Raw genomic sequence first — 55,107 nt, 5'->3', positions numbered from 1 at the left:
CGCAACTTCCCTCTTGCAGAACTTCCGATAATCGCACATAGGTCTTCCATCACCTGACCTGCCGCGCATCCAGCCGGCAAGAGAGAAGGTGGGGAGATCATCATGTCCCTCAACCGCAATTCCGATGGGTCGGCCTTCGCCGCTGCGCTGTCGCAGTCGAGCGCGCTGATCCACCACGCCGACTATGAGCTCTATCGCACGGTCGACTTCGTCAACATCGGTCGTCACGCCGCCGACATGGCGCACGCGCTGCTGCAGAATGATCCTGCCCAGGCGCGCGAGCATCTGATCTACGGCGCCAGCCGCATGCTGGCGGCAGCCGAGCGGATAGGGCAGGGCGATCACCAGCCCGTCATTGTTCCGCTGCCCGTGCGCCGCGGACGCCCGAACCTGCGGGTGGTATCGTGAGCATCTTGCCGCACGCCGCAGCTGCCCTGTGCAGCGCCGGTATGATCCTTGGCGCGGGCTGGTTCATCTACGTCCACCTTCGTGCCTATGGCGACCAGATCATGGCAGCGCTCATGTACGAGGGCCCACGCTGATGCCGAATGGCCCTGATGAGATCCGGAGCGCCGTGCGCCCCATCCTGCTCGGCATAGCCTATCTTTCGGCAGCCTCCCTGCTGCTCAGCATCTTCAAGCTGACTGCAACGGCTCTGGCCGCGATGAGCGGAGGCGCGCAGTGATAGACCACGCTGCCATCCGCACCCAGGCTCAGCGCTCCTTCGAGGCATCCCACCGCGTGGTGGAACGCGCCATCGCCATCCTCAAGCAACCCAGACTGTCCGAACTGCGCACTTGCCCCCTGAGCGCGCACCGGACGGGAGCCTCGGGCGACAAATCCCCCCTCTCCAAGTCGCCATTCGATCCTAGCGGGTCGGCCGTCGAGGCCGGTCGGCCCGCCACCCCATCCACGCCGGGCGCGGGCTGCACATGCCCCGTCTGCACCAGCGATCTCGCCGACATTGCGCCGTGCGAGCGGGAGAATGACCTGTGAACATCGGTTACGCCTCTCTGAACGATATGCAGGCGTGGGCGGAGCGTGTTGTCACGCGCGATCCCGACTTCGTGATCGGCGAGCGTGCCGCTCCCTATCTGCTCCGCTGGTGGATCGTACCCCGGAATGAGCACCAGAACGTCTATCTGCATTGGATATTGCGGGACGATGACGACCGCGCGCTGCACGATCACCCCTGGGCAAACACCAGCTATCTGATCGCCGGCCGCTATCGGGAGATCACGCCGGAAGGCACCTTCATCCGTGAGCCCGGCAGCCTCATCACGCGCCAGGCGACGGATCTGCATCGCCTCGAACTGGTGGACGGCGAGGCCGCCGTGTCGCTGTTCTTTACGGGGCCGAAGGTTCGCGACTGGGGCTTCCAGTGCCCCAAGGGCTGGGTGCCCTGGCAGGAGTTCACCGCTGGCGAAAACGGCGAGCTGGTCGGGCGCGGCTGCGGGGAAATGGGCTGATGAAGTTCGGCGCTGGCCTCAACGAATTCGAGATCATCCGCACCCCGCGCTGGGGCGCTCGTCACGCCACCAAGGGACCGACGGGCATCTACACGTACTGCGCGGGCAATCCGGCGCTGTGCAAGTTTTGCGCGGAGCATGGCGTTCCGCTCGACCCGCCAGATCCAATTGACGCGATGATGGATGCCCTGCGCGCCAACTGGGGCAAGCGCTGGGCGGAAAGCAACCGTCACGAGCCAGCAGGGGAGGGTGAGGTTTGGCCAGCCGAAGGGCTGCACATCGTCGCCCTGGCTGACGACAACCCAGCCGACCGCACTGTGCTCGTCAGCTTCGGCAACGACCACACCATCACCGCCGCCGTCGGCGCGCTGGTGCATGTCCACAATCAGATGATCGGAAAGCCTGACTGATGGCGTACGCCGTTGATTTCGCAGGATCGAACTTCACGTTCAAAGCGCCGGAAGGCCGCGACGACGTGTCCGACCTGCACACCTTCCGCCAGCGCGGCGGTCCCTGCAATGTCTCCTGCTGGCAGTTGACGCCGGACGAGATCGCCGAGGTGAACCGCACCGGCCGCATCTTCCTGTCGGTGATGTCCGGCTTGACCTTCTTTCCGGTCTTTGTCGGCAGCGAGGCCCGGGTGCGCTCGGTGGTGGTCGATTACGGCCCTGTGTGGGAGCGCGGCTGATGAGGGCCGAGCAATTTCCATTATTCTCTGTTCCCCAGCCGAGTGAGGCTTCGCGGGTGGTATCGTGGTTCAGCTGTGGCGCGGCGTCGGCGGCCGCAACCAAGCTGAGCATCGCCAAGTATGGTGACCGCGTGGTCGTGGTCTACACCGACCCCAAGGGGGAGCATCCAGACAACAAGCGATTCCTCGCCGACTGCGAGCGCTGGTTTGACCGCGAGATCGTCCAGCTGTCCAGCCGCTACTATGCCGATCCTTGGGACGTGATGCTGCGCGAGCGCTATATCGTCGGGCCCGACGGAGCGAAGTGCACCGGGGAAATGAAACGTGCCCTGCGCTTCACCTTTCAGCGTCCCGATGACATCCAGGTCTTTGGCTACACCGCCGAGGAGCAAGCGCGGGCTGACCGGTTCCGGCAGGAAAATTTCGAGGTCTATCTTGAGACGCCGCTGATCGACCAGGGGCTGACCAAAGAGGATTGCAAGACCATGATCCGGGAGGCGGGCATCGAGATCCCGATGATGTACCGGCTCGGATTCCAGAACAATAATTGCATCGGCTGTCCAAAGGGCGGCATGGGCTACTGGAATATGATCCGGAGGCATTTCCCGGAGCAGTTCGATCGAATGGCCCGAATTGAGCGGGAGATCGGTGCCACCTGCATAAAGACGAAGCATGAGGGGCGGGTATTTCTCGATACCCTCGACCCAAACCGCGGGAATATCCTGAACGAGCCGGATATCGAATGCTCGTTGATGTGCCAGAGCGGCGAGGAGCTGGCATGAAGCGCCCGCTCCCCGACTATCAGATCGGCGACGTAATGCCTGTCCCAGCCGAGGCAGACCTGGCGCTGGCCGAGATCCAGATGAAGAAGCGCGGGCTGCTCGCGGGCAACGCCAAGTCGAAGCGCCACAGCTTCGCGGGGCTGGCGGCCAAGCGCATCATGGCTGGTCTTGCCGAGGCTGAGCGCCTTCGCACGGATCCGTTCGAGCGCGCGCAGACCTTTCTGCGCCGCAAGGGCTTTGTGCCTGTCTGCGCCATCGAGCGCCGGTTCAAGGTCGGCCGCCATGTCTTCGCCAGCAAGGCGGAGGTGATTGAATTCGCCAAGTCGAAAGGATTTGAAGGATGAGCATCCTTGATAGGGCCTCGCACATCGAGGTCGAGGCGGAGGTTCGCTATTGGGAGGACGCCAGCGTCAACGGGCTGATCGATGAAGACGGTTCGCGCATCTTCGGACGCCAAGGCGACCTGTGGAAGGTGCGGATCGAACTGACCGACGGCATCGTGCAGGACTGGCCAGCCGGCGACACGGCCCAAATCCATTACAAGGTCTGCGATCAGGGCCTGTATTGGCTGACAGACGAGCGCGGCAATCGCTTGGCCAAGTGGCGGGGCCATTATGTGCCTGATGATTTCCTCTGCCACGGCTCCGAAGGCTTCGGCGACTACATCATCATGAACGTCGAGATCGGCGGAGGAATCGCAGGCTATCGAATGCCGCGCATCAATCCCGAACAATGGGAGGTGCTGGAGCCAGCCGTGGCGCCGGTGCTGACGGTTCATGTCATGAACGACATCGAGACGCTCGGCACCGGTGACGATGCGCTGATCACCTCGATTGGCGCCGTGAAGTTCAACGCGAACGGCATCATCGACGGCTTCCACATAGGCATCGACCCAGCCGACGCGCAGTCAATCGGCCTGAAGCTGGACGCGCGGACCGTGTTCTGGTGGTTCGACGAGGAGCGTGCGGCCGCTCGCCGGGCCCTTCTCGCGCTGGAGCGGCACCCGCTGGCCGTCGCGCTGCAGCGCTATCGTGAATGGTACGGTGACGAGAGCCTGCCGACATGGGGCAACGGTGCGAGCTTCGACAATGTGCTGATGCGCAGCGCCTTCCGCGCCGCCGGGCACCTCATGCCCTGGGACTTCCGCTTTGACCGCTGCTACTGCACGATGAAGTCGCTGCCGGGCGCGCCCCAGATGGTCCGCGATGGCGTCCACCATGACGCGCTCGATGACGCGCGCAGCCAGGCGCTGCACCTGATCGAGATCGCCAAGCATCTCGGGGTGGCGCTGTAATGGCTGAGAATACGAAAATCGAATGGGCGCACCACACGTTCAATCCGTGGATCGGCTGCACCAAGGTCGGTCCCGGCTGCGATAACTGCTATGCCGCCGACCTGTCCAAAGCGCGTCTGGGCGTGCCTTGGGGACCGGGCGAGCCGCGCCGCCATACCGCAGCGTCGACATGGAAGCAGCCGCGCGCATGGAACAACCGCGCCGCCAGGCTCGGCATCCGCTATCGCGTCTTCTGCGCCTCGCTGGCTGATGTGTTCGACAATGAGGTGCCAGCCGAATGGCGCGCGGAGCTGTTCCAGCTGATCCGTGAGACGCCGCACCTTGACTGGCTGCTGGTGACGAAGCGCATTGGAAACGTCGCGAAGATGGCGGAGTCGGCGGGCGGCCTGCCGGAGAATGTCTGGCTGGGCGCTACGATCGTGAGCCAGCTGGAGGCAGACCGGGATATTCCCAAGCTGCTTGCCGTTAAGGGACCGCACTTTCGGTTCCTGTCTATGGAGCCGCTGCTGGGTCCGGTGGATCTGCGGACGCTTTCGACGCTGCAGTTCAGAAATGCGGAGGTGCTTGATGCCCTTTCCGGTCAGCTTTCCGGCATGTTCGGCGATTACTGCCCTACACGCCTACCCGCCCTGGACTGGATCATCGTTGGCGGCGAGAGCGGTCCAAACGCTCGCCCGATGCACCCGGATTGGGCGCGCGACATTCGCGATCAGTGCGCCGCCGCAGGCGTCCCGTTCTTGTTCAAGCAGTGGGGCGAGTGGTTCCCGTATGGCGGTATTGATGCCGACGGTCACCAGAATAGCCGGGACCTCGGCGAGCGGCCTGGGAAATGGCACGTCTGGGGCGATGGTGAGGGCTCCGCCTCGCGTATCGGCAAGAAGCAGGCTGGCCGGTTGCTCGATGGCGTCCATCATGACGGGGTGCCGGCGTGACGGACAGGATCAAGATCGCGATCAGGAGAAAGCCGCCGCCGCCTGCGCTCGAACCTTTCGAGTGCGCCATCTGTCAGGAGCAGATCGACCGCGACCCATACTCTCCCGATTTTCAGGCACCGCCGGTCTGCTGGGGGTGCTCTTGGACCGGGCAGAACAGGCTCCAGACGCACCAATTGCCGGTCTCGATGTGGAACGGATTCCGCGCGGCTTACGCATTGCTGCGCGCCATGGATAAGGAGATCGAGCGTGCAAGACGCCCCCACTGAACTTGGCGACCGCTACAGCCTGGACATGATCGTCAAAGGCATCGCCGACGACCTTGTTGCGCTCCGTGCTGGGCAGATCAGCATCAAGGACGCTCAGGCGCGAGCGCTGCTGGCGAAGCAGTATATGAACGGCGTCCGGCTCGTCATTAACGCCCGCAGGAGCTTGGAGAACGATGCGCGGCCCGCTGCGATCGGCACTGGGGGGCAGCCGTCATGACGCTACGCATCGACGAAGCCGAAAAGAAGGCTGCCGAATTGCGGCACCGATTATGGAACGGCGAATCCGCGATCAAGGCGATGGAATGGCTGTCCCAGCCGGAGCTCATGAATTTCGCCCGACTGCGCATAGTTTCTGAGTGGGGCAGCAGCAACAACGGCAACAAGGATGCGCTCGGTTACATCAACGCCGAACTGGCGAAGGTGATCGAAAAGATCGTCGAGAATGCCACGCGCCAAGCGCAGCGGGACATGGACAATTATCTGGGAAGGCAGGCTGAACATGGCTGACATCGAACCTCAAGAGGCGCGGCCGGAAAGGCTGCTCCGCATCCGCCAGGTGCAGGACCGCGTCCCGCTTGGCCGGGCGACCATCTACAAGCGGATGAAGGCAAATACATTCCCCAAGCCGGTCGAACTCGGCGGTGGTATCGTCGCGTGGCGCGAATCGGAAATCGAATCGTGGATCGCCAACTGCCAGCCGCAGGCAAGCAAAGCAGCTTAGGGGGTATCCTTGGGGGTATCGCAAAATCAAGGGCTTCTGAGAGGCGCAGAAAACCGTTGATTTTTGGCTCCAGTTCAATAGAAGCCCTGTCCACCACCCTTTGGCTTTGGCCTTCGGGTATCTGCCCCCTTCCGGCGCGCCGCCTCTTTCGGGTTTCCGGCCTGCGCGCTTCCCATTCGAGCCCGTCTGAAAAGAAGGACCGCTCGTCATGGCGTGGCTTGTGCTTGGCATTGCTGTATTCACCGAAATCTGCTGGGCGCTCAGCCTCAAATGGGCGGCAACCATCGGCAGCTGGCAGGCGTCGTCCGTGCCGATCGCCTTGAGCTTCCTGAACATGGGCCTGCTTGCCCTTGCGATGAAGGGACTGCCCGCCGGGACCGCCTATGCGATCTGGACCGGCCTTGGCGCTGTCGGCGTCATCATTGGCGGCATGATCCTGTTCGGCGACCGCATCGCGCCAGTGCAGGCCGGTTTCATGGCGCTGATCGTCATTGGCGTCATGGGGACGAAGCTGTTCGCCCCCGGCTGATCGCGCGGCGGCACCATATGGCGGAGCCGGGCGTTGGCCCCGCACCAATCATCCGTTACGCTGCCGTGCAATGACCATCGATCGTCGCGCCTTCCTGGCTGCCGCTCTCTCCGGCTCCTTCGCTTTCCCTTTCGCTGGCCGGGCGCTCGCCGCGACGGAGGTCGAGCGCGTCGACGCGCTGATCGCCCGGATGACCGTCGAGGAAAAGGCGGGGCAGATGACCTGCCTTACCGACAGCTTCCGGCCCTATAATCCGCCCAATCCGCAGGTCGGCATCCAGGATGAGAAGCGGCTTGCCGAAGAGGTGCGCAAGGGCCGGGTAGGCTGTCTGTTCAACGGCATCGGCGTGGCAGGCGCGCGCCGTGCGCAAGAGATCGCCGTCAAGGAAAGCCGCCTTGGCATTCCCTTGCTGCTGGCGGGTGATGTCATCCACGGGCTCAAGACCATTTTTCCCGTGCCCTTGGCCGAGGCCGCGAGCTTCGACCCGGCGCTGGCCGAACGCACCGCGCGCGCCATGGCGCAGGAGGCAAGCGCGGCCGGGCTGCACCTCACCTTCGCGCCCATGGTCGATGTGGCGCGGGACCAGCGCTGGGGCCGTGTTGTCGAAGGTTCCGGGGAGGATGTCTATCTCGGTAGCCTGTTCGCCGCTGCCCGCGTGCGCGGATTTCAGGGGCGCGACCTGCGCCGGGACGATTCGCTTCTGGCGTGTCCCAAGCATTTCGCCGCCTATGGCGCGGTCGCGGCTGGCCTTGAATATGGCAGCGTCGATATTTCCGAAGAGACGCTGCGCGAAACCCATCTGCCGCCCTTCGGCTCTGCCTTTGCGGCTGGCGCGCTTACCACCATGGCGGCCTTCAGCGAGATCAATGGCGTCCCCGCCACCGCCGACCGGGAATTGCTGACCGACTTGCTGCGTGGCGAGATGAAGTTTCGCGGCTTTGTCTTTTCCGACTATACCGCCGACGAAGAACTGATCGCGCATGGCTTTGCCGAGGATGAGCGCGATGCCGCGCGCCTGGCGGTGCTGGCTGGCGTCGACATGTCGATGCAAAGCGGCCTGTATATCCGCCATTTGCCCGATCTGGTGAAGAGCGGCGCTGTGCCAATGGGTACGATCGACGTTGCCGTGCGCCGCATCCTCTATGTGAAGATGGCGATAGGTTTGTTCGACAATCCTTACCGCTCCATCAGCGAAGAGGCGGAGCGGACCCGCATCGCCACGCCCGCACGTCATGCCCTGGCGCGGGAAGCCGCCGGGCGGTCAATCGTTCTTCTCCAGAATAGCGGCGTCCTCCCGCTCGATCCCGCCAAGCGCCAGAAGATCGCGCTGATCGGCCCCTTTGGCGAAGACCGGGACAATCTCTACGGCCCCTGGGCATTTTACGGGGAGAAGGGCAAGGGCGTCGACATCGCCGCCGGGCTGCGCGCCGCCATGCCCGATCCTGCCCTGCTCAGCATCGCAAAGGGATGCGACATCATGACGCCGATCGACGGCGGGATCGCGCAGGCGGTGGAGGCGGCCAAGGCAGCGGACATCGTGCTGCTCGCGCTCGGCGAATCGCAGGACATGTCCGGCGAGGCGCAGTCGCGCACCGTCATCGAATTGCCTCCGCCGCAACAGATGCTGGCCGACGCGGTGGCTGCCACCGGCAAGCCTGTCGTCATTCTGCTGCGCCACGGCCGCGCTTTGGCGCTGCACGGGTCGGTGGCGAGTGCGCAGGCTGTCCTCGCCACCTGGTTCCTGGGATCGGAAGCGGGCCATGCCATCGCCGACATCCTGTTCGGCCGGGTCGATCCGTCCGCCAAGCTGCCGGTCAGCTTCCCGTGGGAATCGGGACAGGAGCCCTTCTTCTACGACCGCAAGTCCACCGGCCGCCCCGTGGTTGACAACCGCACCGAATATCGGGCGCGCTACATGACCACGGACAACAGCGCCCGCTATCCCTTTGGCCATGGCCTCAGCTACACCAGATTCGCGCTGGAGAATCTCAAGCTGTCCGACACAGCCCTGCGCTGGGATCGGGCGATAGAGGTGACGGCCCGGCTGACGAACAAGGGGGACCGGCGGGGCAGCGAAGTCGTGCAACTCTACATCCGCGATCGCGTGGCAAGCCGCACCCGCCCGGTGCGCGAACTCAAGCGCATCGAACGCGTCACGCTTGATCCCGGAGAGAGCAGGACGGTGCGCTTCTCCCTGTCCCGCGCCGATCTGCAATTTGTGGGTTCAGGCAACCGCATCATAGCAGAGCCCGGCCTGTTCGACCTGTGGCTCGGGCAATCGTCGGAGGGTGGGCTCCACGCCCAGTTCACCCTCTATGCGGAGGCAGCCGCGCCCGCCACCGCCCGATAAGACCGTTTCTGCCCAAAGGCCGAACAGGCGCGCCGCTCCAACTCGCTTTCCTACAAGGGCTGGTTCATGGCATGGTGCGACTGGCTCTTTCCCACCGTGAACCTTCCCCGCCCCATGGGTCCGGGGCGTCATTTCGCAAAAATTTTCCTATTGCGAAATCGACGCCACCCGTCCGTACTCACGCAAATGCGTCGGCCACAACAGTGTGAGCTTCGCAACGTCTTGCGTGACTGCAAAACTCCCCGCCTGCACCTTCACCACTCCGCGCGGCTCTGCTAGAGGGCGTCCCATGCTGAATCTCAGGGATATCACCGTGCGGCTGGGTGGCCGTACCATCATCGACCGCGCCAGTGCCGCGCTGCCGCCGCGCAGCCGCGTCGGCCTGATCGGCCGCAACGGCGCGGGCAAGTCCACGCTGATGAAGGTGATGATCGGGCAACTCGATCCCGACGATGGCGGTTGCGACATGCCGCGCGACACGCGCCTTGGCTATATCGCGCAGGAAGCGCCCGCCGGGACGGCGACCCCCTTCGAAACCGTGCTCGAAGCCGACAAGGAACGCGCTGCCCTGATGGCGGAAAGCGAAACCACGCAGGACCCGGACCGGCTCGGCCATATCTATGAGCGGCTGACGACGATCGACGCCTATACCGCGCCTGCCCGCGCCGCGCGCATTCTGGTGGGCCTTGGCTTCGACGAAGAAATGCAGGGGCGCCCGCTCGACAGCTATTCGGGCGGCTGGAAAATGCGTGTCGCGCTGGCCGCGCTGCTCTTTTCCGAACCCGACCTGCTGCTGCTCGACGAACCGAGCAACCACCTCGACCTTGAAGCGACGATGTGGCTGGAAAGCTTCCTCAAAAATTATCGCGGCACAGTGGTCGTGATTAGCCACGAGCGCGATCTGCTCAACAATGTCGTCGACCATATCCTGCATCTGGAAGGCGGGAAGGTGACGCTCTATCCCGGCGGTTATGACGCGTTCGAGCGGCAGCGTGCCGAACGGCTGGCGCAGCAGGAAGCGGCCCGCGCCCGGCAGCAGGCCGAGCGCGAGAAGTTGCAGGACTATATCGCCCGCAACTCCGCCCGCGCCTCCACCGCCAAGCAGGCCCAGTCGCGGGCCAAGGCGTTGGCAAGGATGCAGCCCATCGCCGCCGCGATCGAGGACCCAACCTTGTCCTTCGCCTTTCCCAGCCCGCCCGAACTGCGCCCGCCGCTCATCACCATGGACATGGCGGCGGTGGGCTATGGCGACACGCCCGTGCTGCGCCGGGTGAACCTGCGCATCGATCCTGACGACCGCCTGGCGCTGCTCGGCCGCAACGGCAACGGCAAGACGACGCTTGCGCGCCTGATCGCGGCGCAGCTCGCGCCGATGGAAGGGTCGATGAACAGCTCGGCCAAGATGAACGTCGGCTATTTCACCCAATATCAGGTGGAGGAACTCGACATTGCCGACACGCCGCTCCAGCACATGACGCGCGTGATGAAAGGCGCGACGCCGGGCGCGGTGCGCGCGCAGCTTGGCCGTTTCGGCTTTTCCGGCGAGCGGGCGACGCAGCAGGTCGGCTCCATGTCCGGCGGCGAACGCGCCCGGCTGGCGCTGGCGCTGATCACGCGCGATGCGCCGCACCTCCTGATCCTCGACGAACCGACCAACCACCTCGACGTCGACAGCCGCGAGGCGCTGGTGCAGGCGCTCAATGAATATTCGGGCGCCGTCGTCATCGTCAGCCACGATCGCCACATGATCGAACTGGTGGCTGATCGCCTGGTCCTGGTGGACGGCGGCACGGCGCAGCCGTTCGACGGCAGTCTGGACGATTATACCGACATCATATTGCGCAAGACAGATGGCGGCGGCAGCGGCGGGGACGCGCCCAAGGCGGATCGCAAGGCGGAAAAGCGCAACGCAGCCGAATGGCGCGAAAAGCAGAAGAGCCTCAAGGCAGTGGTCAGCAAGGCGGAAAAGGAGATGGCCACGCTCTCCGCCGAACGCAGCCGGATCGATCAGGCGCTGTTCGATCCCAAGGCGGCGACGGGTGCCGAGGCGAAGATGACGACGACCGACCTCATGGTGCGCCGCGCCTCGGTCGAAAAGAAGCTGGAGGCGATCGAGGAAAGCTGGATTGAAGCCAGCGCGGCGCTGGAGGAGCTGTAAGGGCCGTCAGCCCGCGTCGATGCGCAGGCGGCTCAGGCGGATTTCGCTGATGCGCCAGCCGTCGGCCAGCCGCACATAACGTTCATGATAATGGCCATAGCCATGCATCCAGCGGAAGGGCAGGGGCGAACCTTCCTGAACCCACAGCTTGTCCTCCATCGCCCAGATGCCGCTGGCTTGGCTGTCCGTTTCGACATGGATTTCGGGCATATGGCCGTGGTGAACGGTCGTGACCTTCTCCAGCATCGGCGCGAGACGCGCAACATAAGGCGCAGCGCCGTGGATCAGCATGCTCTCGTCGCGTTCCCCTGCGGCGTCGCGGAAATCGGCGATCAGGTCGGGTGCGAAGACCGCCTCCAAGCCGGGCCAATCCTTGTTGTCCATCGAGCGGAAGTAGCGTGCTTTCAGGGCATATATCGCCAAGGTCGCTACGATCTTGTCGGTTTCAGTCACGCATTCCTCCCTCATCGGCCCACGACTTTCAGGCCGGTTGCGAGAACCCTAAAGCAGCGGGTGCCGCGTTCCAAGCAAGGCTTTTCCTCGAAAGATGAGGTCGTGAAAATCGTCCTGCCGCTTCGTGACATCGGACAGCCGCTGAAATTTCCGCTGGGACCGGCACATGCCAAAAACGACTGGAGCGCGCCGCTATGTGCGGGCGCGCTCCAACTTTGAGATATAAGGAGCGGCGCGGAGCAACCGTACCGCTCCACGCCAGTCGCTTCAGAATTCGCGCAGGATCTCGCGCAGCGTCGTGCCCTCATATTCGGTGCGCACCGCACCTGCCTTTTGCAGGGCAGGGATGACGCCGTTGACGAGGTCTGGCAGCTGGCGGTTGTAGCCTGAACCCTCGATCAGGAAGCCGTCGCCGCCCACTTCGTCCATCACCGCCATCATCTTTTCGGCAACTTGCTCGACGGTGCCGCTGAAGTCCATGCCGCTCGCACCCTTGCCCGCGGAGAACAGGTCGCGCAGGGACTTGCCCTCTTCGCGGCCCGCCTTCTTCATATATTCAAGGGCGCTGGTGTGGCCGCCAGCAGTAATGTCCTGCGGCACCGGCGCATCCACGTCATATTGGGAGAAGTCGACGTCCAGCGAAGAGGACGCCATCACGATATTATGCTCGAACGCCGACTGCTTTTCGGCCTCGGTCATTTCAGGTCGCTCTCCACCTTCGGGGAAAATTTCCACCGGCGTCAGGAAAAAGACCTTGATGTCGTCAGGATTGCGCCCCTGCTTTTCAGCGCGGTCACGGATTTCCTGACGATAGGCCTTCATGCCCGGAACGCCGCCTGTCATCATTCCCAGCACGACTTCGGCGTTCTTCGATGAAAACTGCTTTCCGCGTTCGGAAGCGCCCGCTTGCGCGAGGACGGGATAGCCCTGCGGCGATCGCAGCGTGTTCAGCGGACCGCGCGAACGGAAATGCTTGCCCTCGAAATTGACGGTGTGAACCTTGTTGTGGTCGACATAGACGCCTGTCTCAGTATCCGCGACCAGCGCGCCTTCTTCCCAGCTATCCCAAAGTTTCTTGCACAGTTCGACAAATTCATCGGCAATGTCATAGCGCTCGTTCGGCGGCAGCAGCTTGTCCATGCCGAAGTTCATGGCGGCATTCCGCTCGCTGGACGTGACCATGTTCCACCCGGCACGTCCTTTGGTCAGGGAGTCGATCGTAGAAAGCAGCCGGGCGAGCAGGTAGGGCGGGTAGAAAGTGGTTGAAGCCGTCGCGATCAGACCGATATGCGACGTATCCTGCGCCATCAGGGGCAGCAGCGGCAGCGGATCGAGCTTGGGTGAAAGCGTCGCGTTCTTGAGGTCGAGTTCCATGGAGTTGGCGTAACGATCGCCGACGATCAGGCTGTCCTCGAAGAAGACGAAGTCGAACTTCGCTGCCTCCAGCATCTTGGCCAGCTCTTTATGGTAGGACCCATCCGCCCATTGCGAGCCGAATTCCTTGCCGTCACCCGGCCATGAGGTGGCGCCGAACTTGGTGAAATAGCCAAGGTGGAATTTCGTGTGGGCCATAGCCTGATACTCTCTCTAAAGGTTTCTCTCATTGCGTCTCAACGGTGCGATGTAGCCGCGACTCCGGCAGCTTCTCCTTCAAAGCCGCGTCCGGGAAGCGCGCGACTGCCGGCCCACCTGCCCCTAATAGTTGACAATGATCAACCTTTGTCAAGTGGCAGAAGCGTTTCGGTTCGACAGCGTTACAAAAAAGGTTCGGGTGAATTGCTCGTGCGTCGGCTGGCTTTGCTTTGGCTTGCCAGGGCACCGATTTGCAGGAACAACGACGGGCAAAATCTGCCCCCCTACGATCATCAGGAGCTTTGGCCATGCGTAAGGTTGCAATGGTGACCGGTGCCACTCGCGGCATTGGCAAGGCGGCCGCACTGGAACTAGCAAGGAGCGGCTTTGCCGTCGCGGTGACCGGCCGCACCCTGCGCGAGGGGGAGGGGCGGCTGGCGAGCCCCGGCGGTTCGGAGGCTATTAAAGTGCCCGGCAGCATCGAAGCAACCGTGCGCGAGGTAGAGGCCGCGGGCGGCGAGGCGCTGGGCATACAGATGGATATATTGGACCGAGTATCCATCGATGCTGCGGTAGATGCCGTCCTCGGCAAATGGGGCAGGATCGACGGGCTTTTCAATAACGCGATCTTTCAATCTCCCGCCATCATGTCGCCCATTTCCGCGATCGATGCGGACATCGCGGAGACGGCCATGCGCGGGCTGATGGTCAATCAAATGCACATCACGCAGCGAGTGCTGGACCCCATGCTGAAACAAGGCAGCGGCCGGATCGTCTTCATCACCAGCGGCGCGGGCAGCATGCTGTGCGAACGAAAACTCAGCGAGGGCGGTTGGGGCATGTTGTACGCCGCGGGAAAAGCGGCATTCAGCAAACTCGCGGAGTTTGTCGATCTGGAATATCGGGACCAGGGGATTGCGAGCTTCCACATACAGCCCGGCCTCACCATCACCGAAGCCATGACTGCGCAATATGGCGAAGCCGCCAAGGGTTTTGGCGGCGGACTGCCGTCTTACACCCCCGCCGACACCGGGCGCACGGTCGCCTGGATGATCGCTTCGCCCGACGCGCCAGCCTATGCCGGACCCACGCTGTACCAAGCCTCTACCTTCTTTGAAGATAATGGCATCGTTCCGCGCTTCCCGGCCACCGGCATCTGATCTGGTAGTTGCCTCAAACCGTCAGCCTCTGCCATCTATGATGCGCCGCCGGGACCTGGGCTGCTGCTCACTCGTCCCGGAATGCCCTTGCGAACTGATCCCGTAGCGGTTTCGTGAGGTAAGAGATCATCGTCCGGTTTCCGGTTTCGATGAACAGCTCCGCAGGCATGCCGGGCTTCAGCTTCAGCTCGGGATATTTCTTCAATTGCGCCTCGTCTATCTCGACCCGCACGGGGTAGAAGCTCACCTGTCCTTGCGGGTCGGTGGCCCGGTCGGCAGCCACGAAGGTCACCTTGCCCCGAATTTCCGGCGACGCTGCATTGTTGAAGGCGGTGAAGCGGATGCGCGCGCTTTGGCCGACATGGACATGATCGATGTCGGCAGGGGAGACCGCTCCTTCGACCAGAGGCTGATCGCTGTCCGGCACGATTTCCATGATGACTTCGGCTGGTTTCACAACCCCGCCGATCGTGTTGAAGGCGAGCTTGTCGACCACGCCGCCATAGGGCGCGCGCACCACGCTGCGGTCCTGCGCGTCCAAGGCCGACACGCTGCGCATTTGCTGCTGGTTCAGCGCGGCGTTCAATTGCGCCAGGTCCGTGCCTGCCTGCGAGCGCCGGGTTGCGCCAAGCTGGATCATCTGCTCCTGCGCTTCGGTGATGCGCGCCTCGGTCTGGGCGATGCTGGCGCGCAAGGCGCCCACGCTACCCTGCAGGTCGACGGCGGTGCGTTCCAGCTGGTTCAATCTGCTGATCGTGACGAGGCCCTTGTCCCACAGCTGCCTTACGCCCTTGCGTTCCGGTTCGATCAGCACGGCCTGCTGCTCCAGCGCGCGGATCTGCGCCTGATAACCGCTTATCTGCTGCCGATGCTGGCGGATGCGCGCCTGTAGCTGGGCCGCTGTGCCAGCTTGCTCAGCCTGTCTGATCTGGAACAGCTTGGTCTCGTCAGCCATGGCTTGCCGCGCAGCAGCGTCAGCGGGCGCCAGTTCCTTGGGGAAGGTGATGGTGCTTGCGCCAAGCCGTTCCGCTTCCAGCCGGGCGCGCTGCGCCAGCATTTGATCGACGCTGAGGCTCGAATATTGCGCATCCGCTCCCGTCACGCGATCATCGAACCGCATCAGCACCTGTCCCTTTTGGACATGGGTGCCGTTGTCGACCAGGATGTCCTCGATCACGCCCCCCGCCGGATGCGCGATCTTTTTGATGTGCGACGCGAGCCCGATATGCCCCGACGCTATGACCGCGCCGCCGATTGGGATCAGCATGGCCGCCATGCCGAAGCCCAGGACGAGCACTGCAATGGCGATCAGGACGGCCTTCACCTTCTTCTGAACATGTTCAGCCGGATCATATGGGATCGCGGGTTGATCCAGGACCATGAGCCCGGCGGGGAGATTGGTCGTCATCCTATGGCTTTCCCGCACTGGCGCCCTGCATCGCCACGACATTTTCCTGGCGCAGCTTAGGCTTCTGCCGCAAGCGCGCCATGATTTCGGCGGCCGGACCGAATGTTTCCATTCGGCCGTTACGCATCAACAGGATGTGGCTGACCCGGCCCAATATATCGGCTCTGTGGGAGACCACGACCAGGATGCCCCCGCGCTCGCGTACCGATGCAATGGCGGCGGCCAGCGCGGCTTCGCCTTCGCTGTCGAGGTTGGAATTGGGTTCGTCCAACAGCACGAAGAACGGATCGCCATAGAGCGCACGCGCAAGGCCGATGCGCTGGCGCTGTCCGCCCGAGAGCGCTTCGCCATCCACCCCAACGCGGGTCTCATATCCCTGCGGAAGACGCGTGATCAGGTCGTGGACAGCCGCCGCTTTGGCCGCCGCCAAGATCGCCTCCGACGTTGCGGCCGGATCGAAGCGCGCGATATTTTCCGCGATGGTGCCATCCAGAAGCTCGACCGATTGCGGCAGGTAGCCCACCCATTCGCCGAAATGCTCGGCATCCCATTGGCCGATCGACGCGCCATCGAAGCGGATGGTCCCCTTGGCGGGGCGCCAGGCGCCGATCAGCGCGCGGCCGAGCGAAGACTTGCCCGCGCCGCTCGGGCCGACTACCGCGCAGGCATTGCCCGCGTTCAGCTGGAATGAGACACCACTGACGGTCAACTGGCGACTGCCCGGCGGGAAAACGACCAGCTTTTCCACCTCCAGCTTCCGGTCGGGCCTGGGCAGACGCAGCGACGCTGGCTGCGGCGCAGGTACACGCTTCAGCATCGCTGTCAGCGTAAGCCACCCGACGCGGGCGCTGATGAACCCCTTCCAATTTGCGATCGCCTGATCGACCGGCGCCAATGCGCGCGCGGACAGGATCGAGGAGGCGAAGATCACCCCGCCGCTTGCCTTGTCATCCAGCACCAGTAATGCGCCTACCGTCAGGATGAGCGACTGGAGCGCAAGCCGCAGCATTTTGGCTAACCCGCCCAATGCCGCGCCAGAACGTGTCAGCTTGTTCTGTGCGGCTCCATAGGCGCTGTTCAACTGGGCCCAGCGCTGCTGCATGCGATTCCGCATGCCAAGTGCGGTTAAAAGCTCGACATGACGCAGATTCGTTTCGGCTGCCCCATTGCGGTAAGCCGACAGCTGCGAAAGCTGCTCGGCGGGCTGCTTCATGACGCGGTTGGTGATCAGCGTCAGCGAAAACAGCACGGCCGCTCCGATCAGCGTCGTTACGCCCAGCCACGTATGGAGCGCGAACAACACGCCCAGGAAGAAGAGTATCCAAGGCAAATCGATCATCGCGACAGCGCCGCTCGACAAAAATGCGCGCACATTTTCAAGATCGCGCATCGGCCCCAACCCGTCGCCCGGCAACTTCTGACCGGCAAGCGCCATTTGCGAAATCGCGCTCTGCACCCTGCCGGACAGCTGCTGCTCAACGGCATTGGCGACATCGGCCAGCATCCCGGCGCGCATATTCTCGAAGAAGCCCTGGAAGGCGTAGACGATCATCACCAGGATCGCGAGACCGGCCAATGTCGGGACGGATCGGCTCGGCAGAACCGAATCATACACCATCATCATGTACAAGGAGCCGCCAAGCAGCAGCACGTTCAGTATGGCACTGACGCACAGGACAATGATGAACACTTTTTTATAGTTACGGACGGCGTCCCACAACTCACCGTCACGCCCCCCGCCCGACATGAACACTTTCACACCCTTTCAGCGTGTTTCCGAATAGAAGAACTAGGCCAGTTAGACATGATCGGGCAGATCCCGCCGTACCTCCCCGCCATGCCCAGCTCACCGCCGCCGCACTCGCCCCCGCGAGCTCAGCCTTACCCTAGTACCAAATGCCTTACGGCTGCTTACTACATTTACGCAGATATGCCGCGCGGAAAGCGCGCAAGAACCGCCCCTTAAATGACCGATATGCAGGCCATCCCAGGCTCAGCACAATGCCGCTGAGGTGAAGCGTGACAAAATATGGATCAGGCCGCACGTGCGGCCCAGGCCTATCTGCTTTAGCGAAATCTTCCGGGGGCTGGCGGAGCGGGAGGGATTCGAACTCAGGCGGCAAACCATTGATTTTCCATTGCCTGTGTTCGCCCACGCGCGTCGCATACCACGCAAAGTACCAAAACGACTTTCTCGCCAGACACCAACAACGTCGCTAGGCTCAGGACCCATTGATTGGCTGAGGGCGATGTGATTCAGGCTCCGCGAGGAGACTGAGCATGAGCGACCTGTATTGGCTGACGGACGAGCAGATGGCGCGTCTTTCGCCCTATTTTCCCAAGAGCCACGGCAAGCCCCGGGTCGATGACCGGCGCGTGCTGAGCGGGATCATCTTCGTCAACCGCAACGGGCTGCGCTGGCGTGATGCGCCCAGGGAATACGGTCCGCACAAGACGCTCTACAACCGCTGGAAACGGTGGGGCGAGATGGGCGTGTTTGGCCGGATGATGGAGGGGCTGTCTGCCCAGAGAGCCGATCCCCAGACCGTCATGATCGATGCTACCTATCTCAAGGCCCACCGCACGGCTTCCAGCCTTGGGGTAAAAAAGGGGGCCTCGGCCGCCTGATCGGGCGGACCAAGGGCGGCATGAATACCAAGCTTCACGCCGTCACCGATGCCAACGGCCGCCCTTTGAGCTTCTTCATCACGGCAGGACAAATCAGCGATTACACCGGCGCGGCAGCCCTGCTCGATGATCTACCCAAGGCGCAGTGGATGCTGGCTGACCGGGGCTATGACGCCGAATGGTTCAGGGATGCGCTCGAACAAAAGGGCATCACGCCTTGCATTCCGGGCCGGAAATCCCGTTCTTTTCCCGTCAAATACGACAAGCGCCGATACAAACGCCGAAACCGCATCGAGATCATGTTTGGTCGCCTGAAAGACTGGCGCCGTGTGGCAACCCGCTACGACCGCTGCCCAACCGTCTTCTTCTCCGCCCTCGCTCTCGCAGCCACCGTGCTCTTCTGGCTGTGATCAACGAGTCCTGAGCCTAGGGAGTCCGAAACAGCTGTCAGGACCATGCAACTGAACTTAAACGATTATTGCTGCAACAAAATTGCCGGTTCTGTTGAATTTCCGGCCGACGAAAGGCGGCTTTTGGAATAGCTAGTTACGTCTCGAACAACCCCACTTGGGGCGATTTACCGACCGTCCGTCTAAAGGCTGCTTTCGCCGCAAGCTGCCGTCCACTGGCGCGGCGCTGAACGACTGACTCTGGTCGACAAGCGCTTCGGAGCCATTCTGCTTATCCGAGGGCAAAGCGTTCTCCGGACGGCCACTCTGGCCTTCGGAGAATGATCATGGAGATGTCTGAAACTGAACCCACCGCCACCAAACGCCCCGTCTGGAATGCGGGAAGAGCCGTCGGCGCGAAACGCGCCCTGAAACCGAAGCAAATTTGGGAGATCCGATTCTACCTCAATCAGCTTTGCCGCTTGCGAGATCGGGCGCTATTTGACTTGGCGATCGACAGCAAACTTCGGGGCTGCGACCTGGTGCAGATGAAGATCGGCGACATCGTCAGCGGCGGGCAGATCCGAACGCGTGCGATCGTCATGCAGCAGAAAACAGGTCGGCCTGTTCAGTTCGAACTGCTCCCAGACGCGCGGTCAAGCCTGCTGGCTTGGCTCGAGCGGCGGGGCGGCACCGTGGACAACTATGTCTTTCCCAGTCGGGTTGATCATAATGGGCATCTCAGCACCCGCCAGTATGCCCGGCTTGTCGATGAATGGGTGACGGGGGTCGGTCTGATGCGAAGCGAGTATGGCACCCACTCACTGCGGCGAACGAAGGCGTCGATCATCTATAGGGCGACCGGCAACCTGCGCGCCGTCCAGATCCTGCTCGGTCATAGCAAGATCGAGAATACGGTGCGCTATCTCGGGATTGACGTGGAAGACGCGCTTGCGCTCGCGGAGAACACCGAAATTTAAACAGATAGCTCTTCGCTGCTGGCGAGGAGCTATCTTTGGAGCGCTTGGGACATTTCTGCCCCCACAAGCGACATGTGGGACGGCAGCTCCTGTCAGAAGCCGACTTGCACTGTTTGCTCGCCCTGCATCGCAGAACGCCAGAAACGGGCCGCCAGGAGAATGTCGGCTCCCGCTCCTCGGGCGCGGATAAACAAAGCGTCTGAAGCAGCAACTGGGAAGTCCAGATCGATAAAGACGCACCCTACGGTCGGATTGAGGCGTTGTGGAGTCATGAAGTTCCAAATACGCCATGAAACCACCTATCGTTATCGGGATGCTGTGGGCCTGCAACCGCATCGCCTGATGCTTGTGCCGCGCAGTTCGCACGATCTGAGGGTGTTGGCGAGTTCTATCCGTCTGACGCCGGAAGCAGAGGTCGAATGGACGCAAGACGTGTTTGGGAACCTGGTTGCGACCGCCTGCTTTTCGGGCTCTGCGGACCAACTCGTCATATCAACGGACGTCACGGTGGAGCAGTTTGCTTCGGCATGGCCCATCTTCCGGATCGCGCCAGGCGCTCACTCCTACCCTTTCACTTATTCAGAAGAAGAAAGGGCCGATCTGGGCGCTCTCCTAAAGGCGCAACATCCGGATAATGGCGGAAGGTTTGATAATTGGGTACGCGCCTTCGTTCACGCATGTCCGACAGACACGTTGTCGCTGCTGAAAGACATCAACAATGGCATCGCCGATGCGATCGCGTACCGAACCCGAGACGAGGATGGAACACAAGGTCCGCTGGAAACTTTAACGATGGGGAGTGGATCCTGCCGAGACATGGCGGCTCTATTCATCGAGGCGATTCGCCACCTTGGCTTTGGCGGCCGTGCCGTCTCCGGCTATTTGCATGATCCAGACCAACTCCTGCATGATGCAGGATCAACGCACGCCTGGGCGGAAGTCTACCTTCCAGCGGCCGGGTGGATCGCATTTGACCCTACGCACCGGCGCACCGGCTCAGCGAACCTCATTCCCGTAGCAGTTGGCAGGTGCAACAAGCAGATCATGCCGGTCACTGGTGGGTACATTGGCGCAGCGGACGACTTTATCGGCATGGACGTCCACGTGAACGTCACGCTGACTTAATGGTGTAGCTGCGCGGCTTGGGTCGGGTCCAAAAAACTCGCTCGTTTCGGGAGAGACTATCAATGCTCGATTCTGGATTCTACGTCCAGATCCTGACCGGTATGGGCGCCATCATTTTGATGACCGCCTGGATTCCGATGGCCCTGCGGAAGATGCCTTTGTCGCTGCCGATCTTCTGCGTGGCCATCGGCGCAGCCCTGTTTACGATGCCGCGGTTAAGACCATTCGCGGTTCATCCACTGCAGTACCCCGTCCTGGTGGAGCGCCTGAGCGAGTTTGTGGTTGTGGTCGCGCTCATGGGCGCGGGTCTCAAGATCGACCGGCTCGTCGGTCTTCGCCGCTGGGTCCTTACCTGGCGTCTCCTCGCGATTGCAATGCCGATCACCATCCTGCTCGTTGCTGCACTCGCCTCCTCCCTTCTGGGGCTCGGCCTCGCGGCCGCCCTGCTCCTGGCATCGAGTCTTGCCCCCACAGATCCGGTGCTCGCGAGCGACGTCCAGGTCGGCGCACCAGGAGAGGGGGAAGAAGATGAGGCCCGTTTCGCGCTCACGTCCGAAGCGGGACTGAACGATGGGCTTGCGTTTCCCTTTGTCAACCTCGCGATTGCGCTGGCGGGCCTGTCCTTTGGAACCCAAGCGTTTGGACACTGGCTCATCGTTGACGTGATCTGGAAGGTTCTTGCTGGTCTCGGCATGGGCTATGTCATTGGAATGGGCCTGGGCTTCGTTACTTTCCACCTGCCCAACGCCGCCAAGCTGTCCCGAACAGGTGACGGTTTCGTCGCCTTGGGCGCCGCGCTCCTTGCATATGGTCTCACGCAGCTGGCACATGGGTATGGTTTTCTCGCCGTCTTCGTCGCGGCGCTTTGCCTTCGCCATGCCAGCCGCGACCACAGCTACCATCATCGTCTGCATGCATTCGCCGAAGAAGCCGAACGCCTGTTGATGATGCTGGTGTTGGTGCTGTTCGGCGGCATGATTACCCATGCAGAGCTATTCGCGCATCTGGATATTTGGACGATTTTATTCACCGCCCTGACAATCCTCGTCGTTCGCCCATTCGCTGGTCTCATCAGCCTTGCCGCATTGGAACTTACGTGGCGGGAGAAGCTCGTAATTTCCTTCTTCGGAATACGGGGTGTGGGCACGATCTACTATCTCGCCTTCGCCCTCAATCAAGCCAACTTCCCCGAGGCGGAGAGGCTCTGGAGCGTCGCTGCCCTCGTCATTCTCGTTTCCATCGTTCTACATGGCATCACCGTGACTCCGTCCCTGCAGCTGCTCGATCAATGGCAGGCGCGACGTCAATCCTCGCGATGATGGCTGGAACGGACAAGCTGTTCCGTTTGCACTCCGATGCCGAACAGAAAGCACTCTTGTCCCCAACGGCGATGTGCTATTGTGACGTATCCCGGTTCGACTCATCCAGACAGGCCGGGGCTGAGAGACACAGGCGCTCCCGTTTGGCGAGGAGTGCACAATGTCCGCAAATGAAAGCTCTAATCCATCATTATCACTGCGCGAGGCCCGCAGTCAGGCTAATGCCGAACGACGGTGGCTCGCCCTTGGAGCCGCGCGAGAACGTTCGCGGAGCGCGGCTGCCATTTCGCGTGACCGCAAGCGCCAGCTAACGTCGGCGATCGACAGCTGGGAGAATGAGGGTGGAACGGCAATTGGCGTTGCCACGTCATCGAGACCCAAGCCTCTCCGGCTCACTAAGCTGCAATGGTGCGCTGATCTATTTCGTGACGATACCACGATGCGTGCGGCCATAATCAACGGCCTGCTCATGGTGATAGCAGCAACAGTAGCCATCATATTGCTAAATAATTGAGCTGACCCAACTTTACAGCGATTGGCAGAAAAATGGATGCTACACAAAAAGGATTGGCGAGTACCGAGTTTCGATCGATGCCCGGACCAGGCGGAGGCCTCGACAAGCTACAGGAACTTCACAATCTCCTCTATGCTGCCCGCGACGCACTAGCACGTGGAGAAGCGCTGTCTACGGTCGAGAGGCAGCGATTGAACGGTGCGCTCGACAACCTCATGGCCTTGAGAAAGAGCAACAATGTGACACCGGGTGCCTCCCCGAAACGCACCTGAATAAGCGAAGCAGTACAACCCCTACATCTGACGTCCAATGCAGAGGAACACATCATGGCCAAAAGCCAGAAAAGATCCAACCGTGAAGTTCGCAAACCAAAGGCGGAGAAAACCAAAAAGCAGAATGCTTCCAACCCGTCGCAGAAACCCGGTGCGCTCGGCATCGTTACCTTGAAAAGCTGATTTGGGGGGGGCGGGTGCTTCAAAAGCGCCTGCCAACTCGTCGATCAGGGCCGATCAGGCAGGCCGCCCATGCTGTGCGGCCACCCACCAGCCAAATTGCTCCACCTCTCCGTTCATCAGAACTTCTCCTCGCCACGGCCGGGGGTGAGGAGGCTATCTCCCTCATCGCCAGCGCAGCTCCGAGCCTCATCCTCCTCTTCCAACCGGAATTCCAGGGCAATCGCTGCGTCTTCGGGGCTGAGGGCGACAGGCGCTCCCGCCTCGCGGGCCTCAGCCTGGACAGCCTCAGTCTCCCAAGCGCTTGCGGCCTTCAGCGCTCTCTGACGCACCTTATCAAGAGGCGATGCGGTAGCGACCTGTCGATGGTGCGCCGCCTCTCGTCTGCACATGGCTGAGCTGTTGGACATGGCGGGCCTACCGGCTTCCGCCCGGCGGAGCATTCCGGACCCACAGAGAAACCCAACGGGCGCGACCAGGTCGTGCAGCGTCAGATGTCGGGGCCTGCTCTGTCACGGCCGCGGACGGCAGTGCGGTGGATCGCGCCCGTTGATCGCGTTCCAGTGCCGCGGCGAGATGCGCCGGATCGATCGGATGATGCTCGACGACTGATCCTCTTTCGACCCGCAGCGTAGTAGCGACCCGATGATAGGCTGTATGGCCGTTGCCCTCCAGCATCTCTTCGTCAGTTTCTACTTCGTACGAACCTGCTGGCAACGGTTCTGCGAACCCCGGCAGTTGAAATGGCGCTGTGAATGTTGCCGTTTTGCGCGTCGTGCGGATGGTCATGATCGCTTTCCCTCATCGAGAAGAGCGCTGTCTAGGGCAGCAGACACTGAATATCTCCCGGTTGCAGGCGGGAGCACGATGGTCTCTCTGTCACGATATGCCTGCGGCACGATCAGGGTGATGGTCTGTTATATCACAGGCCGCTCCATCACTCGCATCTATTCGTCGGAGCACGGAGGGAAAATGCCGCTGCCCTAGGATCCCATGCCTGAATGCGCACCATCGGCACTGCTGCCGCCCTCCATGCGATCAGCAATTGCCGCTTCTGTGGTGATCAGCAGCCCGGCGACTGACGCGGCATCCTGCAACGCGGTTCGCACAACCTTGGTAGGATCGATGATGCCGGATTGGAAAAGATTTTCATATTGGTCGCTTTGCGCGTTGAAGCCAAGATTCTCGTCTTTCCCATCCAGGAGTCTACCGGCGACCACGCCGCCATCAAAACCTGCATTCTCGGCGATCTGGCGAACTGGCGCCTGCAGCGCCCGGCGGACGATTTCGATGCCACGCCGCTGATTATCATTGACGGGACAGATAGCGTCCAGCGCCTTCGACGCATAAAGCAGGGCGGTGCCGCCGCCCGGCAATATACCCTCTTCGACCGCTGCCCGCGTCGCGTGCAGCGCGTCCTCGACCCGATCCTTCCGCTCCTTGACTTCGAGTTCGGATGCCCCGCCGACTTTTATGACGGCAACGCCCCCGGCTAGCTTAGCGAGCCGCTCCTGCAGCTTTTCCCGGTCATAGTCGCTTGTCGCAGTCTCGATCTGCCGTCGGATCGTTTCAACACGGCCCTGAATGGCGTCGGGCCTGCCGGCCCCGTAGACGATCATGGTCGTGTCCTTCGAGATCGACACACGCTTTGCGGTGCCCAGCATCTCGAGCGTGACATTCTCCAGCTTGACGCCAAGTTCCTCGGTCACAACGTTACTCGCCGTCAAGATCGCAAGATCTTCGAGCATCGCCTTGCCACGATCACCGAAACCCGGCGCCCTTACCGCCGCGACCTTGAGCCCGCCGCGCAACTTGTTGACCACCAACGTCGAGAGCGCATCGCCTTCAACATCCTCGGCGACGATAAGAAGCGATCGGTGCGCCTTTGCTACCGCCTCCAGGACGGGAAGCATCGCCTGCACGTTCCCCATTTTCTTCTCATGGATCAGGATATAGGGATCCTCTAACTCGACCGACATCTTCTCGCTGTCAGTGACAAAATAGGGCGACAGATAGCCCCGGTCGAACTGCATGCCTTCGACCACATCCAATGCGAACTCAATCCCGGGGGCCTCCTCGATCGTGATCACGCCCTCCTTGCCAACCTTTTCCATGGCCTCGGCGATCCTGTTTCCGACGACCTCATCGCCATTGGCCGAGACGATGCCCACCTGAGCAATCTCCTGGCTGTTCGCAACGGGCTTGGATCGCGCCTTGAGTTCGGTCACCACGGCGGTGACAGCGAGATCGATGCCGCGCTTGAGATCCATGGGGTCGATGCCGGCGGATACCGCCTTCATACCCTCTCGAACGATCGCCTGCGCGAGTACGGTGGCGGTGGTGGTCCCGTCTCCAGCGTGATCATGCGCTCGGGATGCTACGGCGCGCATCATTTGCGCGCCCATGTTTTCAAACTTATTGGCAAGCTCGATTTCCTTGGCGACGGTCACGCCATCCTTGGTAATCCGGGGCGCTCCGTAGCTTTTATTGATCAGAACGTTGCGGCCCTTGGGGCCAAGTGTAACGCGCACTGCGTCGGCAAGGATGTTGACGCCCCGTGCCATGCCCTCGCGGGCCTGTTGGGAGAATTGTACGTCTTTAGCTGTCATGGCTTAAGCCCGACTTTCCTGTCGCTGGTCCGCGATCATATTGTCGCTTTCACAAGCCGGAGCCAGCGCTACCATCTGCGAGTTGGGACTCCCCAAGCGAGAGCGCCAATTAGCCTCGTATGCGCCCTACCAGGGACGCTGACAAGCTTGCCAGCCGAGCAGCACCTCACATGCTCGAGACGCGAATACCGCGACAGCTTTCAGGTCGCGCACCTCGCAGGCTGAATGACCGTAGATGGCGCGTCGCCGCCCGCTGGGTCGCCGGCAGGCGATTGGCCGCCAAAGAAAATGAGATGGCCGACATACCTTCCGTCTTTTCGCCCAGTCGAGGAACTGATCTGGCTCCGGCCAGTCCTGCTATCTGCAATGAAAGGATCGGCAGATGTCAGGGCCCAGGGAACAGGTAGGTGCTGCCGAAAAGGGCGCGCTTGCAGAAACGCCGCGCCAGATCCCTTGGGCCGGTTGGAAGCCCATTTTGCAGCGGGCGTGGGTGAACAGCGGGCGGCATAATCTCAGCCTGCTCTCCGCCGGCGTAGCCTTTTACGCTTTCCTCTCCTTTGTTCCTCTTCTCGGTTCACTCGTCATGACCTACGGTCTCGTCGCTGATCCAGCTACGGTCGCCAAGCATATGCGTGCTATCGTCGACCTTGTGCCAGCCGATGCAGCACGACTGATATACGAACAGCTAACGCAGCTCACCCAAAGCGCAGCTGAAAAGAAAGGAATAGGCCTTCTTCTGGCACTGGCGGTCTCGATCTACGGCGCGTCCCGTGCCTCAGGGGCAATGATCGGATCATTGAACATCATCTATGAGCAGGAGGACCGTCGATCCTTGATCCGGACAGCTCTGATTGCTGCTGCGCTTGCCGCTGGCGCCGTTATCGTGGGCTTGATCGGCATCGTCGCTGCATCGATGCTCAATTTCGCCCAAGGGCTTGTTGAAGGCCTCGGAACCGTTGGTGCCGTGGCCCTGCAGGCAATCACCTGGACCATAGCCGCCGCGCTGTGCAGCTTAGCGCTCGGAGCGATGTATCGCTTTGCTCCAGACCGAGCGGATGCACGCTGGCAATGGCTTAGTCTGGGCTCCGGCTTGGCAACGCTGCTGTGGCTTCTGACGACGCTCGGCTTTGGCCTCTATGCAAGCTGGCTGGGGGATTACGACGCAACCTATGGTTCGCTTGCCGCTGTCGTAGTCCTTCTCATGTGGCTCTATGTTTCCGCATACGCCGTGCTGATTGGGGCTTTAGTCAATGCCGAGGTTGAGCGGCAGACCTCGCGCGACACGACTACTGGGCCGGAAGAGCCGATGGGTGAACGTGGCGCGACAATGGCTGACACCAGCGCCGCGCTGGACCAATAAGCTTTTCGATAATCATTGAACTTGCGTATAGGACGCTTGATCAATGTTGTTCCATTTCGAGTGACAGCCATCGCCTCTCATCCCATGCTGGCGAATTGGCACGCCTGGTACGGAGGGAATGGGCTTGGCCCACGATAGAGCCTCAGAGCGGCGGGATCGTAAAGGCCCAACCCATGGGATCTTCCGTGAGTCTACGCTGCTACGATGAGCAAGGGGATCCGCATGTGGAAGATCCGGGCGATGGGTCCCGCAGGCGGATAGAGCCATGCCCGCTAAAAATGACCCGGCCATCCTAAAACGGCCGGGTCAGTAGAAGAATTCTTTTGAAATCCTTCCGGGTCGCACCAATGTTGTGAACTCATTTTTCTGAAATAGATAGCTTTAAATCTATCCTAGACCTTAAATATCGTTAACCTTTGGAGCTGAAACGACTTTTTTGCTGTTAACTTTGATATCATGCTACCGAAAAATTCTTTGGCTTTCTTAGTGCAGAAGAGGCGATCTGTCTTACGATGGCCATATCGAGTTACTCGTTTGCCCTGAACCGGCTATTTCCGACCACGTGGGAACGTCCATCCGCTCTCTACGTAATGCGGGTAAAACAAGACTCTTCGGGTTCGCTCAATTGTGATAAGGTGAAGCATCACCCGGTTCTAGTCGCAAGCATCCCGTGACTGAGAGACTCGAGCGCTCCCGCTTGCTGACCCGGAGTGCATCATGATTATTGATACTAAAAACAAGGCGGGACATGCCGAATGGGCAGATTATGTCATCCGCGCTGCTGCTGGAATAGCCAGTGCCGCATCGATCTTCGGCTATGAGAAAATCGTCGCTGCCGGGATTTGGCTGGTCGAACGCCACGGGCGTTCGCGGGCAAAGGCTGCTGACAATGAGTTGCGCGGTCAGCCTTGGTGGAGCAGGGGAAGGAGAGATGAACTCGCCACTGCTCTCGACGAATGGGAGAACGAGGGCGGTGGCATTTCGAGGTAGGGGAACGAAGAGCCCGCACCGCCGTATGTTCGGTAAAGCGCGAGCTTTTAGTGCAGGCTCTCGCGGCTTTATACTGTGTCGGCCTGTCGCGCTATCGCCAGTTCAATCTCCCTGATGAATTGATCACCATATTGCTGCGTGGACACATAATCCTGTTCATCCTCCCCCAAGACATGACCTCTGCTGAACGTTTGTTTGAGGCGCATCAGAATGTCGGGCTGCTCTTCTGCGATATGACGGATCAAGGCCCGTAAAATGCGTTCATGGGCCAGTACCCGGCGTTCCAGATCAGTGTTTTCAATATTCATTGCTGAGACATTCCTTTGTTCACGCTTCTGGGAAGCGGTTGGTGATGCGGCTTTCTGCTGAAGCACGTATTTTAAACGGCCTTCTGCTGCCGCGTTTCGTTTGACAGCCATCCCAACTTCTTCAGCTGCCGATCGAAAGGCGCTAAAGCGCCTGCGCCCTCCTTGCGCATCAGACATATTTTCACCTCCGGTTGAGGAGCGCTTCGATTTAAAAGCGAGTTCCAGGAATCGCAGTTTCCTTCTGTGGACTGAACAAGCCAGGGGGCTTGCCCCGCGTCTTTACGGCGCCGCCAGGTCGTCGAAAGCCTTGTTGAGCCTGCGTACTTCGGTTTGAGTAGTCTCTCAGTCACGGCCGCCATGGACGGAGTCGAAGCCGGGATGCGCCAGTATACCACGTCCCACGTGGCGATCCTAAACCCGTTTTCGTGAATGAATGGCATCCCGAATTCGTGGCGTCCCGAGGCAAGCCGATCTGCGGGGTTTGGAATCAGGCTGGTGCGGAGGAGTATGGAACAATGGCTTGGCGATACGTCTAATACTACGAGGCGAGTCGCGGATTGATCGTGAGTGCCAAACTGAGTCGTATGGCGGCTTGATGGTCGGCCGCCCTTCTGCCTTTTGACGCCAGCTTAGGTGCATGCAAGCGAGCCTGGCCTAGTAGCCTTCTTGCCCCTCATTAGGCAATTCCTAAGCCGCTAAGATCGCTCCCAAGTTCAGCTTCTCCGAGACGCTGTGACGTAGCCACGAAGAGATGTCGCAGGAAAGGCCGCAGTTTGGCCGGAACGGAATGGTCGCTACTGGGATAAAGCGCCTGCCAGACTGGATAACGCGCTAAGATAGTCTAAGGTCGTGCTTGATGACAAACTTCGTCGAACAATCCGAGCTCGTAACCCAGTCCGAAGTACCCCAACCTCCGGCGCGTGACAGTCTTGAACGGCGGGTCTTTCGGGCGACAGCCGTCGTGATCCTAACGCTCGCTGCGGCCTACGTGCTGTGGATGCTCGTGGACCTGCTGTTGCTCCTATTCGCTTGCACCCTGGTCTCGCTGATCCTGCTGACCGGAACCAATGCCCTGCGCGGGAGGGTCCGGATGCCACTCAGCATGGCCTTGGCAGTCACAGTCATCCTGTTCATCGCAGTGATCGGTGGGGCCTTCGCGTTCTTCGGCGCCACGATGCAGGCGGAGTTCGGCGAGCTTGCCCAGCGGCTGCCGACCGCATGGGTAGGCCTGCAAGGCCGTATTGCAGCCTTGCCCATCGGCGCGGCCATCTTAGAGCGAGCGCAAGGATTGGCGCCCAGCAGCGAGGCCATAGTCAGCGCGGCGAGGACAGCTCTAGCGGCGGTTGGCGGAGCCCTGTCGTTGCTGCTGATCGTTCTCGTGGGCGGCGTGTACCTTGCGGCTCAGCCGACGCTTTACTCCACCGGCCTGCTTCGGCTCATCCCGCTCAGTGCAAGAAGTCAGTCGGCCGAAACGCTCGACGCGATCTCGATCTCGCTGAAAAACTGGTTGAAGGGACAGGCCCTAGGCATGCTGTTCGTCGGCGTTGCGACGGGCTTGGCGCTGTGGCTGGTTGGCGTGCCGGCCGCTTGGGCGATAGGCCTAGTGGCGGGTCTGGCCGAGTTTGTGCCCTACCTTGGCGTTCTAATCGCAGGGGTTCCCGCCGTGGTGCTGGGGTTCGGACAGGGAACCGCGACCGGGCTGTGGACGCTGGGCCTGCTGCTGGCTGTCCAGCAGGTACAAGGCAGCCTGATCATGCCGCTCGTCCAGAACAAGATGGTGGACCTGCCACCAGCGATCACGATTTTCGGGATCATTGCGGCCGGCATTCTCTTTGGAGTCGCCGGGGTTCTGCTGGCTACGCCGCTGACCATCGTGGTGCTCGTAATCGTGCGCCGCCTTTACCTCCACGAGGACAAGGAGGAGGTCCTCGCGAGCGCAGACGCGGCGGAGGACAGAACCGCGTGATCTTGTACTTGCAAGCGGCTTGTCGGACATGGCGGCTTTTCGATCGCCAAACCGACTGCCTGACTTGAACAAGTAGCTTGTGCTGAGAGCCGAAACGAGCAGTTGGACCGCGAGAAGTGGCGCGATGCCGATGGTCCGCTTCGTCGATGCGATCGATTGCTTCCGGCGGAACCGGACGTTTATCGGATCAGGCGCGAACGGCTGAGTCTGGTCGGCACGAGCCGCATTGCCACTCCTGCGCATCTTCCTCGGCAAGCGTTTTTCAGATGGCCATTATGGCCATAGGAGAACGATCATGGAGATGCCTGAAACAGATCTCACCGCCACTAAGCGCCCGGTCTGGAATGCCGGAAGGACAGTGGGTGCAAAGCGGGCGCTGAAACCGAAGCAGATATGGGAAATCCGCTTCTACCTCAACCAGCGCCGCCGCCTGCGAGATCGGGCGCTGTTCGATCTGGCGATCGACAGCAAACTTCGGGGTTGTGACTTGGTGCAGATGAAGATCGGCGACCTTGTCAGCGGCGGGCAGATCCGAACGCGGGCGATCGTGATGCAGCAGAAAACGGGGCGCCCCGTTCAGTTCGAGCTGCTGCCGGACGCCCGGGCCAGCCTGCTGGCCTGGCTCGAACGCCGGGGCGGCACGGTGGACGATTATGTGTTCCCAAGCCGGGTTGATCACAATGGGCACCTGAGCACACGGCAGTATGCTCGGCTTGTCGACGAATGGGTGACAGGTGTCGGCCTGATGCGGAGCGAATATGGCACGCACTCGCTTCGCCAAACAAAGGCATCGATCATCTACAGGGCGACCGGCAATCTGCGGGCTGTCCAAATTCTTCTTGGCCACAGCAAGATCGAGAATACGGTGCGTTATCTTGGGATCGACGTGGAAGACGCACTCGCACTTGCCGAAAACACCGAAATCTGAACCTGCTGGCGCCCGCGTCCGGGTAGAGCCGGACACGGGCGCTGGGACTTTTCTGACATTCGCGATCGAAACACTGGATGGCAAGTTTGCTCCGGGGCGGACATACTGTGGCTGCCCAGCCGATACGCGTCGCAACAAAGCTTGGCCGCTTGCTGCCAGGCCGATTTCCGGCGAAGGTCGGCATAGCTGCGTAAGCGGGGTCTGGCGACCGCCTTGCGCAGCGCCCATTAGCCGGGATGATTGCCGCTCTTTAAGCGGGGTGGCCGGTGTCGGACGAGATTGAAGATTCAGCGAGCAGCGCAGCGACTACTCATACGAGCGGTCGTATGAGTAGTCGGATAGAGATCGTTAGCCGGGTGTCAGGCCGGCGGCGGTGGACGGTAGAGCAGAAGCTGGCCGTGCTGCAGGATGCATTCGGCCCGGAGGGCTGCGTGCGCGCGGCCTGTGAACGCCATGACGTCGGCAGCGGCTCGATCTACACATGGCGGCGACAGGCGATGTCCGGTGAGCTCGCCGGGGTGCGCAAGTCGATCAAGCCTGCCTTTGCGGAGGTGCAGATCAGCGATCAGCTGGCCTTGCCTGGGCCAACGGTCGCAGCACGCAGCGAGGGAGTGATCGGCATCGAGCTGCCGTCTGGCATCAGGGTGAACGTGGACGCCACCGTCGATGCCGATGCCCTGTCGCGGGTGATCGGCGTCCTGACGCAATGATCCCGCTGCCGCCCTCAACGCGGATATTCCTGGCCTGCGGCGCAACAGATATGCGTAAGGGTTTTGACGGCTTGGCTGTGATGACGCAGCAAGTTCTGGAGCAGAGCCCGCATTCCGGTGCGCTGTTCGCCTTTCGAGGGAAGCGCGGTGATCTGGTAAAGCTGCTCTGGTATGACGGTCAGGGCATGTGCCTTTTCTCCAAGCGGATGGACCGAGGCCGGTTCATTTGGCCATCGACCAAGACCGGTTCGGTGGTGATGACGGCGGCCCAGCTTTCCATGCTTCTGGAAGGCATCGACTGGCGGCGGCCGGAACGCACTTTCACCCCATCACTCGCGGGCTAAAAACGCCCATTTTCCGGCGCTTTTTCTGGCATTGCGGCGTCTGTTCCGCTATAGGGTCGCGGTGTCGGACGCAGGCCTTTCCACCGCTGATAAAGACGCTCGGATCGCCGAGCTCGAAGCTGCTTTGGCGGCCGCCCATGCCGATATTTCTGCCCGAGACATCCTGATCGACACGCTGCGCGTGCAGATCGCGCGCCTCAAGCGGATGCAGTTCGGCAAGTCGTCCGAGAAGCTCGACACTCAGATCGCACAGCTTGAGCTTGCGCTCGAAGAGCTCGAAGGCGAGGCCATCGTCGCCGCCGCCCGCCGGGCCGATCCGGCAGAGGTTGATCGGCCGTCGCCTGTTCGTGCGCTGCCTGCTCATCTGCCGCGGGAGGAACAGCGGATCGAGCCCGAACAGGGCAGTTGCACCTGTCCAGATTGCGGCGGAGCGCTGCGGCCTCTGGGGCAGGATAGCGACGAGATGCTCGATGCCGTGCCAGTGCAATGGCGTGTCGTTCGGACCATCCGGCCCAAGTATAGCTGCCGGTCCTGCGAGAAGATCGTCCAGGCGCCCGTGCCGGTAAAGGCGATAGCGCGCGGCAAGGCGACCTTCGGCACGCTGGCCCACGTTGTCGTCTCCAAGTTCGACCATCATCTGCCGCTTTACCGCCAGGCCGAGATCATGGCTGCGCAGGGGGTCGAGATCGACCGATCGACACTGGCGGGCTGGGTAGGACAGGCATCCGTGCTGCTCGACCCGATCGTCAGTCGCATTCGCGAGGTGGGCCTCACCGCCTCAAAGATCCATACCGACGATACGCCTGTTCCCATGCTTGATCCGGGCCGGGGCAAGACGGCCACCGGCAGGCTTTGGGCTTACGCCGTCGATGATCGTGGCTCGGGCGCTACGACCCCCTCGCTCGTCTGGTATGAGTTCACCACCGATCGCACCGGTGCGCATCCCCAGCGTCAGCTGGCCAACTTCGCCGGCTACCTGCAGGCTGATGGTTACGCCGGTTATGACAAGCTCTACGACACGAACCGCGTCACCGAGGTTGCTTGCTGGGCGCATTTCCGGCGGAAGATATTCGACATCCACGCCACCAAGCCGACGCCGCTCACCACCGACCTGCTAGAACGCATCGGCCAACTCTATGAGATCGAGGCAGAGGTTCAAGGCCAGCAACCCGAGATCCGCCGACGAAGCCGGCACGACCGCACTCAGCCGTTGATCGATGATCTGCGGCAAGCACTTGACGATGCCCTGCGCCGCCTCTCGCCCAAGTCCGAGATGGCGAAAGCGATCGCCTATGGCCGCAAGCGCTGGGTGGCGCTCACGCGCTTCCTCGATGATGGGCGTCTGGAGATCGATAACAACATTGCGGAGCGTGCCATGCGATGCGTGGCCTTGGGCCGTAAAAACTGGCTGTTCGCCGGATCAAAGGCAGGCGGCGATCGGGCGGCGGCCATCTACTCCGTTATCGAGACCGCAAAGCTCAACGGCCTCGAACCACAGGCCTATATTGCCGACGTTATCGCCAAGATCGCCGGCAACTGGCCTGCCGCTCGCTGGGATGAACTCATGCCGTGGAATTGGCGACCAGATCAGCAACCGATCGCCGAAGCCGCCTGATCTGCGGCCTCCAGCCCACGCTTACATAGCTGCCGTAAGCGACTGGCCTTCAAGCGGCAATTATCGACAAGGCGCGGTCGTTCGGCTCCGATCCGATTACGGTCTTCTTATCACAAGCTGCCGAGCAGAGCGGCAAGAACGGACAATCAGCCGGGCAAATGAATGAGAGTCAGCCTGAGCGCCGCGCCCAGGTATTATGAGGAGCTGACTGCTCAGTGCAACAACGCTAGGAGCGTCGTGGCCAATTCATCTTTACGAAACGGCTTAGTCAACCTTGGGCGATCCGCATCGACGCCTGCGGTTTCGGCATAGCCGGACACCAAGAGAACAGGAAGTCCAGGGCGGATGCGCTGCGCATGCCGGGCAAGCTCAGTGCCGGTCATGCCCGGCATAAGGTGATCGGTAACGATGACATCGAATGCCTGATCACGCTCCAGCATTCGCACCGCCTCATCAGCAGAACTCGCTTCGACCACGGCGAATCCGAGATCGGCGAGCATGTCGGCAGTGCTTATACGCACCAGCTCCTCGTCATCGACAAGGAGGGCTACTCCGCGGTCGGAGACTTCTTCTTCAAACCGGTTTACGTTCGACGGCAAATCCGCTTCTTCGGTGCTGACGGGGAGCCATAGATCGACAGTGGTACCCATTCCCGGTTGGCTTTCAATTGTCAGCGCTCCACCGAGCTGGGAAGCCAAACCGTGCACCGATGACAGGCCGAGGCCAGTCCCTTGGCCTATGCCCTTGGTTGAGAAGAATGGCTCGATTGCGCGGGCAAGCGTCGCCTCATCCATCCCCGTACCGGTATCGGCGACCGAAAGGCGAATATAGGTTCCGCTAGCGAGCTGCGATCGATGGTCGCCGTCTACAGTCTCCGTGCTCGCCGTTATTCGCAGCGTACCACCGTCCGGCATCGCATCGCGTGCGTTCACCGAAAGGTTCAGAAGCGCCATTTCCAATTGATTCGGGTCAGCTCGGCCCGGTGGCAGGTCTTCGGCAACATCCACAACAACCCTGATCTGTGGCCCCGTGGTACTCTCGACCAGGTCACCCATTCCGGCGACTAGCGCCGCCACATCGACAGACACGGCTTGGAGCGGCTGACGCCGCGCAAACGCTAATAATCGCTGAACAAGTATCCGGGCGCGTTCCGCTGATTGGGCCGCGCCGGCGATAAGCCGCTGCTCACGCTCGCTACCGATGCCCCTGCGCTGAAGCATGTCGAGAGAACCGACGATGGGGGTCAGAAGATTGTTAAAGTCGTGAGCAACGCCACCGGTGAGTTGCCCCATCGCTTCCATCTTCTGGCTTTGGCGCAACGCGTCCTGGGCGCGGGCAAGCTCTGCCTCGCGCGCCTTTGCGTGGCTGAGATCACGGCCGATCGCGATAAAGTTCACACCATCGGGTTCGGGCGCCACCGTCCACTCGATTGGCTTCCACCCGCCATCACGTGTGCTGATGCGGTTTTCAAAACGTGCAGGCTGCCCCGTGCCCCGCATATTTTCGATTGCCGCCAATGTGGGCGGAGCATCGTCCGGATGCATGAAGGTGGCGTAGCCGTTTGAGAGCAATTCGCGCTCAGACCAGCCCAGGACCTGCGTCCAAGCGGGACTTACGGCTGACATCATGCCACCATAGTCGGCCCGGGCAAGCATATCCTGCGACAGGTTCCACAGTCGGTCGCGCTCCGCCACACGCGCCTCGACCTGTAGCTCAAGTGTCTCGTTCAGCTCGCGCAGGCGCGCCTCGCTTTCACGGAGGGCATGCTCGCCCCGGGCTCGCTCGACGGCGCTGCGCGTACGCTCCGCGAACTCGCGAATAAGCACAAGGTCGGCATCGCTCCAGTTCCGTACTTTCCCGTCGTTGACAAAGAACACCGCCGCGAGCCGTCCGCGCTCCAAGACAGGCGCGTTCACGAACGAACGCGTAGACTTGGCTTCCAGCGCGTCGGCGGCGGCGCCGCAAGTGCGCAGATCAGACCGAGCATCGGCTATTACCGTGAACTCGCCGCGTTTGAGGCTGTCGATAAAGGAGCCATAATCCCTCAGCGGAGTAACCCCGGCGAGGCTCTCGACCCCAGGCGACGTCCAGTCTCGATCGACGTGGAGCGTTTCCGCATCGTGATCTATTGCGCCGTACCCGACGCGCGTAACGCACAGCGTTTCACCCAGGATGCGCGCGGCGGCACTGGCGATGCCGGCCGGCTCCTGTACATCCTTCAGTGCCTCAGCGAAGTCGACCAGAGCCACGCGCCGGATCTCGGCCGCCTTTCGCTCGGTGATCTCCAGCAGGCTACCTGCGACGCGAAGACAACGGCCTGCTGCGTCGAACACACCACGGCCTTTGGCAGCGACCCAACGCTCGACGCCATCTTCCTTCCCGATCGTGCGATATTCGACGTCATACAAGGCACGTGTGGCCGGGTCGGCGGCGGCAGCGTAAGCCAAGCTCGTCGCTTCGCGATCGTCGGGGTGTAGTCCACTGTAGAAGTCGGCCATCGTGACCGGAACGTCCGGTGAGATACCAAACATCGCCTTGGTACGTGCCGGCCAGATCAAGCGGTCGTTGACAACATCCACATCCCAAAAGCCGATCTCGGCATTCTCGACCGCTAGTCGGAGCCGTTCCTCGCTTTCGCGAAGCTGCGCGGTTGTGTCGCGCAATTGGTATTGGCGGTCTCTGGCCTTGAGGGACGAGCGTATCGCGCCGAGCATCGCCTCCGCGTGAAGAGGACGCTCCAGCAGTACGACATTGCCGAGCTCTGCAAGGCGATCGGTAGCGGATATCGACCGGGGCGAGCGTGATCCGTTGGCCAGCACCACGAAGGGGACGTCCGACCAGGCAGGCTGAGATGCAACCCACGAGGCGAGCTCGGAAAGCGGCGACGTCGCCAACGCCTCTTCGGTGATCAGAACCGTGCCCGCGCCTTGTTCGAGCAATTCAACGAGGTGGGACTGATCAGAGCAAACCTGCGCGTCGATGTCGTGTCGTGCCAGGAGCTCGGCGGCGATGGCGGCGTCCCTACCGCGGGGAGCAAGGATCAGAACCCGCTTGAGCATGTCAATCGCGCGGGCTTTCCGGATCGATCTGACTAGCCATCAACGTATCCCGCGTGCCAGAGAAAATGGGCACGCCCGTCAGAACGCCTTGGAACCTGTCTAGTGGCTCACCCAATCGCAGCCCGTCGCTGCCGATCTGAAACTCCCGGATCGTCCTTTCGTGCCGCGCCGTCCGCGTTTTAATCACCGAGATGGCTTGGCGGACCTCGCCCAACGCCTCGAAGTAGCGCAACTGGACAACCGTGTCGGAGAGGTAGCTGAGATCCAGGTCCGTCCGAATATCGCCAGCGATGCCGTGGAGGCCGAGGATAAGAAGGCTGACGACGCCCTTTTGACCGAGATAGCTCAGCATCTCGTGCATCTGGATAATGAGAAACTGCTCGTTGGGCATCGCCTGGAGGTAAGCGTTGAGACTGTCGACCGCGACCATGGTCGCCCCGCTCTCAACCGCTTCCTGAATGCGACCAGCGAACTCGCCCGGCGACATCTCGGCCGGATCGATGGCCCGCAGTTCGAGCAGGCCGCTGTCGATGTGCGGCTGAAGGTCTAGACCAAGCGCAGTGCTCCGCGTGAGCAGCGTCGACGCGCGCTCATCGAACAGAAAGTAGGACGCTTTCTCGCCGCGCTTGAGCGCCGCCTCAACGCACTGGATCGACGCCGTCGTCTTGCCGACTCCTGCGGGTCCCGAAAACAGCGTGGCGGTTCCGGGCACAAGACCGCCGCCGAGCAGCGCATCCAGCTCAGGCGAGCCGGTCGAGACAGGTTCACTGCTTTTCCGGGTGGTGTGATCCGCAGCGACTAGCCGCGGGTACACACACAATCCACCCCGCTCGATTTCGAAATCGTGATAGCCACCCCTGAACTCGCGCTGGCGCATCTTCACGACATGCAGGCGACGTCGCTGAGCGCCGAAACTCGCCAACGTCTGGTCGAGCGAGATCACGCCATGGGCGATACTATGCAGTTGGAGGTCATTCCCGCTCGCGCCTTTGTCATCGAGGACGAGCACCGTGCAGGCACGCGTCGAGAAGAAGTGCTTGAGCGCGAGGATTTGACGGCGATAGCGGATAGGGCTCTGCGCCAGCAACCGCAGTTCGGAAAGGCTGTCAAGGACAAGGCGTGCAGGACGGATTTTGTCTACCTTCGCCATGATATCGCGGACCGTTTCTCCGAGCTCGACCTCGCTGGGGTGCAGCAGCGTCTGCTCATGATCCTCGCCGAAACCGTCCGGCGGAACCATCTCGAAGAGGTCAACACCATCCAGTGACCAGCCATGCGCTTCGCCGACGGCGCGCAGTTCGACTTCGGTTTCCGCTAACGTGATGTAGAGGACGGTCTCTCCCAGAGCGGCGCCGGCGAGCAGGAAGCGCATTGCCAGCGTCGTCTTGCCCGTGCCTGGTGTGCCTTCCACTAGGTACATGCGATCGGGCGTGAGGCCGCCGTTAAGAATATGATCCAGGCCGCTTGTGCCGGTCGAAGCTAATCCGGTCTCTCTATTGTTGGGCGCCACTCTCGCTCCTCCTTTGCAGCCGCCCACGCGCAGGCTCGGCCGCCGAAGGTTGGGTCAAACCAATATCATAGCGTGGGGGGCGACAAGAAGCGATCATAACTTCGTTCGTGGTAACGCCTTCGGCCCGTACGACGCCCGTCTTTGCCTTGGTCTGTCCGTTTGCAGGCCTCGGATAGCTTGTGCCGAAATGTCCGGAATTGAGGCGCATTGCTGCGAAACAGTCTCACGACGACCGACCGGAAGCTTTTGGCAGAAGCCGCCATTAAAAGCGCGACCGGCGAACGACCCATCTTGTGAAGGGTTTCGGGCGCTTGCGTACGAAAGCCTCCAGTGCAGGAACCCGCGGGCCCCACGCCCTGGTCTATGGGTAAATGAGCTTTGGGATGGTTCTGGCGGGTGAGCGCTGCCGATCCGGAAGTGCCCCTGTTGGCCCGATCGACGTAATTTGGTGTGGTATCAGATTGCAAGCGAGGTCGGTCTTGCTGGCCGGTGTGCCCTGCACCTGGCTCAGTTCTGGGATGGGCATGCGCTGCATCGTCGGCCAAGACACCATGGGTGTGACCGTCGTGCAGGGTGAGCCATGCCGGATCATGGCGCATGTCTCCGGGTCGGGAATGCTGGCGCTGGTGGTGCGCGCGGTTGGCACCAGCGGGCGAAGGTTTCGATGATGGTCATGTGCCCGCCGCAACATGGGCATGGCGGGCGATGGCTGGGAGGTTCGTCAGGTTCGGGTTCCACGATCGGCGCAGCGACGCCCAGCAGCCTGCGGGCCAGCGCCATGGCATCCTTGTGCGTCGAACTGGCGAGCAGGCCATAGTGACGGATGCGGTGGAAGCCGCGTGGCAGGACGTGGATCAGGAAGCGGCGGATGAACTCGTCGGTTGCCAGCGTCATGACCTGCTGGCGTTCGGCCACGTCGCGACGGTAATCCTTATAGCGGAACGTCACGCCGTCCTCGTCGAAGGCGATAAGCCGCCGGTTCGAGATGGCAACGCGGTGAGTATAGCGCGAGAGATAGGCCAGTACCGCCTGCGGCCCGGCAAAAGGTGGCTTGGCATAGACCACCCAGCGCTTCTTCCGGATCGGCGACAGATACCGCAGGAAGGCCTTGCGTGTCGCAAGGGCCGCCAAGGTGCTAAAGAAGGCCAGCTTGCCAGCATCGAACAACGCGAGCAGCCGGGTTAGGAACAGCCGGCGGAACAACGCCCCGAGCACCCGCACCGGCAGCAGGAAGGCGGGGCGCGACGAGATCCAGCGTGTGCCGTCGAGCGCGATGCCGCCACCGGGCACGATCATGTGCACATGCGGGTGGTGGGTCAGTGCCGATCCCCAGGTGTGCAAGACAGCAGTGATGCCGACCCGCACGCCGAGGTGCCTGGGATCGGCGGCGATGGTCAGCATCGTGTCCGCAGCCGCGCGGAAGAGGACGTCATAGACCACCGCCTTGTTCTGCCAGGCGATATCCGCGATCTCCGCAGGCAGCGTGAACACGACGTGGAAGTAGCCGACCGGCAGCAGGTCGGCTTCACGCGCGGCCAGCCAAGTGCGCGCGGCGGCGCCCTGGCACTTGGGACAGTGCCGATTGCGACACGAGTTGTAGGCGATCCGCCAATGCCCGCAGTCGTCGCAAGCCTCGACGTGACCGCCTAGCGCGGCGGTGCGGCAGTTCTCGATGGCCGCCATGACCTTGAGCTGGCCGAGGCTGAGATGCCCGGCGTGGGCTGCACGATACGCGGGCCCAGCGCTGCGGAAGATATCAGCGACCTCGAGCGAGGCGCGCACGGGTTCAGCCGGGAGGTGCCCTGCCTTCCATCACGGCAACGATCTGGTCGAGCGGACTGCTCACCGCCCGCATGGTCTTGCTCGAAACCTGAGTGTAGAGGCCGGTCGTGTTGATGTTCACGTGCCCCAGCAAGGCCTGGATGACGCGGATATCGACACCCTGCTCGAGTAGGTGAGTGGCGAAAGAATGTCGCAGCGTATGGGGGCTCACCCGCTTGTGAATCTCGGCGCGCTCGGCCGCTTCCTGCACGACGCGGTGCAACTGGCGCGCCGAGATCGGGTCCGTGCCGTTACGACCGGGGAACAGCCAGCCATGTGGCAACATCACCCCGCGCCGCTTGCCTTCGCGCCACCACTGACGAAGAAAATCGAGCAGATGCGGTGAGAGCATGGCGTTGCGATCCTTGCGTCCCTTGCCCTGCTCGATGCGGATCAGCATCCGGGTGCTGTCGATGTCATCGACCTTGAGGTGGGCAACCTCCGAGACACGCAAGCCCGCGCCATAGGCCACGCTGAGTGCTGCTTTGTATTTGATGCCTGGCGCAGCCTCGAGCAGCCGCGCGGTCTCCTCGACGCTCAAAACCACCCGCAATTTGGGCGCGTAATGAAGGACGACAAGCCCCAGCGCCATCTCCGGCCGCTTGAGAGTGATACCGAACAGGAAACGCAGTGCCGATACGGCCCCATTGATCGTTGCAGGCCCAACGGCGCGCTCATGCTGATCGATCTGGAAACGCCGGAGATCTTCGACGGTGGCTAAATCAGGGGGCTTGCCCAGAAAGGTAGCGAAGCGCCGAACATGGCGGATGTAGTCCTTCTGCGTGTGCTCTCCAAAGCCACGCATCTTCATGTCCTGTAACATACGCTGGCGGAGCGAGTTGTTCGGGGCGGCGGTAGTGACAGCATCCATGGTGAGTTCCTTTGCGTTGAAGGAACTCCACGCTCGCAAGGCGACATTGCCGCTCGCAAAGCCTGAACAATACTACGCTACGTCACCCCAAGCGACTCTCCCGCGGAGCGGGTTCGTGCTTTGGTCGGTAATTGCCGGAAGGTCATGGGACAAGGCCGCCGTTTCAGAGAGAATCACCGAACGGCGGTTTTACACGAAAGCTGCCGGTCAGGCCTCAGTAGTTTCGCTAGATGGGTAGGCGGTCTATCATACCTAGTCCACCTGTGTGCGCGAGCGAAGCGGGTCAGATCTGGTCCATGTATTCAGGGCCCGATCGCACGCGCCTCGGGCGCAATGGGACAGTCCGTTGTATGCGGCGACGGGCGGATTATGCCGATGCCAGGTTTGGGTCTTGATCACTGGTCAATGTTTGGGAAACGGCCGTTGGTCGCCATTTCTGACAAGCCAGCCGTCCATCGCAGACTTCACGACTTCGTCGATAGGGTGGTCGCGCTGAAATGCCCACCAAAACATGGCACCCTGCCAGAGCCTAATCGCTTCCCACGCCAAGCATACCCTATCAACGGTTTCTGGAAGACGGCGTGCGATAGCTTCAGCAAGGGTGTCAGCCCATTTGGCGCCGCGATCACGCAGGACAGGCTTCTTGATGTCCTCGCGCAGCAATAGCAGGCCGTCACAGCAATCGTAGTCTGCATCGCCAGCAAGCGTGAGCCGCATCAAAAACTCGATAGCCCCTGACGCCCCTGGCCCCGAATTGGCGTCAGCCTCTGCGGTTCGGGCCTCGAGAAGGTTCCAGGCCCTTAAAAGGACCGCCTCGATCATCCCCGTGCGGCTTCCGAACCTCTGGACGAGGGTTGGCGCGGCGAGACCCGCATAACTAGCGGCTCGAGCAAAGGATAACTCAGCAGGACCGTGCTCACGAACAGCGACAAGGAGCGCGTCCAAGAGCGCGTCGTCGGAAAGGGACTTGCGGCGGCTCATGGATTTTTTATAAACGAATGTTCATTTATAATCAAGGAGACCTCGATGGCGTCGATCCTCGGATACATCGCCACTAGCCTAGATGGCTTTATCGCCACTGCGGACGATCGATTGGACTGGCTCTTTCGACATGACGCCCCCGGCCCCGGGGAGAAGGACTATGAACGCTTCCTCCGCCGAATTCGTACCATCGTCATGGGACGAGGCACTTACGATTTTCTGGCGCGCGATCCTTCGCCATGGGCCTATGGCGAGCAACGCGTTATCGTTGTGACTTCACATCCCATCGCCAATCCAAAGGGTACGATAGAGACACGAAGCGATATCGATACTCTTATCTCCGAATTGCGTACCCTGGACGACGGCGATGTATGGATGCTCGGTGGCGGGAAGCTCCAGATGGCCTTTATCGAGAGAGGCGCTCTGGATGAAATTCAAGTGTTCGTATTCCCCGAGATCATTGGCGGTGGGCGGCCACTTTTTCCTGCCACTGGCGTCGAAATCACCCTGAAATTATTAGGTGCCGGTCCCATGCCGGATGGAAGCGTGCGGATGCACTACGTATTTGATCACTCTCGGTCACCTATTGCCTAGCATCAAGTACATTGATCACGGTCAGAAGATAGCGGCGACGGCCAAGGGCAGTGGTTGAGAAGAACAGACGCTCGCGTGTCGAAAGGGAACGTCGTGTTCTGGCTTATAGCTGTCCGATGTCGGTCGAAGCTGCATGCACGGTCGCCACGTGAATGCCCGGGTCTTGGAACGCGCCACCATTCGCGTGGCATTGTTAGATGCCGCCATCGGGTCGGTTGCAGACTTGGGCTTGCGTGATATCGACAAGGCATGATTCTAGCGAGTGTCCTCGAAACGGCGCGATTATTGATCCGCGCGTTTGAACCTGCCGACGCGGCGATCCTCGTCGCGATATTCGCGGATCCGCATGTATCCCGATTCGTCGGCGACGGCAGTGCTCTTTCATCAGGCGACGCCCACTTGTGGGTAGTTAACTCCACCGCGAACCTAGAACGCCATGGATACGGAACGGGCGCGGTGATTGAGCGCTCAAGCGGTCAATTGATTGGCTGGGCTGGGTTTGCGCGGCCGCATGACGGCCCAGAGCAACTCATTTATGGCCTGTCCGCTGCGTACTGGCGGCAGGGCTTCGGATCTGAGATTGTAGAGGCTCTGGTCAATTTCGCTGATGGTCGTGGCATCAACCCGCTATTCGCCACGGTCGATCCGTCGAACAGCGTATCCATTCACTTGCTGTCAAAACACGGCTTTCGCATAGCCGAACAGGCCTATGGCGGCGAACCCGATACCGATCTCTACCAGCGGGAACGGAGATGACCCAACCCTGGGTGCATCACTTCCCCATCAGCATCGGCTTCGCTTCTTGCCATCTCATCTGCATGCGCACGTTTCCAACCGATGGCCGCTTTCAGGCTTTGCGTGCAATCGGCTTAGCGACCGCCACATGATGCCTTCTTAATCGTCCGCTTAGGAACGCTACATCGGCAAATTCGCAGTCGCTCACCAAACGACCGCCTCCAATCGCAAGCGACCCCGCCAAGTTTGACTTTCTATGAGGTCGCCAGTGCCTGGATGTAGGCGTCAAGCGTGGTTTCACCCCGCCAAGTTTCGCTCCCGGTGTCCGATTTACCATCAATGGTGACGCGCGTCATCCGGGCGTAGGAATCCGCTGCCAGGTCCGAGAAGCCAAGCTCGAGGAAAGCGTGCTTCAACTGGTCGGGTGGCGTGACCTCGATCTGCACGTCGCGGCCAAGCGCGCGGGCAAAGGCATCGGCCACATCCTGTGAAGAATAGCGTTCCGGCCCCTCGATCGGACGAACGCCTATGTCCTCGCTCGATGACACCAGCCTTGCCGCCGCCGCCTTTCCGAGGTCGGCCGGTGCCACCATCGGTAACTTGAGGTCGGCGGGAAACATGGTCGCGAGCACGCCGGTCTGGCGCGCGCTGTCCAACTGAGAATCCCAGTTGCTCAAATAGTAGCCGGCGCCGTTGATCGCCGCCGGGATCGGCTGCGCGGCAAGACCTTGCTCAAGCTCCCAAAGCACGCTGAGATCCCCGATCCTCTCGCCTTGCCGGGCTCCTGAAACGGACTCCGCAACGACCTTTTCCAGACCCGAGCCATCCAGAGCCGCCAGGATGTTTGCGACTGTCCGCCGCTCGATCGCGTCACTATCCTTCTTCGTATCGCCGGGTGGGTTGAGCAGAAAGGCGCGCTGTCCGCGCCGGAACGCGGCGCGGAGGGACGCGATGTCCTCGACATCGGCTTCGATGATTTCGGCACCGGCGTTACGCAGCGCGCTGGAGCGATTGGGATGGCGGGTAACGATGCCAACCTTTTCCCCAGCCTGGACGAGCGCCTTGGCGGTCTCCGATCCGACATGTCCGGTACCGCCCATGACGATGTACATCGCAAACTCTCCTTTTCTGCAAATTCAATGAGATGTTGCTGGTGTGGTTCCACTTCTGCGAACGTGCATCGGACCACTGCGGCCGTAAGAGCGCCACGTCGATGAATGGGGCCAAAGTTCTCGAACGCCTTGCCGATCGTGGGAATTACTGCCTAGCTCTCGTCGAGCTGGACGACATGAATGAGCCCCTGGGCACCCGCGCCGCAGAACGCCTGTCCATCGCCGTTGGCCTCTACGCCTGTGATGGGCACGCCATCCGGCATTCTGATCGTGCATCGAGTCTCCCGCACCACCGGATCAAACTGGTGCAAGGCTCCGCGCTCCCCGTCCCAGCTGCCATGCCATAGCTGATCACCCGCCCACGTAACCCCGGTCACGAGCCGGCCTACTTCGATCTCGCGCAGAATTCTCCCGTCTTCCGGGGCGACTTCCAATATCCGGCGACCTTGATACTGGCCAATCCACAGCGACCCTTCGGACCAGGCCATTCCGGAACTATCATCGCCGGGCGGGGCAGGAAAATCCCTAACATATTTGCCGGTTTTGTGATCGATGACGCGGATGCGTCCCCCTGAAATCTGGTAGAGGTGCCGGCCATCGAACGCTGTCCCGGCCGTGGCCGGAACGCTGATGGTTCGCCTGACTTCGCCCTGGTCTGGATCGAGCGCCAGCATTCGATCACCAACGGCTGCCCAGACATTGCTGCCATCATAGCTTACGCCATGAATGTGGGCGACGCCTTCGCGGGGCGCCAGAACTCTCAGAATCTTGGCACTATTCTCCATCTCGATCTTGTACCGTTGGAAGATACGATTGGGAGAGTAACATTGGCGTCGTGATGGGATCGACTGGCTCAGTGCGCCAGCGATGCGAGGGGCCGGCCCCCTGCGACAGGACAAGCCCATCACCGCGCAGGGCCTCCAATGCTCTCTGGACGGAGCGACGGCTGGAGCCTGTCGCTTCAGCGAGCGCATGGCTGGTCCATGCCTCGCCGTCACTGAGAAGTGCAATGATCTGTGGGTGTCGCGTAGCGACGAGCGGCTCCAGCAGAACGATTGCGGCTGCGCGAAGCGGATCCAGCCGATAGCCTTCGGCCGTTGCGGTTACATTGCACAGGCCTCTCAGCAAGCGACGTAGCCGCATCATCTCCATGCGCAGGCGCACGCGATAGGTTTCATCGGCGTGCCTACCTCCAAAGGCTGTTCGGATAAGATCGGCCCGTGAACCTGCACGCGGCCACACTGTGGCAAGGCTTTTCATCAGGGAAAAGAGCACCGGCCGAGAAACAAGCGGAACGATGCTGGAATGAAGGCGAACCTCGAGGCGTGTGGCGTCGACGATCAGGTTATCGTCGAGGTTTAGAGCCTTCAGCGCATCCGGGGTGACTGGAACCAGACACCCTCCGCGGCGACGGCCCGCCACTGGGGCTTCGAGCAATGCTTCGGCGCGAAGGAGTTCGGACCGCAACGGACCAGACGCATGAGGCCCTAGATCGATGAAGGCGCTCGCAAGGGCTGTCCTCGCCTCAGCGACACAGAGCTTGCGAAGACAAATGTGCGCGGTCAGCAATCCTGCCACAGCATCTAGGACAGGATGGCGCTGACCCTGATGCATCGCGAGGAATCTTTCTGCCTCGTCGAGACGATTCAAAAGGATGGCTCGCCGCGCCTCAACCAGTTTTAAGTAAGCGGCGTTCCATAAGTCCCGATGTCCCAGAAAAGTCGCGTAGGCTTCGCTCAGCTGCGCTGCCGGCCATCCTCCATCCCGCAGAGCGAGCTGGACCTCCGCCTGTGCCAGAACGCATCTTGCATGGGCCAGCCTGTCACAGAATCCCAGGCCCCGTCCGGCCTGCCTCAGTAGGCTGCGGGCTCGGTCGAGATCGCCGATACGGGCCATAGCCGTACCCCGAATGGCAAGGCTCCAAGCGTCGTCGCGCAAAGCGACCTTTTGCAGGGCGCCGATGACGTCTCCTGCATCCAGTGCGAGCGCCGCTTCCCTGTGAACGTTCAATCCAGCCTCGCCAAAATTGTCACTCCCTGGATTTGGCAATTCGGGGACAGGATGCTGCGATTGTACCGAGAGGAGCCTGCCAGCAGGCCAGATACCAAAATGCCTGTTCGACCATGTTTCGCACGCGCCGCAACCATAATTTCGCTCATGGCTTCGCCGACTTTCGCCACGATGGCATATCTGGCTGGCTTCGCCCCTACCATGACCGCCGCGATTTGTGGAGGCAACGACCCGCTGCTCCTCACGATCAGCGGTATGGCGTGGATGTACGGCCTGATGAGTGTCATTCACCTTCCCGCCTGGCTTCAACTGATCGGCACATCGCGCCGGATATGTCACTCACACGATGCCGCTCGCCCCGACTAGTCCCAACAGAGGCGACAGGAGGCGACGGATGCACGAAACTAGCGGGCGGGAACAATGGACGGAGGCCCGGCTTCGGCTTCTCGCCGTAGAAAAGGCCTTGATAAGGCAAGCGGACGCCGTTGCACGCCAACGTCAGGAACTGCCTTGGGTCCGGGTCGAGAAAGACTATCGGTTCGCGACCGAACAGGGAGACATGGCGCTAAAGGACTTATTTCAGGGGCGCACCCAACTGATGGTTTATCACTTCATGTTCGGAGAGAGTTTCGATTCCGGCTGCGTCTCTTGCTCGTCGATCGCCGACGGTTTCAACGGCATTGCGCCGCATTTGGCGGGCCATGACGTGATGCTCTGGGCGGTGTCCAAAGCGCCGCTGGGCAGGCTGCTCACCTACCGGGGCCGGATGAACTGGTCTTTTCCATGGGCCTCATCGCATGGTAACGACTTCAACCGAGACTTCGGTGTCTGGTTCAGCGAGGACGAGCAACGGAATGGCCAGATCGTCTATAATTATTCCCCTGACCCTGCCGGTCCGTGGCGTGAAGGTAAGGAAGGCGGCGGCCATGAAGCCGAACGCTTCTTTGCTGAGGCCTCCGGCACGGATGTCGCCAGCTATTTGAGGGATCGCCCAGGGCTCAGCACCTTCGCTCTTCAAGAAGGCGAGGTTTACCATGCCTATTCAACCTACGCGCGAGGAGTGGATCCGATCTGGGCTATTTATTCATGGCTCGACCGAGCGCCCCTCGGCCGCAATGAAACTGGCCCCTGGATGCGGCGCCGGACCGATTACGCAGAGGGCTGATCGAAGTTTCTCATCGCCATCAATGCCGGGAAAATGGCCCCGAGGGCCGCTCAGCCGATCAGGACGTATTGCATGCACGAGTTTGATTTTCAGATCGGGGAATGGCGCGTTCGGCACCAAAAGCTTCGGCGGCGTCTCGTAGGATCCACGGACTGGGCCGAATTTGATGGTAGCTGCAAGGCTTGGACTGTCATGGATGGCGACGGTTCGGTCGAAGATCAATTTCTTGAAGATCCTGATGGCTTTTATCGCGCTGCTGCGTTTCGGCGTCGCGATCCCCAGACTGGCGATTGGTCGATCTGGTGGTTTGACAGTCGCGCCACCGCCCTCGATCCTCCAGTAATCGGTCGATTCGTGGATGGCGTGGGTCACTTCTATGCCGACGACATCCTTGACAATCGGCCCATCCGAGTACGCTTCATTTGGTCACAAATCACTGCCGTTGGCGCGCGATGGGAGCAGGCCTTTTCCGCCGACAGCGGCCAGACCTGGGAAACAAACTGGGTGATGACTTTCACAAGAGAGGCATAGTCTTCACCACGCATATCGCTGCATCGGTTGCGGCATGCACCTAGCGGCTTTTGACCTGTCAGCAGCCTCATAGCTGGGTGTGCTGAGCGCGACTCTTGAAGCGAACGGCTAGGAATTTGCGATAAACTGATCAGACTTTCCTGCGCTTGCCCTCAAAGCCGTCCTTGACGTCGTCGATCCAGGCAGCGACCTCCTGATCACTCCACCGCGATGCGAAGGGTGACACTTTGTAGGGGGGTGGGAACCGGCCCTCCTGAATCAGGCGATAGATCATCGATTTACCAAGACCGACCCGCCGCTTCACTTCCTCCAGCCTAATGAGCCGGTCGACAAGCTGACTCTCCTGGCTCATTTCGTTGCTCGCGCCCGTGCATCGCGTTCACGCAAGAAGGTCCGATCGGCTTCAAGAAACGCAGACAACATTGCTGGGATCAGTTCTGCAACGGGCTCTTCAACCCCGTATGTCGATGCGTAAATGGTGGCGTATAATTGCAATGCAGCCAGAAGATCCGGGGTGATCGTGATCGAGAGTTTCACTGGGGTAGACGAAGACGCCCGATATCCGCTGGCGGACACGCTTCGCCGTCTCGATCGCTCCTCTTGCTTCGATGTCGCGCAGGACGGCAAGGACCAGCGGCGGGGTCAGTTGCGCAATCGGCAGGTCACCGATGCCATTGAGCACATCCCGCTCGAGGCTGCGGATGACATCGTTCTGGTGGACGGGCGCCCATTTTACCTTGTTGGTCTCGAACCAGTCTCGCGCCACGCGCTCGAATGTCTGGCGGCTCGCCTCCAGCGCGGCATCGATCCTGAGCTTTTTGACGTGGGCCGGATCCCGCATCTCGTCGAGCAGCGCGGCAGCTTCGTCTCGCTTTAGCCGGGCCTCGGACAGCGAGACCTTGGGCCAGGCGCCGAAGGCCATGCCCTTCTGCTTGCCGTCGAAGCTGTAGCTCCATCGCCATAGCTTGCCGCCGGCTGGGGTGACGAGAAGGTAGAGGCGATTGGCGTCTGTCAGCTTGTAGGATTTCAGGCGCGGCTTGGCCGTCCTGATCTTGATGTCGGTGAGCATCGTCCGGTCTCCAAAAGTACCACGTTTTTCGACCGCGCGTACCACGCAAAGTACCAACCGATTCGTCGGATTAGCACGGACGAGTACGGACGGCCGAGGCCGAACGGGTCAGCTAAGCGTCGGTAAACATGGAGAAAAAGTCGATCCCATTGGACCTTTGTGGACCCCTCCGGAAAGGGGCCTGGCGGAGCGGGAGGGATTCGAACCCTCGATACGCTTTTGACGTATACTCACTTTCCAGGCGAGCGCCTTCGACCACTCGGCCACCGCTCCGCATGCACTGGAAGGCGGCTCCCTATCGCGGCGCGCGGCGGGTGGCAAGGGGTGGCGGGACTTTCCTTTGCAATATCGTCCGCCCTCCCAAGACGCCCCGCCATGGTTGCCTTCGAATGGGCTTTCGCGGATAGATTGTCAGGGTCGGCAGCGCATTTTCGGAACAATCGCCGCATGTCGGGCGATGCCATGTCCTCGGCGCGATTGCTTGGGACGGAAAGGCTGAACATGATCGTAGGCACGGTAAAGGAAATCAAGAATCACGAATATCGCGTCGGCCTGACGCCTGAAAGCGTGCATGAACTGGCAGCCCATGGTCATCGCGTGCTGGTGGAAAGCGGCGCGGGGGAGGGGATTGGCGCGCATGACGCGCTGTACGCCGGCGCAGGCGGCGAAATCGTGGCAAGCGCAGCCGAGGTGTTCGAAGCCGCCGAAATGATCGTGAAAGTGAAGGAGCCACAGCCGGAGGAGCGCGCCATGCTGCGCCCCGGCCAGATACTCTATACCTACCTCCACCTCGCGCCTGACCCGGACCAGACGCGCGACCTCATGGCGTCGGGCGCGGTCTGCATCGCCTACGAAACCGTCACCGACGCAAGCGGCGGCCTCCCGTTGCTCAAGCCCATGAGCCAGGTTGCCGGACGCATGTCCATCCAGGCAGGCGCGACTGCGCTGGAAAAGGCGAATGGCGGCCGGGGCGTGCTGCTGGGCGGCGTCCCAGGCGTGCTTCCGGCCAAGGTCTGTGTCATCGGTGGCGGCGTCGTCGGCTTCAACGCAGCGCAGATGGCGGCTGGCCTTGGCGCGGACGTCACCATCCTGGACCGCAGCCCCGAAGTGCTCGAACGGCTGGGCATCTACTTCGAAGCGCGAGCGAAGACGCGCTTTTCCAACCGCGCCAATCTCGCCGAATGCGTGGCGGAGGCTGACCTTGTCATCGGCGCCGTGCTGATCCCCGGAGCCGCCGCGCCCAAGCTGGTCAGCGCCGACATGCTCAAGAGCATGAAGAAGGGCTCCGTACTGGTGGACGTTGCGATCGATCAGGGCGGCTGTTTCGAAACCAGCCACCCCACCACGCATGCGGAGCCCACCTATGTGGTCGATGGCGTCGTCCATTATTGCGTCGCAAACATGCCGGGCGCCGTCGCGCGCACCAGCACCTATGCGCTCAATAACGTCACCCTGCCGCACGCCCTGCGGATCGCCGATCTTGGGTGGAAGAAGGCGCTGCAGTCCGATCCGCATCTTCTGGCGGGGCTCAATGTCTGGGACGGCAAGGTGACCTATCAGGCCGTCGCCCAGGCGCTGGGCCTGCCCTTCAGCCCAGCGGAAGAAGCGCTGGGCTGACGTCGGCTCGCATCCTGTAATCTTGTCCGGACCCCCTGCGGGTTCCCCGGTCTCGTTCGTCTTGTTTGTCGGGGGCAGTTGGTTGCCTGCCCCCAGACAAACACATCCGTCGAAGAGAGGCCCAGGTTCACGTCATGGTCCATCCTATCCGCTTTGCCGCCTTGCTGCCGCGTGCGCTTCATTCCAGCAGCAGGGAGGCGCTGTGATGCATGGCGATCTCATGACTTGGCTCGTGCCCTTGATCGCCATGCTGGGAGCGGGGCTGTTCGCCGGTTTCGCAGCGGGCATTTTCGGCATCGGCGGGGGCTTCGTCGTCGTGCCAGCGCTGTTCGTTGTGCTGCCGCTGCTGGGCGGCACGCATGAGGCGATCGCCCATGTCGCCATCGGCACCTCGGCCGCCACGATCATCGTGACCTCGATCCGCTCTCTCCTGGCCCATGCCAAGCGCGGCGCGGTGGAATTTGAAGTGCTGCGCGCCTGGGCGCCGTGGATCATCCTGGGCGACGGGGTAGGGGTGTTGCTCGCAGGCCATGTGGACGGCCGGGTGCTGACGATGATCTTCGCGTCGGGCGTGTTCCTCATGTCGCTCAATTTCCTGCTGCCCAAGGTCGGGGGCAAGGTGATCAGCGAGGACATGCCGTCCGGCATCGCGCGTGTCGGCATAGCGGGCGGGCTTGGCACTTTTTCGGCTTTGCTCGGCATTGGCGGCGGTACGATCGCGATCATGGTAATGACCTTGTGCGGCCGATCGATCCACCGGGCGATCGCCACGGCGTCGGGCGTCGGCACGCTGATCGCCATTCCCAGCGCCCTCGGTTTCGCCCTGATCGGCCTTAAGGAAACAGGCCTGCCCTGGGGATCGCTGGGCTTCGTCAACATGCCCGCGACGCTGGCGATCGCTTCGATGTCGATCCTCACCGCGCCATTAGGCGTGGCGGCCGCGCACAGCCTGCCCGCGCATCTATTGAAGCGCGTCTTCGGCGTCTATCTGGTCATCATCGCCTTGATCATGTTCCGCAATGCCATCCACATGTGATCGGGGCCGGGCGGACGGATGGATCGCCGGTCAGTCCGCATCGGGATTGCGGAAGTTCAGCCGCCGGGTCACGGTGTAATCCAGCACCCCGACGAGGAAATAGCTGATCCATTGCTTCACCAGGGTCAGCACGCCGCGCTGGGCCTTGTATCGCTCCAGCGTGATCTGCCGACTTTCCCCGGCCCGGCGGCTGATGAACGCCCTTGCTTCATCAGCCAGCGCCTTGTCCTCTATCCGCAGCATGATCTCCAGGTTCAGGAAAAGGCTGCGCATGTCGAAATTGGCTGAACCGATGAAGACGGCGTCATCGATGACGATCAGCTTCATGTGCAGCTTGCACTTCTGATATTCCCATATCTCAACGCCGCGTCGCAGCAGCGGTCCGTACAGCAGCCGCGCGGCCGCCACCGTCGCGCCATTGTCGGACCGGGACGGCAGGATCAGCCGCGCACCCTCTCGCCGCGCCGCGCGCGCGATGCGCTTCAGCATGCCCCGTCCGGGCGAAAAATAGGCGGCCACCATGTCCACCCGTCGGGCATGTTCCAGGTCATGCTTCACCACCTGCGCCCAAGGGCTCAGCCGCCGGGTCGGCCCGCCGATCAGCCATCGCATCGGCTCATCGGCGCCATGGTTAAGCGGCGGGTGCCAATGCCGCACCATGCGCCGCAATGTCCGGAAACGCTGATGCCTGGTCGATACCCAGCGCCACAATTGCCCATACCAGTTGGTCATCGCCGCGACCTGAGGTCCGTCGATCAGAAGGCCGAGGTCCACCCAGGCATCGTCCTCCGGCAATCCGAAATAGGCGTCCTCCACGTTGAAGCCACCCAGCAGCAGCCGCCGGTCGTCCGCAATAGTCATCTTCTGATGGTTGCGGATCAGATAGCGGGTCGAACGGCGCGCCCCGAATCGGCCAAACCGGCCTCCGGCGCTGATCAGGGGATCAAAGAAGGCGACAGGCGTGTCGGCCGATCCGAACGCGTCGATCATCAGCGTCACCGCAACGCCCCGTCCTCGGGCAGCGATCAGCCGGTCCAGCACCATCCGCCCGCTCTGGTCGTCGGCGAAGATATAATAATAGAGCTTCAGGCTTTCCCGCGCGCCATCGATCAGGGTGATCAGGGCCTCGCGCAAGGCGGGCCCATTCTCTATCACGCCCAGCCGATGGCCCCGGATCGAAAGGTTGATTCCGGCTTCGCCGCTCTTTTCTGGGGGCTGCCGGTTCGTCGCCATATCCCGTTCATGCCCCCAATTGCCGTGACGCGCCATGGATTTATGGGCTTTTCATTGACTCCTCCGCCGCCCACTGATAGGCGCGGACCTCATAACTTCCATCCTTTTGCCAGGAGCGCCCGTTTGGCCCGCGTTACCGTCGAAGATTGCGTCGACAAGGTTACCAACCGTTTTGACCTTGTCCTGCTTGCGGCGCAGCGCGCCCGTGAAATTTCCGGTGGCGCCGAACTGACGCTTGACCGCGACCGCGATAAAAACCCGGTCGTCGCCCTGCGCGAGATCGCTGAAGAAACCGTTCTCCCGGCGGATCTGCATGATTCGCTCGTCGGTTCGCTGCAGAAGGTGCAGATTGACGACGACGATACGCCGGACGAAATCGGATCGATCGCCCAGTCGGCAGAGGCCCTGCGCCTCACCGCCGCAGCCCCGCCGCGCAACCAGAATGTCGGCGGCGACTACGACGGCTGATCCGTCCATCGGTTTGGAGAGGGAATGAGGCTCGGCCTGCGCAAGCAGGACCGGGCCTCGATCCGTTTGGGGGGGTAGATTTCGTCATGCCAGCGGAAGCTGGCATCTCATGGGGCAGCGCGCGGCATAGCCTCACAAGATCCCAGCTTGCGCTGGGATGACGAGAGATGGATGAACGCATGAATTCCCTCTCCTCTGAAGGCGAGAGGGAACATCTCACTCCCTCAATTCCCCAAACAGAAATCCCGCAAAGCCCGCGCATCATGCAGCGCATTATGCGGAATCCTGCTATTCGCCGCCGCGCTGAATCCCGCTGCATTGACCAACTGCAATTGCAACCCATTCATGTCGACCATCTGCCCCGGCCCAATCACCAGCAGTGCGCAGAAATGGGCCAGGTCCTCCGGCCAGTCGGCGACGATCACCGGGTCGGAATCGCCCGCCAGATAATCCGCCAGATGATGCGCCGCCTCGACGCGGCTCAATTCCATGTCGATACCCGGAGGAACGTGGCGCAGATAGGGGATGACGTTGCGCTGGACCCAGCCATGCGGCTCCTCATCCAAGGGCAGCGAGACGTAAAATTCATCGTCGCCAAATTCCGGCACCAGCGCCACGCTGATCAGCGCGCCTGCAAATCCGTTGAACTCAGTATCGAGGAAATAGCGCATGGACGAACGGACTGCCTGCTGGAAGAGGAGGGGAGGGGGCTGCCCGCGACATAGGGGCAGGGCGTCACTTGCGCCAGCCTTGAAGATTTGCGTCGCGTGGAGCAAGCTGCCATGCGGGGCGCCCATATAAGGACCTGCCAGTGACCCCTCGCATACTCATCGACACCGCCGCCGTGCCGGGCGGACAGGAATTGAAACTCTATCGGCGGGGCAGCGATCACATGATCGTGCTTGACCGGAACGAGTTGATGAGCAGCCGCATGAGCGGTTCGGAAAAGGCGCTTGCGGTCATGTCGCTTGAGCAGCTGAGGGGGCGAAAGGCGCCGCATCTGCTGATCGGCGGCTACGGCATGGGCTTCACCCTGCGCGCGGCGCTGGCGGGCATGGGGCAGGACGGCCGCGCCACGGTCGTCGAACTGGTGCCCAAGATCATCGCCTGGGCGCGGGGTCCCATGGCGGAACTGGCGGCCGGTTGCCTCGATGACCCGCGCGTCACCCTGATCGAGGGCGATGTCGCGGCGGAGATCGCAGTGAGCCGACAAGCCTACGACGCGATCCTCCTTGACGTGGACAACGGCCCCGACGGCCTTACCGCTCCCGCC

General features: G+C 61.5%; 63 protein-coding genes and 1 tRNA gene (1 of these 64 running past the window's edge). 43 read left to right on the top strand and 21 right to left on the bottom strand.

The window, feature by feature from the left end:
* Window positions 1-102 precede the first annotated feature (102 nt).
* The 18 genes from ACYU8T_RS09240 (at window position 103) to ACYU8T_RS09155 (ending at window position 11,192) form a co-directional block, all read left to right on the top strand.
* Window positions 103-408, top strand: a complete 306-nt coding sequence (locus ACYU8T_RS09240; protein ID WP_461159215.1) for a hypothetical protein — start codon at window positions 103-105, stop codon at window positions 406-408.
* Window positions 405-542: a hypothetical protein gene (locus ACYU8T_RS09235; RefSeq protein ID WP_461159214.1), complete on the top strand. Its 138-nt coding sequence runs from the start codon at window positions 405-407 to the stop codon at window positions 540-542. The genes ACYU8T_RS09240 and ACYU8T_RS09235 overlap by 4 nt, the downstream gene beginning before the upstream one ends.
* Complete coding sequence (locus tag ACYU8T_RS09230) at window positions 542-685, top strand: hypothetical protein (protein ID WP_247231095.1); 144 nt, start codon at window positions 542-544, stop codon at window positions 683-685. Before ACYU8T_RS09235 ends, ACYU8T_RS09230 begins: the two co-directional genes overlap by 1 nt.
* The gene (locus ACYU8T_RS09225) at window positions 682-996 is read left to right on the top strand and encodes a hypothetical protein (protein ID WP_461159213.1); all 315 of its coding nucleotides are present in this window, start codon (window positions 682-684) and stop codon (window positions 994-996) included. The genes ACYU8T_RS09230 and ACYU8T_RS09225 overlap by 4 nt, the downstream gene beginning before the upstream one ends.
* On the top strand, window positions 993-1,469 hold the full coding sequence (locus tag ACYU8T_RS09220) for a hypothetical protein (protein WP_461159212.1): 477 nt from the start codon (window positions 993-995) through the stop codon (window positions 1,467-1,469). The genes ACYU8T_RS09225 and ACYU8T_RS09220 overlap by 4 nt, the downstream gene beginning before the upstream one ends.
* A complete protein-coding gene (locus ACYU8T_RS09215; RefSeq protein WP_461159211.1) occupies window positions 1,469-1,879 on the top strand; it encodes a hypothetical protein in 411 nt (136 codons plus the stop codon). Before ACYU8T_RS09220 ends, ACYU8T_RS09215 begins: the two co-directional genes overlap by 1 nt.
* Complete coding sequence (locus ACYU8T_RS09210) at window positions 1,879-2,157, top strand: hypothetical protein (protein WP_461159210.1); 279 nt, start codon at window positions 1,879-1,881, stop codon at window positions 2,155-2,157. Before ACYU8T_RS09215 ends, ACYU8T_RS09210 begins: the two co-directional genes overlap by 1 nt.
* A complete protein-coding gene (locus ACYU8T_RS09205) occupies window positions 2,157-2,939 on the top strand; it encodes a hypothetical protein (protein ID WP_461159209.1) in 783 nt (260 codons plus the stop codon). The genes ACYU8T_RS09210 and ACYU8T_RS09205 overlap by 1 nt, the downstream gene beginning before the upstream one ends.
* Window positions 2,936-3,283 carry a hypothetical protein gene (locus ACYU8T_RS09200; RefSeq protein ID WP_461159208.1) on the top strand — a complete coding sequence of 116 codons (348 nt, stop codon included), beginning with the start codon at window positions 2,936-2,938 and terminating at the stop codon, window positions 3,281-3,283. The genes ACYU8T_RS09205 and ACYU8T_RS09200 overlap by 4 nt, the downstream gene beginning before the upstream one ends.
* A complete protein-coding gene (locus ACYU8T_RS09195) occupies window positions 3,280-4,233 on the top strand; it encodes a 3'-5' exonuclease (protein ID WP_461159207.1) in 954 nt (317 codons plus the stop codon). The genes ACYU8T_RS09200 and ACYU8T_RS09195 overlap by 4 nt, the downstream gene beginning before the upstream one ends.
* On the top strand, window positions 4,233-5,165 hold the full coding sequence (locus ACYU8T_RS09190) for a phage Gp37/Gp68 family protein (protein ID WP_461159206.1): 933 nt from the start codon (window positions 4,233-4,235) through the stop codon (window positions 5,163-5,165). Before ACYU8T_RS09195 ends, ACYU8T_RS09190 begins: the two co-directional genes overlap by 1 nt.
* Window positions 5,162-5,434: a hypothetical protein gene (locus ACYU8T_RS09185; RefSeq protein ID WP_461159205.1), complete on the top strand. Its 273-nt coding sequence runs from the start codon at window positions 5,162-5,164 to the stop codon at window positions 5,432-5,434. Before ACYU8T_RS09190 ends, ACYU8T_RS09185 begins: the two co-directional genes overlap by 4 nt.
* Entirely contained in the window at window positions 5,415-5,651 is a 237-nt protein-coding gene (locus ACYU8T_RS09180) for a hypothetical protein (RefSeq protein WP_461159204.1), read from the top strand. The genes ACYU8T_RS09185 and ACYU8T_RS09180 overlap by 20 nt, the downstream gene beginning before the upstream one ends.
* Window positions 5,648-5,941, top strand: coding sequence for a hypothetical protein (locus ACYU8T_RS09175; protein ID WP_461159203.1), 294 nt, complete (start codon window positions 5,648-5,650; stop codon window positions 5,939-5,941). Before ACYU8T_RS09180 ends, ACYU8T_RS09175 begins: the two co-directional genes overlap by 4 nt.
* The gene (locus ACYU8T_RS09170; protein WP_461159202.1) at window positions 5,934-6,155 is read left to right on the top strand and encodes a helix-turn-helix transcriptional regulator; all 222 of its coding nucleotides are present in this window, start codon (window positions 5,934-5,936) and stop codon (window positions 6,153-6,155) included. Before ACYU8T_RS09175 ends, ACYU8T_RS09170 begins: the two co-directional genes overlap by 8 nt.
* Before the next feature lie 208 nt (window positions 6,156-6,363).
* Window positions 6,364-6,684, top strand: a complete 321-nt coding sequence (locus tag ACYU8T_RS09165; RefSeq protein ID WP_097092331.1) for a DMT family transporter — start codon at window positions 6,364-6,366, stop codon at window positions 6,682-6,684.
* 70 nt (window positions 6,685-6,754) lie between these two features.
* A complete protein-coding gene (locus ACYU8T_RS09160) occupies window positions 6,755-9,034 on the top strand; it encodes a glycoside hydrolase family 3 N-terminal domain-containing protein (protein ID WP_461159201.1) in 2,280 nt (759 codons plus the stop codon).
* 289 nt (window positions 9,035-9,323) lie between these two features.
* Window positions 9,324-11,192, top strand: coding sequence for an ABC-F family ATP-binding cassette domain-containing protein (locus tag ACYU8T_RS09155; RefSeq protein WP_461159200.1), 1,869 nt, complete (start codon window positions 9,324-9,326; stop codon window positions 11,190-11,192).
* Between the two features lie 6 nt (window positions 11,193-11,198).
* Here the strand turns inward: ACYU8T_RS09155 and ACYU8T_RS09150 are convergent, their stop codons facing one another.
* Both ACYU8T_RS09150 and ACYU8T_RS09145 read right to left on the bottom strand, forming a co-directional pair.
* Window positions 11,199-11,645, bottom strand: coding sequence for a nuclear transport factor 2 family protein (locus ACYU8T_RS09150; protein WP_461159199.1), 447 nt, complete (start codon window positions 11,643-11,645; stop codon window positions 11,199-11,201).
* 267 nt (window positions 11,646-11,912) lie between these two features.
* Window positions 11,913-13,217, bottom strand: coding sequence for an NtaA/DmoA family FMN-dependent monooxygenase (locus ACYU8T_RS09145; protein WP_461159198.1), 1,305 nt, complete (start codon window positions 13,215-13,217; stop codon window positions 11,913-11,915).
* 308 nt (window positions 13,218-13,525) lie between these two features.
* Between ACYU8T_RS09145 and ACYU8T_RS09140 the strand changes: the two genes are divergently transcribed.
* A complete protein-coding gene (locus tag ACYU8T_RS09140) occupies window positions 13,526-14,377 on the top strand; it encodes an SDR family oxidoreductase (protein ID WP_461159197.1) in 852 nt (283 codons plus the stop codon).
* Window positions 14,378-14,444: 67 nt separating this feature from the next.
* On the opposite strand, the gene ACYU8T_RS09135 is transcribed toward ACYU8T_RS09140, so the two are convergent.
* Both ACYU8T_RS09135 and ACYU8T_RS09130 read right to left on the bottom strand, forming a co-directional pair.
* Window positions 14,445-15,785, bottom strand: coding sequence for an HlyD family type I secretion periplasmic adaptor subunit (locus ACYU8T_RS09135; protein ID WP_461159196.1), 1,341 nt, complete (start codon window positions 15,783-15,785; stop codon window positions 14,445-14,447).
* A 1-nt stretch (window position 15,786) separates the two neighbouring features.
* Window positions 15,787-17,544 (bottom strand): type I secretion system permease/ATPase, encoded by a 1,758-nt coding sequence (locus ACYU8T_RS09130; protein WP_461159195.1) that lies wholly within the window; start codon window positions 17,542-17,544, stop codon window positions 15,787-15,789.
* 521 nt (window positions 17,545-18,065) lie between these two features.
* On the opposite strand from ACYU8T_RS09130, the gene ACYU8T_RS09125 reads away from it, so the two are divergent.
* From ACYU8T_RS09125 to ACYU8T_RS09095, 7 genes are all read left to right on the top strand, one after another.
* Window positions 18,066-18,823, top strand: a protein-coding gene (locus ACYU8T_RS09125; protein WP_461159136.1) for an IS5 family transposase whose coding sequence is annotated in 2 segments (ribosomal slippage) — window positions 18,066-18,387 and window positions 18,387-18,823 — 759 coding nt in all. Because the reading frame shifts where the segments join, the coding sequence is not laid out codon by codon here.
* Window positions 18,824-19,149: 326 nt separating this feature from the next.
* Window positions 19,150-19,782: a tyrosine-type recombinase/integrase gene (locus tag ACYU8T_RS09120; RefSeq protein ID WP_461159194.1), complete on the top strand. Its 633-nt coding sequence runs from the start codon at window positions 19,150-19,152 to the stop codon at window positions 19,780-19,782.
* Window positions 19,783-20,052: 270 nt separating this feature from the next.
* Entirely contained in the window at window positions 20,053-20,907 is an 855-nt protein-coding gene (locus ACYU8T_RS09115; protein ID WP_461159193.1) for a transglutaminase family protein, read from the top strand.
* Window positions 20,908-20,969: 62 nt separating this feature from the next.
* Window positions 20,970-22,226, top strand: a complete 1,257-nt coding sequence (locus tag ACYU8T_RS09110) for a cation:proton antiporter (protein WP_461159192.1) — start codon at window positions 20,970-20,972, stop codon at window positions 22,224-22,226.
* Between the two features lie 160 nt (window positions 22,227-22,386).
* A complete protein-coding gene (locus ACYU8T_RS09105; protein ID WP_461159191.1) occupies window positions 22,387-22,740 on the top strand; it encodes a hypothetical protein in 354 nt (117 codons plus the stop codon).
* Window positions 22,741-22,817: 77 nt separating this feature from the next.
* On the top strand, window positions 22,818-23,012 hold the full coding sequence (locus ACYU8T_RS09100; protein WP_461159190.1) for a hypothetical protein: 195 nt from the start codon (window positions 22,818-22,820) through the stop codon (window positions 23,010-23,012).
* 54 nt (window positions 23,013-23,066) lie between these two features.
* Entirely contained in the window at window positions 23,067-23,195 is a 129-nt protein-coding gene (locus tag ACYU8T_RS09095) for a hypothetical protein (RefSeq protein ID WP_255254834.1), read from the top strand.
* A 116-nt stretch (window positions 23,196-23,311) separates the two neighbouring features.
* On the opposite strand, the gene ACYU8T_RS09090 is transcribed toward ACYU8T_RS09095, so the two are convergent.
* Window positions 23,312-23,524 (bottom strand): hypothetical protein, encoded by a 213-nt coding sequence (locus ACYU8T_RS09090; RefSeq protein WP_461159189.1) that lies wholly within the window; start codon window positions 23,522-23,524, stop codon window positions 23,312-23,314.
* 651 nt (window positions 23,525-24,175) lie between these two features.
* The gene (gene groL / locus ACYU8T_RS09085; RefSeq protein WP_461159188.1) at window positions 24,176-25,801 is read right to left on the bottom strand and encodes a chaperonin GroEL; all 1,626 of its coding nucleotides are present in this window, start codon (window positions 25,799-25,801) and stop codon (window positions 24,176-24,178) included.
* 490 nt (window positions 25,802-26,291) lie between these two features.
* On the opposite strand from groL, the gene ACYU8T_RS09080 reads away from it, so the two are divergent.
* Both ACYU8T_RS09080 and ACYU8T_RS09075 read left to right on the top strand, forming a co-directional pair.
* A complete protein-coding gene (locus ACYU8T_RS09080; protein ID WP_461159187.1) occupies window positions 26,292-27,161 on the top strand; it encodes a YihY/virulence factor BrkB family protein in 870 nt (289 codons plus the stop codon).
* Window positions 27,162-27,878: 717 nt separating this feature from the next.
* A complete protein-coding gene (locus tag ACYU8T_RS09075) occupies window positions 27,879-28,151 on the top strand; it encodes a hypothetical protein (protein WP_461159186.1) in 273 nt (90 codons plus the stop codon).
* Between the two features lie 68 nt (window positions 28,152-28,219).
* Here the strand turns inward: ACYU8T_RS09075 and ACYU8T_RS09070 are convergent, their stop codons facing one another.
* Window positions 28,220-28,636, bottom strand: coding sequence for a hypothetical protein (locus tag ACYU8T_RS09070; protein WP_141397866.1), 417 nt, complete (start codon window positions 28,634-28,636; stop codon window positions 28,220-28,222).
* A 679-nt stretch (window positions 28,637-29,315) separates the two neighbouring features.
* On the opposite strand from ACYU8T_RS09070, the gene ACYU8T_RS09065 reads away from it, so the two are divergent.
* The 5 genes from ACYU8T_RS09065 (at window position 29,316) to tnpC (ending at window position 34,022) form a co-directional block, all read left to right on the top strand.
* Window positions 29,316-30,425 carry an AI-2E family transporter gene (locus ACYU8T_RS09065; RefSeq protein WP_097093052.1) on the top strand — a complete coding sequence of 370 codons (1,110 nt, stop codon included), beginning with the start codon at window positions 29,316-29,318 and terminating at the stop codon, window positions 30,423-30,425.
* 295 nt (window positions 30,426-30,720) lie between these two features.
* On the top strand, window positions 30,721-31,353 hold the full coding sequence (locus ACYU8T_RS09060) for a tyrosine-type recombinase/integrase (protein ID WP_461159185.1): 633 nt from the start codon (window positions 30,721-30,723) through the stop codon (window positions 31,351-31,353).
* A gap of 326 nt (window positions 31,354-31,679) precedes the next feature.
* On the top strand, window positions 31,680-32,063 hold the full coding sequence (tnpA, locus tag ACYU8T_RS09055) for an IS66-like element accessory protein TnpA (protein ID WP_041380262.1): 384 nt from the start codon (window positions 31,680-31,682) through the stop codon (window positions 32,061-32,063).
* Window positions 32,060-32,407 carry an IS66 family insertion sequence element accessory protein TnpB gene (tnpB, locus tag ACYU8T_RS09050; RefSeq protein ID WP_011950829.1) on the top strand — a complete coding sequence of 116 codons (348 nt, stop codon included), beginning with the start codon at window positions 32,060-32,062 and terminating at the stop codon, window positions 32,405-32,407. Before tnpA ends, tnpB begins: the two co-directional genes overlap by 4 nt.
* A 61-nt stretch (window positions 32,408-32,468) precedes the next feature.
* Window positions 32,469-34,022 carry an IS66 family transposase gene (gene tnpC, locus ACYU8T_RS09045; protein ID WP_461158394.1) on the top strand — a complete coding sequence of 518 codons (1,554 nt, stop codon included), beginning with the start codon at window positions 32,469-32,471 and terminating at the stop codon, window positions 34,020-34,022.
* A gap of 212 nt (window positions 34,023-34,234) precedes the next feature.
* Here tnpC and ACYU8T_RS09040 read toward each other — a convergent pair whose 3' ends face one another.
* From ACYU8T_RS09040 to ACYU8T_RS09020, 5 genes are all read right to left on the bottom strand, one after another.
* A complete protein-coding gene (locus ACYU8T_RS09040; RefSeq protein ID WP_461159184.1) occupies window positions 34,235-37,081 on the bottom strand; it encodes a PAS domain-containing protein in 2,847 nt (948 codons plus the stop codon).
* A 1-nt stretch (window position 37,082) separates the two neighbouring features.
* Complete coding sequence (locus ACYU8T_RS09035) at window positions 37,083-38,591, bottom strand: ATPase domain-containing protein (protein WP_461159183.1); 1,509 nt, start codon at window positions 38,589-38,591, stop codon at window positions 37,083-37,085.
* 588 nt (window positions 38,592-39,179) lie between these two features.
* Window positions 39,180-40,373, bottom strand: a complete 1,194-nt coding sequence (locus tag ACYU8T_RS09030; RefSeq protein ID WP_461158597.1) for an IS91 family transposase — start codon at window positions 40,371-40,373, stop codon at window positions 39,180-39,182.
* 4 nt (window positions 40,374-40,377) lie between these two features.
* Window positions 40,378-41,283, bottom strand: a complete 906-nt coding sequence (locus tag ACYU8T_RS09025) for a tyrosine-type recombinase/integrase (RefSeq protein ID WP_461158598.1) — start codon at window positions 41,281-41,283, stop codon at window positions 40,378-40,380.
* Between the two features lie 402 nt (window positions 41,284-41,685).
* The gene (locus ACYU8T_RS09020) at window positions 41,686-42,105 is read right to left on the bottom strand and encodes a hypothetical protein (protein ID WP_461159182.1); all 420 of its coding nucleotides are present in this window, start codon (window positions 42,103-42,105) and stop codon (window positions 41,686-41,688) included.
* Between the two features lie 204 nt (window positions 42,106-42,309).
* Between ACYU8T_RS09020 and ACYU8T_RS09015 the strand changes: the two genes are divergently transcribed.
* The gene (locus ACYU8T_RS09015; protein ID WP_461159181.1) at window positions 42,310-42,858 is read left to right on the top strand and encodes a dihydrofolate reductase family protein; all 549 of its coding nucleotides are present in this window, start codon (window positions 42,310-42,312) and stop codon (window positions 42,856-42,858) included.
* 249 nt (window positions 42,859-43,107) lie between these two features.
* A complete protein-coding gene (locus ACYU8T_RS09010) occupies window positions 43,108-43,614 on the top strand; it encodes a GNAT family N-acetyltransferase (protein WP_461159180.1) in 507 nt (168 codons plus the stop codon).
* A gap of 233 nt (window positions 43,615-43,847) precedes the next feature.
* On the opposite strand, the gene ACYU8T_RS09005 is transcribed toward ACYU8T_RS09010, so the two are convergent.
* The 3 genes from ACYU8T_RS09005 to ACYU8T_RS08995 all read right to left on the bottom strand — a co-directional run bounded on the left by ACYU8T_RS09005 (window position 43,848) and on the right by ACYU8T_RS08995 (window position 46,715).
* Window positions 43,848-44,705, bottom strand: a complete 858-nt coding sequence (locus tag ACYU8T_RS09005) for an NmrA family NAD(P)-binding protein (RefSeq protein WP_461159179.1) — start codon at window positions 44,703-44,705, stop codon at window positions 43,848-43,850.
* A gap of 152 nt (window positions 44,706-44,857) precedes the next feature.
* Window positions 44,858-45,379, bottom strand: coding sequence for an NHL repeat-containing protein (locus ACYU8T_RS09000; RefSeq protein WP_461159178.1), 522 nt, complete (start codon window positions 45,377-45,379; stop codon window positions 44,858-44,860).
* Between the two features lie 100 nt (window positions 45,380-45,479).
* Window positions 45,480-46,715, bottom strand: coding sequence for a helix-turn-helix domain-containing protein (locus ACYU8T_RS08995; protein WP_461159177.1), 1,236 nt, complete (start codon window positions 46,713-46,715; stop codon window positions 45,480-45,482).
* A gap of 16 nt (window positions 46,716-46,731) precedes the next feature.
* On the opposite strand from ACYU8T_RS08995, the gene ACYU8T_RS08990 reads away from it, so the two are divergent.
* From ACYU8T_RS08990 to ACYU8T_RS08975, 4 genes are all read left to right on the top strand, one after another.
* Window positions 46,732-46,854 (top strand): DUF6485 family protein, encoded by a 123-nt coding sequence (locus tag ACYU8T_RS08990; RefSeq protein WP_461159176.1) that lies wholly within the window; start codon window positions 46,732-46,734, stop codon window positions 46,852-46,854.
* Window positions 46,855-46,862: 8 nt separating this feature from the next.
* Window positions 46,863-47,081: a hypothetical protein gene (locus ACYU8T_RS08985; RefSeq protein WP_461159175.1), complete on the top strand. Its 219-nt coding sequence runs from the start codon at window positions 46,863-46,865 to the stop codon at window positions 47,079-47,081.
* 28 nt (window positions 47,082-47,109) lie between these two features.
* The gene (locus ACYU8T_RS08980) at window positions 47,110-47,880 is read left to right on the top strand and encodes a DUF899 domain-containing protein (protein ID WP_461159174.1); all 771 of its coding nucleotides are present in this window, start codon (window positions 47,110-47,112) and stop codon (window positions 47,878-47,880) included.
* Window positions 47,881-47,952: 72 nt separating this feature from the next.
* Window positions 47,953-48,411, top strand: a complete 459-nt coding sequence (locus ACYU8T_RS08975; RefSeq protein WP_461159173.1) for a DUF1579 domain-containing protein — start codon at window positions 47,953-47,955, stop codon at window positions 48,409-48,411.
* Between the two features lie 130 nt (window positions 48,412-48,541).
* On the opposite strand, the gene ACYU8T_RS08970 is transcribed toward ACYU8T_RS08975, so the two are convergent.
* The 4 genes from ACYU8T_RS08970 to ACYU8T_RS08955 all read right to left on the bottom strand — a co-directional run bounded on the left by ACYU8T_RS08970 (window position 48,542) and on the right by ACYU8T_RS08955 (window position 49,753).
* Window positions 48,542-48,763 carry a helix-turn-helix transcriptional regulator gene (locus ACYU8T_RS08970; RefSeq protein ID WP_461159172.1) on the bottom strand — a complete coding sequence of 74 codons (222 nt, stop codon included), beginning with the start codon at window positions 48,761-48,763 and terminating at the stop codon, window positions 48,542-48,544.
* The gene (locus ACYU8T_RS08965) at window positions 48,760-48,948 is read right to left on the bottom strand and encodes a DUF2274 domain-containing protein (protein ID WP_461159171.1); all 189 of its coding nucleotides are present in this window, start codon (window positions 48,946-48,948) and stop codon (window positions 48,760-48,762) included. Before ACYU8T_RS08965 ends, ACYU8T_RS08970 begins: the two co-directional genes overlap by 4 nt.
* Window positions 48,863-49,480 (bottom strand): tyrosine-type recombinase/integrase, encoded by a 618-nt coding sequence (locus ACYU8T_RS08960; protein ID WP_461159170.1) that lies wholly within the window; start codon window positions 49,478-49,480, stop codon window positions 48,863-48,865. Before ACYU8T_RS08960 ends, ACYU8T_RS08965 begins: the two co-directional genes overlap by 86 nt.
* Before the next feature lie 182 nt (window positions 49,481-49,662).
* Window positions 49,663-49,753: transfer RNA gene (locus ACYU8T_RS08955), tRNA-Ser, on the bottom strand.
* Window positions 49,754-49,981: 228 nt separating this feature from the next.
* Here ACYU8T_RS08955 and ald point away from each other — a divergent pair.
* Window positions 49,982-51,097, top strand: coding sequence for an alanine dehydrogenase (ald, locus tag ACYU8T_RS08950; protein WP_097092307.1), 1,116 nt, complete (start codon window positions 49,982-49,984; stop codon window positions 51,095-51,097).
* A 205-nt stretch (window positions 51,098-51,302) separates the two neighbouring features.
* Complete coding sequence (locus ACYU8T_RS08945; protein WP_461159169.1) at window positions 51,303-52,133, top strand: sulfite exporter TauE/SafE family protein; 831 nt, start codon at window positions 51,303-51,305, stop codon at window positions 52,131-52,133.
* Window positions 52,134-52,163: 30 nt separating this feature from the next.
* Here the strand turns inward: ACYU8T_RS08945 and ACYU8T_RS08940 are convergent, their stop codons facing one another.
* Window positions 52,164-53,366 carry a phospholipase D-like domain-containing protein gene (locus ACYU8T_RS08940; RefSeq protein WP_461159168.1) on the bottom strand — a complete coding sequence of 401 codons (1,203 nt, stop codon included), beginning with the start codon at window positions 53,364-53,366 and terminating at the stop codon, window positions 52,164-52,166.
* Window positions 53,367-53,489: 123 nt separating this feature from the next.
* Between ACYU8T_RS08940 and rpoZ the strand changes: the two genes are divergently transcribed.
* Window positions 53,490-53,834, top strand: coding sequence for a DNA-directed RNA polymerase subunit omega (gene rpoZ, locus ACYU8T_RS08935; RefSeq protein WP_066526813.1), 345 nt, complete (start codon window positions 53,490-53,492; stop codon window positions 53,832-53,834).
* A 224-nt stretch (window positions 53,835-54,058) separates the two neighbouring features.
* On the opposite strand, the gene ACYU8T_RS08930 is transcribed toward rpoZ, so the two are convergent.
* Window positions 54,059-54,505 (bottom strand): hypothetical protein, encoded by a 447-nt coding sequence (locus tag ACYU8T_RS08930; RefSeq protein WP_201515911.1) that lies wholly within the window; start codon window positions 54,503-54,505, stop codon window positions 54,059-54,061.
* Window positions 54,506-54,645: 140 nt separating this feature from the next.
* On the opposite strand from ACYU8T_RS08930, the gene ACYU8T_RS08925 reads away from it, so the two are divergent.
* Window positions 54,646-55,107, top strand: partial view of a spermidine synthase gene (locus tag ACYU8T_RS08925; protein WP_461159167.1) — the 5' portion only. The gene runs 210 nt beyond the window's last position; 462 of the gene's 672 nt are visible here — the first part of the coding sequence; it begins with the start codon at window positions 54,646-54,648; the stop codon falls past the right edge of the window.

It is taken from the genome of Sphingobium sp. TomMM35A, assembly GCF_054771735.1.
This window is presented reverse-complemented; position numbering and strand designations above follow the sequence as displayed.

Coding starts and splice junctions, on each gene's coding strand:
- ACYU8T_RS09240 (WP_461159215.1), top strand. CDS start 103: ATGTCCCTCAACCGCAATTCCGATGGGTCGGCCTTCGCCGCTGCGCTG.
- ACYU8T_RS09230 (WP_247231095.1), top strand. CDS start 542: ATGCCGAATGGCCCTGATGAGATCCGGAGCGCCGTGCGCCCCATCCTG.
- ACYU8T_RS09215 (WP_461159211.1), top strand. CDS start 1,469: ATGAAGTTCGGCGCTGGCCTCAACGAATTCGAGATCATCCGCACCCCG.
- ACYU8T_RS09210 (WP_461159210.1), top strand. CDS start 1,879: ATGGCGTACGCCGTTGATTTCGCAGGATCGAACTTCACGTTCAAAGCG.
- ACYU8T_RS09205 (WP_461159209.1), top strand. CDS start 2,157: ATGAGGGCCGAGCAATTTCCATTATTCTCTGTTCCCCAGCCGAGTGAG.
- ACYU8T_RS09200 (WP_461159208.1), top strand. CDS start 2,936: ATGAAGCGCCCGCTCCCCGACTATCAGATCGGCGACGTAATGCCTGTC.
- ACYU8T_RS09195 (WP_461159207.1), top strand. CDS start 3,280: ATGAGCATCCTTGATAGGGCCTCGCACATCGAGGTCGAGGCGGAGGTT.
- ACYU8T_RS09190 (WP_461159206.1), top strand. CDS start 4,233: ATGGCTGAGAATACGAAAATCGAATGGGCGCACCACACGTTCAATCCG.
- ACYU8T_RS09175 (WP_461159203.1), top strand. CDS start 5,648: ATGACGCTACGCATCGACGAAGCCGAAAAGAAGGCTGCCGAATTGCGG.
- ACYU8T_RS09170 (WP_461159202.1), top strand. CDS start 5,934: ATGGCTGACATCGAACCTCAAGAGGCGCGGCCGGAAAGGCTGCTCCGC.
- ACYU8T_RS09165 (WP_097092331.1), top strand. CDS start 6,364: ATGGCGTGGCTTGTGCTTGGCATTGCTGTATTCACCGAAATCTGCTGG.
- ACYU8T_RS09160 (WP_461159201.1), top strand. CDS start 6,755: ATGACCATCGATCGTCGCGCCTTCCTGGCTGCCGCTCTCTCCGGCTCC.
- ACYU8T_RS09155 (WP_461159200.1), top strand. CDS start 9,324: ATGCTGAATCTCAGGGATATCACCGTGCGGCTGGGTGGCCGTACCATC.
- ACYU8T_RS09145 (WP_461159198.1), bottom strand. CDS start 13,217: ATGGCCCACACGAAATTCCACCTTGGCTATTTCACCAAGTTCGGCGCC.
- ACYU8T_RS09140 (WP_461159197.1), top strand. CDS start 13,526: ATGCGTAAGGTTGCAATGGTGACCGGTGCCACTCGCGGCATTGGCAAG.
- ACYU8T_RS09135 (WP_461159196.1), bottom strand. CDS start 15,785: ATGACGACCAATCTCCCCGCCGGGCTCATGGTCCTGGATCAACCCGCG.
- ACYU8T_RS09120 (WP_461159194.1), top strand. CDS start 19,150: ATGGAGATGTCTGAAACTGAACCCACCGCCACCAAACGCCCCGTCTGG.
- ACYU8T_RS09115 (WP_461159193.1), top strand. CDS start 20,053: ATGAAGTTCCAAATACGCCATGAAACCACCTATCGTTATCGGGATGCT.
- ACYU8T_RS09110 (WP_461159192.1), top strand. CDS start 20,970: ATGCTCGATTCTGGATTCTACGTCCAGATCCTGACCGGTATGGGCGCC.
- ACYU8T_RS09105 (WP_461159191.1), top strand. CDS start 22,387: ATGTCCGCAAATGAAAGCTCTAATCCATCATTATCACTGCGCGAGGCC.
- ACYU8T_RS09100 (WP_461159190.1), top strand. CDS start 22,818: ATGCCCGGACCAGGCGGAGGCCTCGACAAGCTACAGGAACTTCACAAT.
- ACYU8T_RS09095 (WP_255254834.1), top strand. CDS start 23,067: ATGGCCAAAAGCCAGAAAAGATCCAACCGTGAAGTTCGCAAACCAAAG.
- groL (WP_461159188.1), bottom strand. CDS start 25,801: ATGACAGCTAAAGACGTACAATTCTCCCAACAGGCCCGCGAGGGCATG.
- ACYU8T_RS09075 (WP_461159186.1), top strand. CDS start 27,879: ATGATTATTGATACTAAAAACAAGGCGGGACATGCCGAATGGGCAGAT.
- ACYU8T_RS09070 (WP_141397866.1), bottom strand. CDS start 28,636: ATGTCTGATGCGCAAGGAGGGCGCAGGCGCTTTAGCGCCTTTCGATCG.
- ACYU8T_RS09065 (WP_097093052.1), top strand. CDS start 29,316: ATGACAAACTTCGTCGAACAATCCGAGCTCGTAACCCAGTCCGAAGTA.
- ACYU8T_RS09060 (WP_461159185.1), top strand. CDS start 30,721: ATGGAGATGCCTGAAACAGATCTCACCGCCACTAAGCGCCCGGTCTGG.
- tnpA (WP_041380262.1), top strand. CDS start 31,680: ATGAGTAGTCGGATAGAGATCGTTAGCCGGGTGTCAGGCCGGCGGCGG.
- tnpB (WP_011950829.1), top strand. CDS start 32,060: ATGATCCCGCTGCCGCCCTCAACGCGGATATTCCTGGCCTGCGGCGCA.
- ACYU8T_RS09040 (WP_461159184.1), bottom strand. CDS start 37,081: ATGCTCAAGCGGGTTCTGATCCTTGCTCCCCGCGGTAGGGACGCCGCC.
- ACYU8T_RS09025 (WP_461158598.1), bottom strand. CDS start 41,283: ATGGATGCTGTCACTACCGCCGCCCCGAACAACTCGCTCCGCCAGCGT.
- ACYU8T_RS09020 (WP_461159182.1), bottom strand. CDS start 42,105: ATGATCGAGGCGGTCCTTTTAAGGGCCTGGAACCTTCTCGAGGCCCGA.
- ACYU8T_RS09015 (WP_461159181.1), top strand. CDS start 42,310: ATGGCGTCGATCCTCGGATACATCGCCACTAGCCTAGATGGCTTTATC.
- ACYU8T_RS09010 (WP_461159180.1), top strand. CDS start 43,108: ATGATTCTAGCGAGTGTCCTCGAAACGGCGCGATTATTGATCCGCGCG.
- ACYU8T_RS09005 (WP_461159179.1), bottom strand. CDS start 44,705: ATGTACATCGTCATGGGCGGTACCGGACATGTCGGATCGGAGACCGCC.
- ACYU8T_RS09000 (WP_461159178.1), bottom strand. CDS start 45,379: ATGCTGGCGCTCGATCCAGACCAGGGCGAAGTCAGGCGAACCATCAGC.
- ACYU8T_RS08985 (WP_461159175.1), top strand. CDS start 46,863: ATGGCTTCGCCGACTTTCGCCACGATGGCATATCTGGCTGGCTTCGCC.
- ACYU8T_RS08980 (WP_461159174.1), top strand. CDS start 47,110: ATGCACGAAACTAGCGGGCGGGAACAATGGACGGAGGCCCGGCTTCGG.
- ACYU8T_RS08975 (WP_461159173.1), top strand. CDS start 47,953: ATGCACGAGTTTGATTTTCAGATCGGGGAATGGCGCGTTCGGCACCAA.
- ACYU8T_RS08970 (WP_461159172.1), bottom strand. CDS start 48,763: ATGAGCCAGGAGAGTCAGCTTGTCGACCGGCTCATTAGGCTGGAGGAA.
- ACYU8T_RS08960 (WP_461159170.1), bottom strand. CDS start 49,480: ATGCTCACCGACATCAAGATCAGGACGGCCAAGCCGCGCCTGAAATCC.
- ald (WP_097092307.1), top strand. CDS start 49,982: ATGATCGTAGGCACGGTAAAGGAAATCAAGAATCACGAATATCGCGTC.
- ACYU8T_RS08945 (WP_461159169.1), top strand. CDS start 51,303: ATGCATGGCGATCTCATGACTTGGCTCGTGCCCTTGATCGCCATGCTG.
- ACYU8T_RS08940 (WP_461159168.1), bottom strand. CDS start 53,366: ATGGCGACGAACCGGCAGCCCCCAGAAAAGAGCGGCGAAGCCGGAATC.
- ACYU8T_RS08930 (WP_201515911.1), bottom strand. CDS start 54,505: ATGCGCTATTTCCTCGATACTGAGTTCAACGGATTTGCAGGCGCGCTG.